The organism is Rhodococcus sp. B10 (assembly GCF_011770055.1).
GTDB lineage: Bacteria > Actinomycetota > Actinomycetes > Mycobacteriales > Mycobacteriaceae > Rhodococcoides > Rhodococcoides kyotonensis_B.
The window spans coordinates 56,703-114,373 of record NZ_JAAFYV010000010.1; the positions used below are offsets into that span (position 1 = coordinate 56,703).

56 protein-coding genes and 1 pseudogene (2 of these 57 cut by a window edge) are annotated in these 57,671 nt (G+C 65.2%); 29 read left to right on the top strand and 28 right to left on the bottom strand.

The features are described from left to right. The 3 genes in view from RhoFasB10_RS08900 to thyX are tightly spaced (at most 37 nt apart) and all read right to left on the bottom strand, a layout consistent with a single transcriptional unit that may run on beyond the window. Positions 1-1,450, bottom strand: partial view of a ribonuclease J gene (locus tag RhoFasB10_RS08900; protein WP_240930984.1) — the 5' portion only. Its footprint begins 371 nt before the window's first position; the window shows 1,450 of its 1,821 coding nt (coding positions 1-1,450); its start codon is at positions 1,448-1,450; its stop codon lies off the left edge, out of view. After that, the gene (dapA, locus tag RhoFasB10_RS08905; protein WP_068428848.1) at positions 1,447-2,355 is read right to left on the bottom strand and encodes a 4-hydroxy-tetrahydrodipicolinate synthase; all 909 of its coding nucleotides are present in this window, start codon (positions 2,353-2,355) and stop codon (positions 1,447-1,449) included. Before dapA ends, RhoFasB10_RS08900 begins: the two co-directional genes overlap by 4 nt. Positions 2,356-2,392: 37 nt before the next feature. Beyond that, on the bottom strand, positions 2,393-3,145 hold the full coding sequence (gene thyX / locus RhoFasB10_RS08910; RefSeq protein WP_068428845.1) for an FAD-dependent thymidylate synthase: 753 nt from the start codon (positions 3,143-3,145) through the stop codon (positions 2,393-2,395). A gap of 100 nt (positions 3,146-3,245) precedes the next feature. Between thyX and RhoFasB10_RS08915 the strand changes: the two genes are divergently transcribed. Then, the gene (locus RhoFasB10_RS08915) at positions 3,246-3,710 is read left to right on the top strand and encodes a toxin-antitoxin system HicB family antitoxin (RefSeq protein ID WP_167676088.1); all 465 of its coding nucleotides are present in this window, start codon (positions 3,246-3,248) and stop codon (positions 3,708-3,710) included. Position 3,711: 1 nt separating this feature from the next. Here RhoFasB10_RS08915 and zwf read toward each other — a convergent pair whose 3' ends face one another. From zwf to RhoFasB10_RS08950, 7 genes are all read right to left on the bottom strand, one after another. Next, positions 3,712-5,172 (bottom strand): glucose-6-phosphate dehydrogenase, encoded by a 1,461-nt coding sequence (zwf, locus tag RhoFasB10_RS08920; RefSeq protein WP_167676090.1) that lies wholly within the window; start codon positions 5,170-5,172, stop codon positions 3,712-3,714. Between the two features lie 19 nt (positions 5,173-5,191). Next, positions 5,192-6,412, bottom strand: coding sequence for a crosslink repair DNA glycosylase YcaQ family protein (locus RhoFasB10_RS08925; protein ID WP_167676092.1), 1,221 nt, complete (start codon positions 6,410-6,412; stop codon positions 5,192-5,194). A gap of 37 nt (positions 6,413-6,449) precedes the next feature. Then, on the bottom strand, positions 6,450-7,361 hold the full coding sequence (locus RhoFasB10_RS08930; RefSeq protein ID WP_167676094.1) for an alpha/beta hydrolase: 912 nt from the start codon (positions 7,359-7,361) through the stop codon (positions 6,450-6,452). A gap of 11 nt (positions 7,362-7,372) precedes the next feature. After that, entirely contained in the window at positions 7,373-7,822 is a 450-nt protein-coding gene (locus RhoFasB10_RS08935; protein WP_167676096.1) for a flavodoxin family protein, read from the bottom strand. Beyond that, positions 7,819-8,286 (bottom strand): hypothetical protein, encoded by a 468-nt coding sequence (locus tag RhoFasB10_RS08940; RefSeq protein WP_068428837.1) that lies wholly within the window; start codon positions 8,284-8,286, stop codon positions 7,819-7,821. Before RhoFasB10_RS08940 ends, RhoFasB10_RS08935 begins: the two co-directional genes overlap by 4 nt. A gap of 5 nt (positions 8,287-8,291) precedes the next feature. After that, positions 8,292-9,050, bottom strand: coding sequence for a 4-hydroxy-tetrahydrodipicolinate reductase (gene dapB / locus RhoFasB10_RS08945; RefSeq protein WP_346764372.1), 759 nt, complete (start codon positions 9,048-9,050; stop codon positions 8,292-8,294). 201 nt (positions 9,051-9,251) lie between these two features. Further along, positions 9,252-10,586: an OFA family MFS transporter gene (locus RhoFasB10_RS08950; RefSeq protein ID WP_167676101.1), complete on the bottom strand. Its 1,335-nt coding sequence runs from the start codon at positions 10,584-10,586 to the stop codon at positions 9,252-9,254. A gap of 113 nt (positions 10,587-10,699) precedes the next feature. Between RhoFasB10_RS08950 and RhoFasB10_RS08955 the strand changes: the two genes are divergently transcribed. Then, a complete protein-coding gene (locus tag RhoFasB10_RS08955; protein ID WP_167676103.1) occupies positions 10,700-11,497 on the top strand; it encodes an ATP-binding cassette domain-containing protein in 798 nt (265 codons plus the stop codon). On the opposite strand, the gene RhoFasB10_RS08960 is transcribed toward RhoFasB10_RS08955, so the two are convergent. From RhoFasB10_RS08960 to RhoFasB10_RS08975, 4 genes are all read right to left on the bottom strand, one after another. Next, entirely contained in the window at positions 11,494-12,597 is a 1,104-nt protein-coding gene (locus RhoFasB10_RS08960) for an alcohol dehydrogenase catalytic domain-containing protein (protein WP_167676105.1), read from the bottom strand. The two genes, RhoFasB10_RS08955 and RhoFasB10_RS08960, sit on opposite strands and share 4 nt — an antisense overlap. Positions 12,598-12,685: 88 nt before the next feature. Continuing rightward, positions 12,686-15,364: a glucosidase gene (locus RhoFasB10_RS08965; protein WP_167676107.1), complete on the bottom strand. Its 2,679-nt coding sequence runs from the start codon at positions 15,362-15,364 to the stop codon at positions 12,686-12,688. A 49-nt stretch (positions 15,365-15,413) separates the two neighbouring features. Further along, on the bottom strand, positions 15,414-16,922 hold the full coding sequence (locus RhoFasB10_RS08970; RefSeq protein ID WP_167676109.1) for an aldehyde dehydrogenase family protein: 1,509 nt from the start codon (positions 16,920-16,922) through the stop codon (positions 15,414-15,416). A gap of 70 nt (positions 16,923-16,992) precedes the next feature. After that, a complete protein-coding gene (locus tag RhoFasB10_RS08975) occupies positions 16,993-17,175 on the bottom strand; it encodes a hypothetical protein (protein WP_068429194.1) in 183 nt (60 codons plus the stop codon). 285 nt (positions 17,176-17,460) lie between these two features. Here RhoFasB10_RS08975 and RhoFasB10_RS08980 point away from each other — a divergent pair, with 285 nt between their 5' ends. The 15 genes from RhoFasB10_RS08980 (at position 17,461) to nuoN (ending at position 33,318) form a co-directional block, all read left to right on the top strand. Further along, positions 17,461-17,844, top strand: coding sequence for a hypothetical protein (locus RhoFasB10_RS08980; protein ID WP_068429191.1), 384 nt, complete (start codon positions 17,461-17,463; stop codon positions 17,842-17,844). A 223-nt stretch (positions 17,845-18,067) separates the two neighbouring features. After that, positions 18,068-18,427 carry an NADH-quinone oxidoreductase subunit A gene (locus RhoFasB10_RS08985; protein ID WP_068428819.1) on the top strand — a complete coding sequence of 120 codons (360 nt, stop codon included), beginning with the start codon at positions 18,068-18,070 and terminating at the stop codon, positions 18,425-18,427. A 40-nt stretch (positions 18,428-18,467) separates the two neighbouring features. After that, positions 18,468-19,022 (top strand): NADH-quinone oxidoreductase subunit B, encoded by a 555-nt coding sequence (locus tag RhoFasB10_RS08990; protein WP_068428817.1) that lies wholly within the window; start codon positions 18,468-18,470, stop codon positions 19,020-19,022. A 17-nt stretch (positions 19,023-19,039) separates the two neighbouring features. Next, a complete protein-coding gene (locus RhoFasB10_RS08995; RefSeq protein ID WP_240930989.1) occupies positions 19,040-19,672 on the top strand; it encodes an NADH-quinone oxidoreductase subunit C in 633 nt (210 codons plus the stop codon). Beyond that, a complete protein-coding gene (nuoD, locus tag RhoFasB10_RS09000; protein WP_167676113.1) occupies positions 19,672-20,988 on the top strand; it encodes an NADH dehydrogenase (quinone) subunit D in 1,317 nt (438 codons plus the stop codon). Before RhoFasB10_RS08995 ends, nuoD begins: the two co-directional genes overlap by 1 nt. Beyond that, the gene (gene nuoE / locus RhoFasB10_RS09005; RefSeq protein ID WP_167676115.1) at positions 20,985-21,812 is read left to right on the top strand and encodes an NADH-quinone oxidoreductase subunit NuoE; all 828 of its coding nucleotides are present in this window, start codon (positions 20,985-20,987) and stop codon (positions 21,810-21,812) included. The genes nuoD and nuoE overlap by 4 nt, the downstream gene beginning before the upstream one ends. 1 nt (position 21,813) lies before the next feature. Continuing rightward, on the top strand, positions 21,814-23,112 hold the full coding sequence (gene nuoF / locus RhoFasB10_RS09010; protein WP_167676052.1) for an NADH-quinone oxidoreductase subunit NuoF: 1,299 nt from the start codon (positions 21,814-21,816) through the stop codon (positions 23,110-23,112). Further along, on the top strand, positions 23,109-25,490 hold the full coding sequence (locus RhoFasB10_RS09015; protein WP_068428802.1) for an NADH-quinone oxidoreductase subunit G: 2,382 nt from the start codon (positions 23,109-23,111) through the stop codon (positions 25,488-25,490). The genes nuoF and RhoFasB10_RS09015 overlap by 4 nt, the downstream gene beginning before the upstream one ends. Beyond that, on the top strand, positions 25,491-26,738 hold the full coding sequence (gene nuoH / locus RhoFasB10_RS09020) for an NADH-quinone oxidoreductase subunit NuoH (RefSeq protein ID WP_308115150.1): 1,248 nt from the start codon (positions 25,491-25,493) through the stop codon (positions 26,736-26,738). After that, entirely contained in the window at positions 26,731-27,234 is a 504-nt protein-coding gene (gene nuoI / locus RhoFasB10_RS09025; RefSeq protein WP_068428799.1) for an NADH-quinone oxidoreductase subunit NuoI, read from the top strand. The genes nuoH and nuoI overlap by 8 nt, the downstream gene beginning before the upstream one ends. Beyond that, a complete protein-coding gene (locus tag RhoFasB10_RS09030) occupies positions 27,231-27,962 on the top strand; it encodes an NADH-quinone oxidoreductase subunit J (RefSeq protein ID WP_068428796.1) in 732 nt (243 codons plus the stop codon). The genes nuoI and RhoFasB10_RS09030 overlap by 4 nt, the downstream gene beginning before the upstream one ends. Next, the gene (nuoK, locus tag RhoFasB10_RS09035; protein WP_068428793.1) at positions 27,959-28,258 is read left to right on the top strand and encodes an NADH-quinone oxidoreductase subunit NuoK; all 300 of its coding nucleotides are present in this window, start codon (positions 27,959-27,961) and stop codon (positions 28,256-28,258) included. The genes RhoFasB10_RS09030 and nuoK overlap by 4 nt, the downstream gene beginning before the upstream one ends. A gap of 1 nt (position 28,259) precedes the next feature. Then, on the top strand, positions 28,260-30,212 hold the full coding sequence (nuoL, locus tag RhoFasB10_RS09040) for an NADH-quinone oxidoreductase subunit L (protein WP_068428791.1): 1,953 nt from the start codon (positions 28,260-28,262) through the stop codon (positions 30,210-30,212). Further along, positions 30,206-31,744, top strand: coding sequence for an NADH-quinone oxidoreductase subunit M (locus tag RhoFasB10_RS09045; RefSeq protein WP_167676117.1), 1,539 nt, complete (start codon positions 30,206-30,208; stop codon positions 31,742-31,744). Before nuoL ends, RhoFasB10_RS09045 begins: the two co-directional genes overlap by 7 nt. Then, positions 31,744-33,318, top strand: coding sequence for an NADH-quinone oxidoreductase subunit NuoN (nuoN, locus tag RhoFasB10_RS09050; protein WP_068428784.1), 1,575 nt, complete (start codon positions 31,744-31,746; stop codon positions 33,316-33,318). The genes RhoFasB10_RS09045 and nuoN overlap by 1 nt, the downstream gene beginning before the upstream one ends. Position 33,319: 1 nt before the next feature. Here the strand turns inward: nuoN and RhoFasB10_RS09055 are convergent, their stop codons facing one another. Both RhoFasB10_RS09055 and RhoFasB10_RS09060 read right to left on the bottom strand, forming a co-directional pair. Continuing rightward, positions 33,320-33,676: a universal stress protein gene (locus tag RhoFasB10_RS09055; RefSeq protein WP_068428781.1), complete on the bottom strand. Its 357-nt coding sequence runs from the start codon at positions 33,674-33,676 to the stop codon at positions 33,320-33,322. 28 nt (positions 33,677-33,704) lie between these two features. Then, entirely contained in the window at positions 33,705-35,120 is a 1,416-nt protein-coding gene (locus RhoFasB10_RS09060; protein ID WP_068428780.1) for a sugar porter family MFS transporter, read from the bottom strand. Between the two features lie 412 nt (positions 35,121-35,532). On the opposite strand from RhoFasB10_RS09060, the gene RhoFasB10_RS09065 reads away from it, so the two are divergent. The 3 genes from RhoFasB10_RS09065 (at position 35,533) to RhoFasB10_RS09075 (ending at position 37,706) form a co-directional block, all read left to right on the top strand. Then, complete coding sequence (locus tag RhoFasB10_RS09065; protein ID WP_167676118.1) at positions 35,533-36,642, top strand: GGDEF domain-containing protein; 1,110 nt, start codon at positions 35,533-35,535, stop codon at positions 36,640-36,642. A 7-nt stretch (positions 36,643-36,649) separates the two neighbouring features. Next, the gene (locus RhoFasB10_RS09070; protein WP_167676120.1) at positions 36,650-36,820 is read left to right on the top strand and encodes a hypothetical protein; all 171 of its coding nucleotides are present in this window, start codon (positions 36,650-36,652) and stop codon (positions 36,818-36,820) included. 145 nt (positions 36,821-36,965) lie between these two features. Then, the gene (locus RhoFasB10_RS09075; protein ID WP_068428776.1) at positions 36,966-37,706 is read left to right on the top strand and encodes a polyprenol monophosphomannose synthase; all 741 of its coding nucleotides are present in this window, start codon (positions 36,966-36,968) and stop codon (positions 37,704-37,706) included. A gap of 73 nt (positions 37,707-37,779) precedes the next feature. On the opposite strand, the gene RhoFasB10_RS09080 is transcribed toward RhoFasB10_RS09075, so the two are convergent. The 4 genes from RhoFasB10_RS09080 to RhoFasB10_RS09095 all read right to left on the bottom strand — a co-directional run bounded on the left by RhoFasB10_RS09080 (position 37,780) and on the right by RhoFasB10_RS09095 (position 43,071). Further along, a complete protein-coding gene (locus tag RhoFasB10_RS09080) occupies positions 37,780-39,066 on the bottom strand; it encodes a pitrilysin family protein (protein ID WP_068429185.1) in 1,287 nt (428 codons plus the stop codon). Positions 39,067-39,127: 61 nt separating this feature from the next. Next, complete coding sequence (locus RhoFasB10_RS09085) at positions 39,128-41,392, bottom strand: polyribonucleotide nucleotidyltransferase (protein WP_068428775.1); 2,265 nt, start codon at positions 41,390-41,392, stop codon at positions 39,128-39,130. 333 nt (positions 41,393-41,725) lie between these two features. Continuing rightward, positions 41,726-41,995: a 30S ribosomal protein S15 gene (gene rpsO / locus RhoFasB10_RS09090; RefSeq protein WP_068428774.1), complete on the bottom strand. Its 270-nt coding sequence runs from the start codon at positions 41,993-41,995 to the stop codon at positions 41,726-41,728. A gap of 104 nt (positions 41,996-42,099) precedes the next feature. After that, a complete protein-coding gene (locus tag RhoFasB10_RS09095; protein ID WP_068428773.1) occupies positions 42,100-43,071 on the bottom strand; it encodes a bifunctional riboflavin kinase/FAD synthetase in 972 nt (323 codons plus the stop codon). A gap of 123 nt (positions 43,072-43,194) precedes the next feature. Between RhoFasB10_RS09095 and RhoFasB10_RS09100 the strand changes: the two genes are divergently transcribed. The 4 genes from RhoFasB10_RS09100 to RhoFasB10_RS09115 are packed head-to-tail and all read left to right on the top strand — an operon-like array spanning position 43,195 to position 46,447. Further along, a complete protein-coding gene (locus RhoFasB10_RS09100) occupies positions 43,195-44,106 on the top strand; it encodes a metal ABC transporter substrate-binding protein (RefSeq protein ID WP_174551456.1) in 912 nt (303 codons plus the stop codon). Further along, a complete protein-coding gene (locus RhoFasB10_RS09105) occupies positions 44,103-44,858 on the top strand; it encodes a metal ABC transporter ATP-binding protein (RefSeq protein ID WP_068428766.1) in 756 nt (251 codons plus the stop codon). The genes RhoFasB10_RS09100 and RhoFasB10_RS09105 overlap by 4 nt, the downstream gene beginning before the upstream one ends. A gap of 1 nt (position 44,859) precedes the next feature. Further along, complete coding sequence (locus RhoFasB10_RS09110) at positions 44,860-45,729, top strand: metal ABC transporter permease (protein ID WP_068428763.1); 870 nt, start codon at positions 44,860-44,862, stop codon at positions 45,727-45,729. A gap of 10 nt (positions 45,730-45,739) precedes the next feature. Beyond that, positions 45,740-46,447 (top strand): metal-dependent transcriptional regulator, encoded by a 708-nt coding sequence (locus RhoFasB10_RS09115; RefSeq protein ID WP_068428761.1) that lies wholly within the window; start codon positions 45,740-45,742, stop codon positions 46,445-46,447. Here RhoFasB10_RS09115 and truB read toward each other — a convergent pair whose 3' ends face one another. From truB to RhoFasB10_RS26285, 3 genes are read right to left on the bottom strand one after another with little or no spacing between them, the layout of a single operon-like run. After that, positions 46,448-47,374: a tRNA pseudouridine(55) synthase TruB gene (gene truB / locus RhoFasB10_RS09120; RefSeq protein ID WP_068429181.1), complete on the bottom strand. Its 927-nt coding sequence runs from the start codon at positions 47,372-47,374 to the stop codon at positions 46,448-46,450. Between the two features lie 58 nt (positions 47,375-47,432). Then, entirely contained in the window at positions 47,433-48,098 is a 666-nt protein-coding gene (npt, locus tag RhoFasB10_RS09125) for a 4'-phosphopantetheinyl transferase Npt (protein ID WP_068428758.1), read from the bottom strand. Continuing rightward, positions 48,095-49,018, bottom strand: a complete 924-nt coding sequence (locus tag RhoFasB10_RS26285; protein WP_068428751.1) for a metallophosphoesterase — start codon at positions 49,016-49,018, stop codon at positions 48,095-48,097. The genes npt and RhoFasB10_RS26285 overlap by 4 nt, the downstream gene beginning before the upstream one ends. A 117-nt stretch (positions 49,019-49,135) precedes the next feature. On the opposite strand from RhoFasB10_RS26285, the gene RhoFasB10_RS09135 reads away from it, so the two are divergent. From RhoFasB10_RS09135 to RhoFasB10_RS09155, 5 genes and pseudogenes are all read left to right on the top strand, one after another. After that, on the top strand, positions 49,136-49,330 hold the full coding sequence (locus RhoFasB10_RS09135) for a hypothetical protein (protein WP_068428750.1): 195 nt from the start codon (positions 49,136-49,138) through the stop codon (positions 49,328-49,330). A gap of 22 nt (positions 49,331-49,352) precedes the next feature. Next, positions 49,353-49,772 (top strand): annotated as a pseudogene (locus RhoFasB10_RS09140) (TOBE domain-containing protein); the annotation flags it as partial. A gap of 29 nt (positions 49,773-49,801) precedes the next feature. Beyond that, positions 49,802-50,599 (top strand): molybdate ABC transporter substrate-binding protein, encoded by a 798-nt coding sequence (gene modA / locus RhoFasB10_RS09145; protein ID WP_068428748.1) that lies wholly within the window; start codon positions 49,802-49,804, stop codon positions 50,597-50,599. Further along, positions 50,596-51,405, top strand: a complete 810-nt coding sequence (locus RhoFasB10_RS09150) for an ABC transporter permease (RefSeq protein WP_068428745.1) — start codon at positions 50,596-50,598, stop codon at positions 51,403-51,405. The genes modA and RhoFasB10_RS09150 overlap by 4 nt, the downstream gene beginning before the upstream one ends. Next, complete coding sequence (locus RhoFasB10_RS09155; RefSeq protein WP_346764373.1) at positions 51,402-52,475, top strand: ATP-binding cassette domain-containing protein; 1,074 nt, start codon at positions 51,402-51,404, stop codon at positions 52,473-52,475. Before RhoFasB10_RS09150 ends, RhoFasB10_RS09155 begins: the two co-directional genes overlap by 4 nt. A gap of 3 nt (positions 52,476-52,478) precedes the next feature. Here the strand turns inward: RhoFasB10_RS09155 and RhoFasB10_RS09160 are convergent, their stop codons facing one another. The 5 genes from RhoFasB10_RS09160 to infB form a co-directional block, all read right to left on the bottom strand. Further along, positions 52,479-53,828 carry an MATE family efflux transporter gene (locus tag RhoFasB10_RS09160; RefSeq protein WP_068428742.1) on the bottom strand — a complete coding sequence of 450 codons (1,350 nt, stop codon included), beginning with the start codon at positions 53,826-53,828 and terminating at the stop codon, positions 52,479-52,481. A 3-nt stretch (positions 53,829-53,831) separates the two neighbouring features. Beyond that, positions 53,832-54,821, bottom strand: coding sequence for a bifunctional oligoribonuclease/PAP phosphatase NrnA (locus tag RhoFasB10_RS09165; RefSeq protein ID WP_157105372.1), 990 nt, complete (start codon positions 54,819-54,821; stop codon positions 53,832-53,834). Positions 54,822-54,832: 11 nt separating this feature from the next. Then, positions 54,833-55,300, bottom strand: a complete 468-nt coding sequence (gene rbfA / locus RhoFasB10_RS09170) for a 30S ribosome-binding factor RbfA (RefSeq protein ID WP_068428737.1) — start codon at positions 55,298-55,300, stop codon at positions 54,833-54,835. Between the two features lie 34 nt (positions 55,301-55,334). Further along, entirely contained in the window at positions 55,335-55,625 is a 291-nt protein-coding gene (locus tag RhoFasB10_RS26290; RefSeq protein ID WP_068428733.1) for a DUF503 domain-containing protein, read from the bottom strand. Positions 55,626-55,749: 124 nt separating this feature from the next. Next, positions 55,750-57,671 carry the 3' portion of a translation initiation factor IF-2 gene (gene infB, locus RhoFasB10_RS09180; RefSeq protein WP_084423871.1) on the bottom strand. It continues 982 nt past the right edge of the window, so 1,922 of the gene's 2,904 nt are visible here — the last part of the coding sequence; the start codon falls outside the window, past its right edge — the gene reads right to left on this strand; it ends in the stop codon at positions 55,750-55,752.

The window sequence follows — 57,671 nt, forward strand, 5'->3', positions numbered from 1 at the left end:
TGCGCGCGAGACCGTCGACCATGTCGACGACGACGCCGTCCTCGGCGAGCACGACGCGATCCTCGGCCACACCGGTGGCCTTCGCGAGCGCGGCGTTGGCGCGCAGGTGGCGCCACTCGCCGTGCACCGGCATGGCGTTGGTCGGACGCACCGCGTTGTACAGGTACAGCAGCTCACCGGCGGATGCATGTCCGGAGACGTGCACCTTGGCGTTCTGCTGCGTCACGACGGTGGCGCCCCGCTTCGCGAGACCGTTGACGACGGCGAAGACGGAGTTCTCGTTGCCCGGAATCAGCGACGACGCCAGCACGACGAGATCGTTGGCCTTGACGTTGATCTGGCGGTGCTCACCGCGAGCCATGCGCGACAGCGCGGACAGCGGTTCGCCCTGAGATCCGGTGGAGATCAACACGAGTCGGTCGTCCGGCAGCGTCGCGGCGACGTCGACGTTCACCTCGAGACCGTCCGGAACCCGGAGGTAGCCGAGGTCCTGAGCGATCTGCATGTTGCGAACCATCGACCGGCCGACGAATGCGACGCGGCGGTTGTAGCGCTCGGCGACGTCGATGACCTGCTGAATGCGGTGCACGTGGCTGGCGAACGACGCGACGATGACGCGTTGCTTGGCCTTGCCGATGACGGTGTCGAGGACACCGCCGATCTCACGCTCGGGAGTGACGAATCCGGGAACCTCCGCGTTGGTCGAGTCCACGAGGAACAGGTCGACGCCCTCGTCACCGAGCCGCGAGAAGCCTGCCAGGTCGGTCAGTCGGCCGTCGAGGGGCAGCTGGTCGAGCTTGATGTCACCGGTGTGCAATGCGAGGCCCGCGTCGGTACGGATCGCGATGGCCAACGCGTCGGGAATCGAGTGGTTGACGGCGAAATATTCGCACTCGAACGGCCCGTGGGTCGTCTTCTCCCCCTCGGTGACCTCGACGAGATTGGGGCGCAGCCGATGCTCACGGCATTTCGCGGCGACCAGCGCGAGCGTGAACTTCGAGCCGACGACTGGAACATCGGGACGCAGACGCAGCAGGAACGGCACCGCGCCGATGTGGTCCTCGTGGCCGTGGGTCAGCACGACGGCTTCGACGTCGGCCATACGGTTCTCGATGTGCCGGAAGTCCGGGAGAATCAGGTCGACGCCGGGCTGCTGGTCCTCCGGGAACAGGACGCCGCAGTCGACGATCAGCAACTTGCCCTGGTGCTCGAACACCGTCATGTTGCGGCCGATCTCGCCGATGCCGCCGAGCGCGACGACACGCAGGCCCTTGAACGGTGCCTTCGGCGGCGTCCCGAGACGCTCGGTGGGGTCTATCTCGCGACGGTTGTCCGGTCGCTGCGTCCGTGCCGAGTTCTGCACGACGGGTCGTGATTGCTGGGCGGGACGTGAAGTGGGCGGTCCTGCGCTTCGAGTTGCGCGGCCGCGTGATCGTGCTGGTCTGCTCATACAAGTACTCCTGCTGCCCGCAGATCTGCTGCGAGCAATTCGATGTGTTCGATGCTCGGCGGCACCTGGGGAAGTCGTGGTTCACCGACGTCGAGGCCGATGAGACGCAGTCCGGCCTTGGCCGCGCTGACGCCACCGAGGCGTGCGACGGACTTGATGACCGGGATGAGGCTGACGTTGATCGCCTGTGCGCGGGCGATGTCGCCCATCATGAACGCGGTGTGCAATTCGCGTAGGCGAGCGGGAACGAGGTGTCCGATGACGCTGACGAAGCCGGTGGCACCGACCGACAGCCACGGAAGGTTCAACGGGTCGTCTCCGGAGAAGAACTGCAGGCCGGTCGACGCGATCAGCTCGGCGCCCGCGTTGAGGTCGCCCTTGGCGTCCTTCACCGCGAGAATGCGGGGATGGTCGGCGAGACGACGCAGAGTCTCCGTTTCGATCGGGACGACCGAGCGCGGAGGGATGTCGTACAGCATCACCGGTAGGTCGGTCGCGTCGGCGACGGCGGTGAAGTGCGCGTAGATGCCCGACTGAGGCGGACGCGAGTAGTACGGGGTGACCACGAGGAGGCCGTGCGCGCCTGCGCGGGCTGCGTCACGAGCCAGTTCGACGCTGTGCGCGGTGTCGTTGCTGCCGGCACCTGCGATGATCCGAGCGCGGTGGCCGACGGCGGCGATGACAGCACGCATGAGATCGAGCTTCTCGTTCTCGGTGGTGGTGGGAGACTCGCCGGTCGTACCTGCCAGCACGAGACCGTCGTGGCCCTGCTCGACGAGGTGATGCGCAAGACGCACGCCCGCGTCGATGTCCAGCTTTCCGTCGGCCGAGAACGGGGTCACCATAGCGGTGAGCACCGTGCCGAACGGAGACTGGATGGGCGGAGCGGCATCACCGTATGTCATGGTCGGAAAGGTTACCCGGTGGTCTCGACCGCTTCGATCAGACCTCGGTGACGAACGGACTGTGCGCCACCTCCGAGCCGTCGGCGAGGACCGAGATCTCGAAGTCGCCGAAGACGTCCGGCGCTACCGTCGCCAGCTGACGCAGACACGCGACGGCGACGCGTCGAATCTCGACGTCGGCATGCTCGGACGCGCGCATCGACACGAAGTGACGCCACGCCCGGTAGTTTCCGGTGACGACCACCCGGGTCTCGGTGGCGTTGGGCAACACGGACCGAGCCGCCTGACGCGCCTGCTTGTTGCGCATCGCCGCACCGGTGACGCCCTCGAGCTTGTGCTCCAGCGCTGCGAGCAGTTCGGCATAGGCCTCGCGGGAGGCGTCGGTCGCGGACGTGAACAGCGCTTCGAGCTCGGGATCGCCTTCGATCGCGGGGGGCACGATGACGTTCGCGTCGCGCTCGTTGACGAACCGCTGCGACAGCTGCGAGTACGAGAAGTGGCGGTGACGGATGAGCTCGTGGGTGCACGAGCGCGAGATGCCGGTGATGTAGAAGCTCACGGACGCGTGCTCGAGCACCGACAGATGCCCGACGTCCAGAAGGTGCTGGAGATACGACGCGTTCGTCGCCGTCCGCGGGTTCGGCTTGGACCAGCTCTGATAGCAGGCGCGCCCGGCGAATTCGATCAGCGCTTGTCCGCCGTCGGCGTCGGTCTCCCACGGGATGTCCTCGGGCTGGACGAAATCGGTCTTCGCCACCAATTGAACCTTCAGCGAAACCGTCTTCGACACCGCGTCCCTTCCGCCCCTGCTGCTGAAATATCAGTGCGACTGTAGTCGTACGCCAGTGTGACGCCTTGCATGACGTCACTTTTGACGTCACACTGGCGTCATGGAACTCGATTCGTACACCGCGTCGTTGCGTGCCGACCTCCTTGCCGCGGCTGCCCTCGGCGACGAACGGACACGACAGACCGCCGACGCCCTCGGGTCTGCAGCTCAGGCGTCGGCCAGGTTGATGTTGCTGCAGGCCCTGTCCGATTTCGCCGAGGAGATCTCGTCGCAGATCGACGGCCACTCGGTGCACCTGCGTCTGACCGGGAACGAGGCCGTAGCCGATGTCACCCGTGACGTCGATCCGGCCGAGACCGAGGCGACGACACCCGAGCCCGAGGACTATCCGACGATGGAGGACGTCACCGGCGAAATGCGACGCGTCACGCTGCGCATGGTCGAGCACGTGAAGGAACGGGCCGAGGAGGCCGCGTCGATGAACGGGGTGTCCCTCAATTCGTGGCTGTCGCAAGCGGTTCAGGGCGCGCTGCGCGACCAGATGCGCAAGGAACGCCCGTACTGATTCAGTCGCTCTTCGTCGATTCGGCGTTCTCACGCCAGACACGCTCGAACGGCAGCCGCCAGGCGTTCGGAGCGATCAGCTGATGAATGGCATTCGGACCCCACGATCCCGGCGCGTACTGACGCACGGGCGGCGGGTCCGCGAGTAGCGGTGCCGACACCTCCCACAGCCGTTCGATGCCCTCGGCCGTCGTGAACAGGGTGTGGTCGTCGTGCATCGCGTCGAGAATCAGTCGTTCGTAGGCTTCGAGAACGTCTGCGGCCCTTTCGGTGTCGCCGATCGCGAACTGCATGCTCAGTTTGTCCAACCTCATGCCGGGGCCGGGACGTTTGCCGTAGAACGACAGCGACACCTTCGACGCGTCGGCGAGGTCGAACGTCAGATGGTCGGGACCTTGTGCGCCGACGCCGGAGCCCGCCGGGAACATACTCTTCGGTGGCTCGCGGAACGCGATGGAGATGATGCGTTGTCCCTCGGCCATCTTCTTTCCGGTGCGTAGGTAGAACGGCACGCCTGCCCAGCGCCAATTGTCGATCTCGCACTGCAACGCGACGAACGTGTCGGTCTCGGAATCGGGTGCCACGCCCGGTTCCGAGCGGTAGCCGTTGTACTGCCCGCGTACGACCTTGCGCGGATCGAGGGGAACCATGGATCGGAAGACCTTGTTCTTCTCTTCGCCGATCGCGCCCGGTTCCAGGGCAGTCGGCGGCTCCATCGCCATGAACGCGAGGATCTGGAACAGGTGGGTGACCACCATGTCCTTGAATGCTCCGGTCGACTCGTAGAAGTTGGCGCGGCCGTCCAACGACAGCGACTCGGGAACGTCGATCTGCACGTGGTCGATGAAATTGCGGTTCCAGATCGGTTCGAACAGACCGTTCGCGAACCGGAACGCCAGAATGTTCTGTGCGGGTTCCTTGCCCAAGAAGTGGTCGATGCGGAAGATCTGCTCCTCGTCGAACGTCTCGTGCAGTCTGGCGTTGAGCGCGATCGCGCTGTCCAGGTCGGTGCCGAACGGCTTCTCCATGATGATGCGTGACCGCTTCACCAGATCGGCCTCGCCGAGCATGTCCACGACTGCCAGAGCGGCCTTCGGCGGGACGCTCAGATAGTGCAGGCGTCGGACGTCGGGCCCGAGTTCCGTTTCGGCGTGTGCGACCGCTTCCGCGAGCGCGGCAGGCCCGTCCTTCTGCGAGACGTAACTGAGCTTGCCTGCGAACTCCCGCCACTGCTCCTCGGACACCTTACGAGACGAGAACTCGTCGATCGCTTCGAGAGCCATCTGCCGGAACTCGTCGCTCGTCATCTCCTCCAGCGACGTTCCGACGACGCGGATGCGCGGCGCCAGATCGGACAGAACGAGATGCATGAAGCTGGACAACAGCTTTCGGCGTGCCAAGTCGCCGGTCGCTCCGAACAGCACGACTACCTGAGGTGGCAGTTCTTCGATGGGCGCGGTCATGAAGTGAATGGTGTCATCATCACGCCGACGCCGCGAGTGCTGCAACCAGATCCCCGCGCTCACCGATGACGATGGTCCCCAGTTCGAGCCAGTCGGCCATTTCTCGTAGTACAGGCAGGAGCCTGTCCGCGATGACGGCCGCGTCGCGGTCACCGTCGACGAATGCCCCGAGAACCTGCAGTTCGGATCGGGCGCGGTCGCCCTTGAGGTCGACGCGCGCAACGAGTTCCCCGTCCATGAGAAACGGGAAAACATAGTAGCCGTGAATGCGCTTGTGCTGTGGGGTGTAGATCTCGATGCGGTAGTGGAAGTCGAATATTCGCTCCACTCGCGGCCGAAAGAAGATCATCGGGTCGAAGGGGCACAGCAGAGTAGCGCCCTTGGCGGAGCGGGGGATTCGTGCGTCCACGTGCAAGTAGGCAGGCGCGCCCCACCCGTCGACCTCGACGGGTTCGAGCGTCCCCGCCTCGACGAGGTCGACGATCGCCGCCTTGGTCTGCTTCTGCGAGAGTCGGTAGTAGTCACGCAGGTCCGGCTCGGTCGCGATTCCCAGAGCCACAGCGGAATTCGTGACGAGCTGGCGCACGGCGTCGGCTTCGTCGACGTTCCGAGCGAGGATGTCCGCCGGGATAACCCTTTCCGTGAGGTCGTAGTGCCGGACGAATCCAGCGCGAGTACCGACGGACACGACACCGGCTGCGAACAGCTGCTCGCACACGACTTTGACGTCACTGCGGTCCCACCACGGACCCTTGCGGCCGGGCCGCTCCACGTTCAAGGCGCGCTCGATTTCGCCGGCACTGCACGGACCCGAGTCGGTGATGACGGCCAGAATGTCGTCGGCCAGTGTGGGGTTTCGCTCGAGAACCGTCTTGGCGCCACCCCACCGACCGTGTTCGTAGAGTTCGGTGCGCCAACGCATCAGCGGCCAGTCCTCGACGGGAATCAGCGCAGCCTCGTGCGCCCAGTATTCGACGAGCGTGCGTGGACTGCGCTTGGTGTCCGTCCACGCGGCCCTGTCCACGAGAGTGCGGTCGTACTTCCCGACGCGGCTGAACAAGGGTGCGTAGTGCGCGCGCACCAGCACGGACACCGAGTCGATCTGCAATAGGCGATTTCGGTCGATCACCTTCTGCACCGCACGCGCCGACGCCCCACGATCGGTCATTGGATGCGGCGACGCCAAACCCTGGGCAGCAAGAGCTGTCCGCCGCGCCATCGCTGCACTCATCTCGCGCATACACGCCACCTTGCCACGACGCACCGACACGGATCGTCTACGGCGCCCAGCCATACTTTCGCGCCATGCTCTCCACGACGTCCACCAGCTGCGACAAACCCGGCTGCTCGATCGGAAAGTGCCCACACCCCTCGAGCATCACGAGCGACGTCGGACCCGCGACACGCTCCAGAAAACGAATGCTCACCTCGGGTGGAGTCCATCGATCCTCGGCCGGGTGCACAAGAGTGACGGCCGGACCGTCGTACGCCTCGGGTCGGACGTGCTCGTACGACATGAAGCTCGACAGGAAGCCGATCGGCACCGACACACCTCCGCCGAGCGGGTCCGTCGCGCATTGCCGGGACAGTTCGGAGTTCCCGCTCATGTTGCCGACGTCCATGAGCCACCGCACCGGCACGCGCACACGTCCGAACACGGACGCGCATGCTTCCAAGAGCATCGGCGCTGGTCGACCGAGAACGCCGAATCGTGCTGCGGCCGAACGAGCGTCGGGATCGGAGGGATCGAGCAGGCACGTCGCGAGGACGTCGGCCACCTCGCCTGTCCGACTGGCGACCTCGTACGCGAGCATTCCGCCCATGCTCGCACCGAACATCACGATCGGACGCGAATCCCGTTGCCGCTCAGCAACGACAAGATCGCACAGCATGTCGACCCAGTGTTGATACCGAACCTCGCCGGGCGTGGAGACAACCGTCTTGCCGTACAGCGGCATGTCGGGGAACAACACGTCCGCACCCCTCGACGCGGCCAACGCGGCGTACGGCCACAGCGCTCCCGAATGTCCTCCGGCACCGTGAATCGCCAACACACGGAAGGGCGCGTCGTCGTTCCGAGCTCGCGCGACGTGGATACTTTCCCCGCGCCACGGCCACATCGTCGACGTCGGGGCATGGTCGACACGAAACTCGGAGGGCAGAAACCTGGCATAACGGTCGGCCGTCATGCCAGGTGACATTAACCCATCAGCGTCGCCGCGAGGGTTCCTCCGAGTTCGTAGCAGGAATCGCGGGCCGACTTGTCCACGGCAGTGACTTCCAATGCCTCGGATGCTTGTTCGAGCGCCCACCCGGTGGTGATCTTGCGGATCGCCGCCACCGCGCCGGCCGTGTCGTTGTTGCCGTGCACCCATAGTCCGTACGGACGCCCGGCGACCGCGTCGAGGCACGGGTAGTACGTGGTGTCGAAGAAATGCTTGAGTGCCCCGCTCATGTAGCCGAAGTTCGCTGACGTGCCGAACAGATAGCCGTCGGCCTCCAGCACGTCCGGCACCGTCGCGCCCAGTGCAGGGACACTCCGAACCGTCACACCCTCGATTTCCGGATCACTTGCTCCCGCCAGAACCGCTTCCAGCAGTTCCCGCGTCGACGGGGACGGCGTGTGATGGATAACGAGTAGTGTGGTCACTTCGACGCCGACTCCGCACGCTCCAGTGCGACCGCGCGCTTCATCGTCTCGCGAGCCCGACCCCGGTCGCCCGCGTAGTCGTACGCCCGAGCCAGCCGGTAGGAATTGCGCCAGTTGTCGGGGTCCTTCTCCCACTCCCCCTTGACCTGCTGGAACAGCTCGTCGGCGGCGTCTCGGGAGATGCGTCCCGACGGCATCCGCGGAAGATCGGACACGTCGAGCTCGAGATCCTCGTCGCGAACTCGCGACGCCAGGTGCTGGTGCTCGAAACCTGCCTTCAGTGTCGCCCACACGATCCACAGTCCGATGACGGGAAGCAGAATCACTCCGACACCCAGCCCGACGTTCACCGCACCACCGGTCTGGATCAACGAGACACCGCGTCGACCCAACAAGTAGAAGTAGAACGCCAGAATCGCCACCATCACAGCGATGGTGAGCAGGATCTTCGTCGCCTTGTTCATGGGTTCTACAGATCCAGGAACGGATCGAGTCCGACGGTCAGGCCGGGACGACCGGCGATCTCCCGCACACCGAGCAGCACGCCCGGCGCAAAGGACGTGCGGTCGAGCGAATCGTGACGGATGGTCAGCGTCTCGCCGAGGGTTCCGAACAACACTTCCTGATGCGCCACGAGACCTGCGAGCCTGATCGAGTGAACGCGCACTCCGTCGACCTCCGCGCCGCGAGCGTGATCGAATTCGGCCGTCGTGGCGTCGGGACTTTTCGCGACACCTGCCTTCGCACGTGCGTCGGCGATGACCTCGGCGGTGCGGTACGCGGTACCCGACGGCGCATCGGCCTTGTTCGGGTGATGCAGTTCGATGACCTCGACCGAATCGAAGAACCGCGCGGCCTGCTCGGCGAAACGCATGGTGAGCACAGCTCCGATGGCGAAGTTCGGTGCGATCAGAACTCCCGTCTCGGGGGAGCCTCCGAGCCAGGACCGCACGGTCGCGAGTCGCTCCTCGTCGAATCCGGTGGTGCCGACGACGGCGTGGATTCCGTTCTCGACGAGGAACCGCAGATTGTCCATGACGACGTCGGGATGCGTGAAGTCGACGACGACCTGCGTCGAGGCGTCGACGAACGTCGACATCGAGTCGCCCTGATCGACGGTCGCAACTAGTTCCAGGTCGGATGCGGCGTCGACGGCAGCACAGATGGCCTGCCCCACCTTGCCACGGGCTCCGAGAACGCCGACCCGGATAGGTGCTTCTGAACTCACGACTGCTCCACTCTGTGCTCCGACCGGAAAATCCATGCAGGTGGAAGCCTACTGACTGTGGAGCCGTCGTTCGTACGCTGGTCGCGCGTCACCCTCCGAAGAGGTTCTTCGCCTTGAGGGTCAGTTCGTACAGCCCGTAGGCGAAGGGAACGGCGACCCAGATCCAGGCCACGACCATCACCGTTCGTTGACGTGTCTCATTCATGCCGACGCCTCCTTCTCGTAGAACTTCTCGTCCACCGGTTTGATCAATTCGTTGGCGACGAACCCGATGACGAGGAGAGCGATCATCACGTAGAACGCCGGGAGATAGCGGCTCGTCGAACCGGTGTCACCCGCGTCGGCGATGGCGTTGACGATCAGCGGGCCCAGCACGCCTGCGACCGACCACGCGGTCAGCAGTCGACCGTGGATGGCGCCGACCTGATACGTGCCGAACATGTCCTTGAGGTACGCGGGCATGGTCGCGAAACCTGCGCCGTAGAACGACAGGATCAACAACGCCGAGATCAGGAACAACACCTTGTTCGAGTTGGTGAACACCGCGATGTACAGATACAGCAAGGCACCGACACCGAGGTACAGACGGTAGATGTTCTTCCGTCCCACCAGGTCCGAGACCGACGACCACACGAACCTGCCGATCATGTTCGTCAAGGACAGGAAGGCGACGAAGCCGGCTGCGGCAGCAGCCAACGACTCGGCGGAGAGGGCGTCGGGAAAGAAGTCCTGGTAGATACCCGACGCGCGCTCCAGAATTCCGATGCCGGCAGTCACGTTAAAGCACAGCACGATCCACAGCAACCAGAACTGCGGGGTCTTGACGGCATTCGCAGCCGAGACGTTGTGCGTGGACACCAGCGGCGACGACGTGTCGGGATTCCACCCCTTCGGCTTCCAGTCGTCGGCCGGAACGCGGATCAGGACGACGCCGAGCGCCATGAAGATCGCGTAGCCGACGGCCAACACGAGGAACGTCTTGGCGATGGACGCGTCGGTGAATCCGCCGAAGCCCGAGAGCAATTGGGTCGTGAGCGGCGAGGCGATCAATGCGCCGCCACCGAAACCCATGATTGCGATACCGGTGGCCATGCCAGGTCGGTCGGGGAACCACTTCATGAGTGTGGAGACCGGTGAGATGTAGCCGATACCGAGCCCGATTCCACCGACGAACCCGTAACCGAAGATCACGAGCCAGAACTGACCGAGGCTCATTCCCAACGCGGACAACAACAATCCGCTGACGAAGAAGATCAGCGAGACGGTCATGGCCCAGCGGGGCCCGTTCTTCTCGACGCGGGTGCCGAAGATCGCCGCGGACAGTCCGAGCATGACGATTGCGAGTTGAAACGGGATGGCGGTCACGGTCCCGCTGAGGTCAGAGGCGGTCGGCGCGGAGATCGCGCTCTTGAACACGCTCCAGGCGTACGCCGATCCGATCGCCAGGTGAATCGACAGCGCCGCGGGCGGAATCAGCCAACGATTCCATTCCGGAGTCGCGACGACTCGCGCGCGTTCGAGGATGGGCAGAGTCATGCGTACCCCTAGTTCGTGGTTTCTCGATACTGTGTCCGGTTCTTTAGTGAGTCAAACATCACACCACCTGATCCGGTGCAGTGGGGTCACCCCGTCGGCGCTACCGTCGTTCGGTGACCAACGACTCGATACCGGTCCTGCAAGCAGAGAACGTCGACCTCGTGCGAAACGGGCGATACCTTCTGCGCGACGCTTCGGTGCGCCTCGAACAGGGCGAACACTGGGTACTCCTCGGCGCGAACGGAGCCGGCAAGAGCACGCTGCTGAGCCTGCTGGGCGCATTCGTCCACCCCACGCACGGAAGTGTGGACGTCCTCGGTCACCGGCTCGGACGCGTCGACATGCGCGAGCTGCGCACTCACATAGGCCACGTCGACCCACGCCTGCGTGTCGAGCCGTCGTTGACGCTGCTCCAGACGGTGCTGACCGGGATGACGAACACTCCCGATCTGGTTCCGCGCTGGTCCCCCACCGACGACGAAGTGGCACGGGCGACGTCGTTGATCGACGCACTCGGCGTCACGCATCGCATCGATTCGCCGTGGTACACGCTGTCGCAGGGCGAACGCGGACGGGCACTCATCGCTCGCGCACTTCTGCCGGACCCCGCGCTGCTGCTGTTGGACGAGCCCGCAACCGGTCTCGATCTTGCTGCGCGAGAACAACTTCTGACGGCGTTGGACGGCATCCGGGCCGAGCATCCCACGCTCTCGAGCATTCTCGTCACACATCATCTCGAGGAGATTCCGTCGTCGACGTCGCATGCAGTGCTGCTGCGCGACGGCCACATCATGGCCATCGGCCACGTCGACGACGTCCTCACCACCGAGAACATCAGCGAATGCTTCGATCACCCCATCGAGATCGCACGACGTAACGGGCGGTGGGTAGCCACCGCCCCAAGTCGCTAGAACGTGATGACCTGACGGATGGCGTTGCCGTCGGCCAATTCGTCCATGCCGCGGTTGATCTCGTCGAGCGCAATTCGCGAGCTGATCAGCTTCTCGACGGGAAGCCGGCCTTCGCGCCACATCTGCGCATACTTCGGAATGTCTCGCGACGGCACCGCCGAACCGAGGTAGCTTCCGACGATCGTACGGGCTTCGGCGACGAGTCCGAGCGGCGAGATCGACGACCGCGCATCCGGTGCCGGCAGTCCGACGGTGACCGTCGTGCCGCCCGGGGCCGTCGCGGCCACCGCTGCCTCGAACGCGCGCGCATTACCCGCCGCCTCGATGACGACATCGGCCTTGATGTTCTGCTCTTCACGCTCGGCCGGCGAATAGGTCTGTGTCGCACCGAGTTCACGTGCGGTGGCGAGCTTGTCCGGCACCGCGTCGACGCCGATGACCTGTCCCGCTCCGACGGACACGGCCGTCAGAATCGACGCCATCCCGACCCCACCGAGACCGATCACCATGACCGACTGCCCCGGCGTGGGACGGCCCGCGTTGAGTACCGCACCGCCGCCCGTCAGCACGGCACAGCCCAGTACCGCAGCGACGTCGGCCGGAATGTCGTCGTCGACGGGCACGACGGACTTGCGGCTGACGACGGCATGGGTCGCGAATCCGGACACCCCGAGGTGGTGCTTGACCTCGACGCCGTCGCGGTTCAAGCGCCGGCCACCGTCGAGAAGCGTTCCGGCGTTGTTGGCGGCGCTGCCCGGGATGCACGGCATCTGGCCGTCGGTACGACAGCCGTCGCACTCCCCGCACCGCGGCAGGAACGTCATGACGACGCGGGTGCCGACCGGAACGTCGTCCACTCCCGCGCCGACGGCTTCGACGCGGCCCGCGGCTTCGTGTCCGAGGAGCATCGGCACCGGTCGCACGCGGTTACCGTCGACCACCGACAGGTCCGAGTGACACAGGCCCGCGGCCTCGATCCGCACGAGCAGTTCGCCCTCACCGGGAGGTGCGAGTTCCAGCTCCGAGATGGAGATGGGATGCGAGTCGGCGAACGGCCGTGAGCGTCCGATTTCTTCGAGTACAGCGCCGCGGATCTTCATGACCCCACTCTAGGTGAGCAGAAATGTCTCCAGGTGAGTGCGAATGTATAGCCCTCTATACATTCGCGCTCACGTGCGACGACGTCGCCTACAGCGGCAGACGCGGCCTCAACAGATGCGCGACGAGTCCCGTCCACCCGGTCTGGTGCGACGCCCCGAGCCCCTCACCGGTGTCGCCGTCGAAGTACTCGTTGAACGTCGGGTGCACGCTCCACAGCGGATCGTCGGTCGATTCGATTCGGTCACCGTCGGCCGGTCGTTTGCCGTCGACGGGGCGGAACAACGACGCGAGGCCGTCGTCGATCAGGTCGGCAGCCTCGGTCAGGGTGCGGTGATTGCCGGAGCCGGTGGGAATTTCGATCGTGAACGAGTCGCCGTAGTGCCGGCCGTAGGCGCGCAGCTTGTCCGCGAGCAGCACGTTGACCGGGAACCAGATGGGCCCTCGCCAGTTCGAGTTGCCGCCGAACATTCCGGTTCTGGACTCGCCGGGCTCGTATTCGATCGACACGTGCCGTCCGTCGATCTCGTAGGTGACGGCGTCACGATAGGACGCCGACAACGATCGAATCCCGTACTGCGACAGGAATTCTTCGGAATCGAACATGCGGGACAGCACACGCTTCAGACGTTCGGGTTCGACGAGCGACCACAGCACACGCACCTCGTCCCCGTCCTTGCGGGCGAGCAAGGGGCTCACCATCTCCGGCCTGCGCTGCTGAACCCACCGCAATCGAGCGGTCAGATCAGGACATTCCTTCTCGACCCACGACGGAATCTCCGTGGCGCCGAGGATCGGAAGCAAACCGACCATCGATCGCACACGCATCGGCGTCGCATCACCCTCGGGCGGTACGAGAACGTCGTAGAAGAAACCGTCCTCGTCGTGCCACAGCGAAATATGTTGTGAACCGAACGATTTGACCGCACGGGCAATCGACAGGAAGTGCGCGAAGAACTTGGTGGCAGCGTCGTCCCACGCGCGGTCGTGCCGTGCCAGTTCGAGCGCGATCTTGAACATCTGCTGGCAGTAGAACGCCATCCAACTCGTCGCGTCGGACTGCTCGAGCCGGAACCCGGGAGGCAACGGCGCGGACCGGTTGAACAGACCGATGTTGTCCATTCCGAGGAACCCGCCCTCGAAGATGTTCGACCCCTCCGAGTCCTTGCGATTGACCCACCACGCGAAGTTGAGCAGCAACTTCGTGAAGACCCGTACGAGAAACTCGCGATCGCGGTAGCCGTCGATACGGTAGACATGCCATGCCGCCCACGCGTGTACGGGCGGGTTGACGTCGCCGAATTCCCACTCGTACGCCGGCAGTTGGCCGTTGGGATGCATCGACCATTCGCGGCACATGAGTACGAGCTGTTCCTTTGCGAAGTCCGGATCGACGTGCGCGAGCGGAATGGTGTGAAAAGCCAAGTCCCACGCGGCGAACCACGGGTACTCCCACTCGTCGGGCATCGAGATCACGTCCGCCAGGGCCAGATGCTGCCAGCGCGAGTTACGCGCGCCGGTGCCGCGGCGCGCCTCGGGAGACGGCTCGCCGACCTTGTCTCCCTCGATCCATTGCTCGACGTCGTACCGATACAACTGCTTCGTCCAGAGCAGACCGGCGTACGCGCGACGCGCCACGTGGCGGTCGTCGTCGGAGAGGTCGGGCCCGATGACGGCGCGATAGAACTCGTCCGCCTCGGCGCGCCGGTCGGCGACGACGGCGTCGAACCCGCGGCCGAACGTCTGCTCGTCCGGGGCGGCGGTCGACAAGCGCAACTTGACCTCACGGGTCTCTCCGGGTGCGACGTCGTCGAGGCTGTACCAGAACGCCGATTTCGTCCCGGTCTGCTCGGGATCGACCGCGCCCTCGTCCCCGTCGACGACGCGTCGGCCGATTCCGTCCTTGCTGTAGGCGCTTCGATTCTCCTGCCCCCACAACGCGGCCGCGTTGGTGTCGTTGTCGCAGAACAGAACCCGAGGTCGACCCTCGGCGGCGAGGTAGTAGCGGCCGAGAAATCCGTGCTGCGCCTCCACTGCTCGTACGGCCCCGGACTGCAGATGCGACGGATCGACCTCGTCGAGCGTGCCGCGGCGCTCGTCGCGTCCCCACGCCCACGTGTTTCGGAACCAGAGGTGCGGCAGTAAGTCGACCGACGCCGCGTCCGGTCCGTGGTTGGTCACCGAGATGACGATGCAGATGTCGTCGGGTGACGCCTTCGCGTACGTCACCTGGACGTCGAAGAATCGGTTCTCGTCGAGAATTCCGGTGTCGGACAGCTCGTATTCGCGATCGTCCCGTCCGCGGCTCGCGTTCTCCTCACGCAACTGCTGGTACGGGTACTCGGCCTGCGGGTAGCGGTAGAGCCACTGCATCCAACTGTGCGTCGGGGTGCCGTCGACGACCCACCAGTACTCCTTGGCATCCTCCCCGTGGTTGCCCTCGCCGTTGGTCAGACCGAACAGGCGCTCCTTCAGAATGGGGTCCTTGCGATTCCACAGCGCGAACGCGAAGTTGAGGAATCCGAAGCGATCGCTGATCCCGCCGAGCCCGTCCTCGCCCCATCGGTACGCCCGAAGGTGCGATTGATCGAACGGAAACGACTGCCACGCGTCGCCATCCGCCGAATAGTCCTCTCGGACAGTGCCCCATTGACGTCCGGCGAGGTACGGTCCCCACTGGCGCCACGGCCCGCTCACTCCGGGCGATTCTGCGAGACGTGCATGCTCGACGGAGGGCGGTGCGGCAGGAGAGTCAGCGGCGTCTGTCACGCGTCCAGTGTGCTATCTCGACGTCTCGATCGCACGCCGACCCGATCGCTCAGGCCCCGAACCACCTTGCCGCCGCTGGTGAGACGTTGTGCCACACGTGTTTCGCTTCGCGGTACTCCGCCAGACCGGTCGGACCCAGTTCGCGACCGGTGCCCGAGCGTTTGAACCCACCCCACTCGGCCGCGGGAGTGTAGACCCCGAAGTCGTTGAGCCACACCGTTCCATGCCTCAGCCCTCGCACGAGGCGTTCGCCGCGGGCAGGATCCGCCGTACGAACACCCGCTGCGAGACCGTACTTCGTGTCGTTCCCGAGTCGGAGCGCCTCGTCCTCGGTGGAGAAACGTTCGACGGTCAGAATCGGTCCGAACGTCTCTTCCTGCACGATGCGCATCGTGCGATCGCACCTGTCGAAGATCGTCGGCAGGAAGTAACTGCCGTCGGCAAGCGCCTTCTCGTCCGGCCGCGATCCACCGACGACGAGTTCGGCCCCCTCCTGCACTCCGAGGGCGACGTAGTTCTCGACCTTCGTGCGATGCGCTTCGGACACGAGCGGGCCGGTTTCACTGGTCGGATCCAGCCCAGGACCGACCTTGATCCGGCGTGCCCGTTCGACGAGCGATGCGACGACGCGGTCGGCGATGCTGTCCTCGACTATCAGCCGTGTCCCCGCAGAACACACTTGCCCGGAATGCAGGAACGCACCGGTGAGCACGTGATCGACCGAAGTCGAGAAGGATTCGGGATCCGACGCCGCATCGGCGAACACGATGTGGGGGTTCTTCCCGCCCAACTCGAGAGCGACTTTGGTGACGTTCTCGGCAGCCGCGACGGCGATCGCGCGACCGGTGGCGAGCCCGCCGGTGAACGAGATGAAGTCGACGTCGGGATTCGACGTCAGTGCGTCGCCGATGTCGGCGCCGCTCCCCTGCACCAGAGCGACCACACCGTCCGGCACGCCCGCTTCCTGCAGGAGACGGACGAACGCGATGGTGCTGAGCGGTGTCACCTCGCTGGGTTTGAGCACCATCGTGCATCCCGCCGCGAGCGCGGGCGCAACCTTCCAGGAGATCTGCAGGAGCGGGTAGTTCCACGGCGCGATCATCACGCATACGCCGATCGGCTCGTGGACCACTCGCGAGACGACGTCGGTGCGCCCGACCTCGACCGACCGGTCGGGGTCGACGCGCGCGAGGTCGGCGTAGTAGCGGAAGACCGCCGTGACGTCGTCGATGTCGATACGGCTCTCGGCCAAGGTCTTGCCGGTGTCGATCGTCTCGATCCGGGCGAGCTGTTCCCTGTCCCGCTGCAGCAGATCGGCCACCCTGGACAACAGCAGTGCTCTCTCCGACGCGGATCCGGTGGCCCAGACGCCGTCGTCGAACGTTCGGCGTGCCGCCGCTACGGCGCGACGCGCGTCGTCCGGCGAGGCTTCGTCCACTGCGACCACAACGCGACCGGTTGCGGGATCGACGACATCACGTGTGCGGCCGTCCGACGCACCCGACCACGTTCCACCGATGAACAGCGAGGGTCGAAGATGCTCGAACTCGTGTGCCACGTTGCGCCTTCCGCCGGGAGTCGATCGCACTCACGGTAGGCCACCGGCGGTCCGGTAGTGGACGACGGAGTCAGGAACAGGCTGCGAGCAGCGTCGCGACGTCGGCGTCGTGGAGTCCCTCGGGCGGCGAATCCTGCAGCAGGATCTCGCGGAGCCGAGTGACGAAGCCCTCCCGGCTGATGCCGAATTCGGTGAGCACGTCGTCGTCCGGTCCGTCGACGTGCGGGAACTGTCCGGTCTCGAGATCGAGCATTCGCATTCCTTCGACGCCTCGTCGGTCAGGTGACCCCGGGGCGGTATCGAGTCGGGGGTTGCCGATGCCGCACTCCGGAGTCGAGAAGTTCATCGACCCCTCCGCACCCGACGTTACAGATGCCCGCCAAGTGGAACGATCACGAAAATGACACGAAACGGATGCATCCCGGTTTCGGCGTGCAGTTCTCGTCGTGTCCACCCTCGCGTCACACCGAGTTTCACCGACCGACCGCTGTGGTCATTCGGCGACGCGACCGGGAAAAGAGGACGTAGCATCCCACTCGTGACCGCCCCGTTGCGCATCCTCGTCTACAGCAGCAACACGAACACGCGCGCGGACGTGACGACGGCAATCGGAACCCACCCGAACCCGTCGCTGCCCGCGTTGGAGTACATCGAGGTCGCCAGTCGGCCGATGGTGGTGCACTACCTCGACCGCGGGGGCATAGACCTCGCGATTCTCGACGGCGAAGCGGCACCCGCAGGCGGGATGGGCGTCGCGAAGGAGTTGAGGGACGAGCTCACCGACTGTCCCCCACTCGTCGTTCTGACGGGTCGTCCCGACGACGCATGGCTCGCGGAGTGGTCCGGAGCCGAAGCGGCGGTTCCGCATCCGATCGATCCCTTCGTGCTCACCGAGACGGTCGTCGGCCTACTGAGCCACTGACCGAAAGCCTTTATCGGCAAACGTTTCCCGGTTCGAGCGCACCTCACTGGATACAAGATCGACTTTCTCGCCCGACACACCTGTCTCGCACACCGAAAATCGAGACAACTCGGGGTGCGACACCGGTAGGCTGTGTTTCAGTTCACATTTTCTAACGGTCGAGTAACTCTCGCCGACAGCGTCAGCACTGCCCACAAGGCACGACGACAGAGGTGACACGCAGATGAACGAGTACATCCCCGTTCTCGCCCTGGGTGCAGTCGCTGTCGTGTTCGCGGCCGTGTCCGTGGTCGTCGCTGCAGTCGTCGGACCGAAGCGATACAACCGGGCCAAGCTCGACGCCTACGAATGCGGCATCGAACCGACTGCGCAGCCGATGGGCGCCGGTCGCTACCCCGTCAAGTTCTACCTGACGGCCATGCTGTTCATCATCTTCGACATCGAGATCGTCTTTCTGTACCCATGGGCGGTTCATTTCGACGCGCTGGGCCTGTTCGGGCTCCTGGCCATGGGGATGTTCATCGTCAGCGCCGCGGTGGCGTACGCCTACGAGTGGCGACGGGGCGGCCTGAGCTGGGACTGAACGCCTTCCGATCACCACGCACCGAGCAGGAGGATCTGATATGGGTCTCGAGGAGAAGCTGCCGAGCGGCTTCCTGCTGAGCACTGTCGAGTCTCTCGCCGGCTACGTGCGAAAGGGATCGCTGTGGCCCGCGACGTTCGGTCTCGCCTGTTGCGCGATCGAGATGATGGCGACCAGTTCCGGTCGCTTCGACATCGCGAGATTCGGCATGGAGGCGTTCCGCGCCTCACCGCGGCAGGCGGATCTGATGATCGTCGCGGGCCGCGTCAGTCAGAAGATGGCCCCGGTGCTGCGCCAGATCTACGACCAGATGGCCGAGCCCAAATGGGTTCTCGCCATGGGTGTCTGCGCGTCGTCGGGCGGAATGTTCAACAACTACGCCATCGTCCAGGGCGTCGATCACGTGGTTCCCGTCGACATCTACCTGCCGGGATGCCCGCCGCGGCCCGAGATGCTGTTGAACGCGATCCTGATGCTGCACGAGAAGATCCAGGACATGCCGTTGGGCGCCGACCGCGACACCGTCGCGCGCGCAGCCGAGGCCGCCGCGCTGGCGTCGAAGCCCACGATCGAGTCGAAGGGGCTGCTGCGGTGACGGCCGATCGACGAGGAATGTTCGGTGTTCGCGGTACCGGTGACACATCTGGATACGGAAGACTGGTACGGCCGACGCACGTGGTGGGCAGCTCCGCCCGACCGTACGGCAGCTACTTCGATTCCGTTGCAGACGAATTGGAGCAGCGCCTGCCCGAGCGTGGGCTGTCGTTCGACGACGCCATCGAGAAAGTCGTGGTCTTCCGCGGACAGTTGACGCTGCACGTCCGACGCGAGCACCTCGTGGCGGTGGCGACGATGGTGCGCAACGAGCCGGCACTTCGCTTCGAGATGTGCCTCGGAGTGAGTGGTGTCCACTATCCGCAGAACTCGGGCCGCGAGTTGCACGCGATCTACCCGTTGCTGTCGATCACGCACAACCGCCGCATCAGGCTCGAAGTGTCGGTGCCGGAGTCGGATCCGCACATCCCGACGCTCGTGGGCGTCTACCCGACCAACGATTGGCACGAGCGCGAAACGTACGACTTCTTCGGCATCCAGTTCGACGGTCATCCGTCGTTGACGCGCATCGAGATGCCCGACGACTGGGTCGGCCACCCGCAGCGCAAGGACTATCCGCTCGGGGGAATTCCGGTGGAGTACAAGGGTGCCAGCATCCCGCCACCCGACACGCGACGGGGGTACAACTGATGACCGACATCGCACGACACGACAAGTCCTTCACCGTGTCCGGGCAGGACTGGGACGACATCGTCGCGGCAGCGGCCGAATCCGCAGGCTCCGCCTCGGAGGAACGCATCGTCGTCAACATGGGACCGCAGCATCCGTCGACGCACGGTGTTCTCCGGTTGATCCTCGAGATCGAGGCGGAAACCGTCACCGAAGCCCGATGCGGAATCGGCTACCTGCACACCGGTATCGAGAAGAACCTCGAATTCCGTACCTGGACACAGGGCGTCACGTTCGTCACCCGCATGGACTATCTCTCGCCGTTCTTCAACGAGACGGCGTACTGCCTGGGCGTCGAGCAACTCCTCGACATCACCGACGACATTCCCGAGCGGGCCACCGTCGTTCGAGTGATGCTGATGGAGCTCAATCGCATCTCCTCGCACCTCGTGGCGCTGGCCACCGGCGGCATGGAACTCGGAGCCGTCACGGCGATGCTGTTCGGGTTCAGGGAACGAGAGCTGATTCTCGACGTCTTCGAGATGATCACCGGTCTTCGCATGAATCATGCGTACATCCGGCCGGGAGGGCTGGCGCAGGACCTTCCGGAAGGAGCCGTCGAGAAGGTACGTGAGCTGACGAAGGCTCTACCGATCCGGTTGCGCGACATGTCGGATCTGCTGAGCGAGAACAAGATCTGGAAGGCCCGTACGAAAGGAATCGGCTATCTCGACCTGACGGGCTGCATGGCGTTGGGCATCACGGGTCCGATGCTGCGCTCGACCGGTCTCCCCCACGATCTGCGTAAGTCCCAGCCGTATTGCGGCTACGACACGTACGAGTTCGACGTCCCCACCGACACCGGCTGCGACGCGTACGGCCGATACCTCGTTCGGATCGACGAGATGACGCAGTCGCTGCGGATCGTCGAGCAGTGCCTGGATCGCCTACGTCCCGGCCCGATCATGGTGGAGGACAAAAAGATCGCGTGGCCCGCCGACCTGTCCGTCGGCAAGGACGGGATGGGCAGCTCGCCGGGGCACGTACGCGACATCATGGACACGTCGATGGAATCGCTGATCCACCATTTCAAGCTGGTGACCGAGGGATTTCGGGTGCCCGAAGGGCAGGTGTACGTCGCCGTCGAATCTCCGCGCGGCGAGCTCGGCGTTCACATGGTCAGCGACGGCGGTACACGCCCGTTCCGAGTGCACTACCGGGACCCGTCGTTCACCAACCTGCAGGCCGTCGCGGCGACGTGCGAGGGCGGCATGGTCGCCGACGTCATCGCCGCGGTCGCCAGCATCGACCCGGTCATGGGCGGGGTGGACCGATGAGCGATCCCGTCTTCGTCCGTCTCGCGACCCCACCCGCGCCGTATCCCGACGACGTCCGCGCACGCCTAGACCGGGACGCCGACCGCATCATCGCGCGGTATTCGCCTCCCGAACAACCCGATTCGAGAATGGCGCGGTCTGCACTGCTGCCGCTTCTGCACCTCGTGCAGGCGGAAGAGGGCTACGTCAGCCCGACCGGGATCGACTTCTGCGCGCACCGACTCGGCCTCACCGGCGCCGAGGTCGCTGCGGTGTCGACCTTCTACTCCATGTACCGGCGCGAGCCCACGGGTGACTATCTCGTGGGGGTCTGCACCAACACGCTGTGCGCCGTGATGGGCGGCGACGCCATCCACGACGCGCTGCGCGAGCATGTACCCGACGACGATCCCCTGGTCACGGTGACGCACATCGAGTGCAACGCCGCGTGCGACTACGCGCCGGTGGTCATGGTGAACTGGGAATTCTTCGACAACCAGACGCCCGAATCCGCGCGTGCCGTCGTCGACGACCTCCGATCCGGCCGCGAGGTGGTACCGACGCGGGGCGCGTCGCTGATTCCGTTCCGTGAGACCGAACGAATTCTCGCGGGTTTCCCCGACGACCGGCTCGGCGCGGTGCAGGCAGGCGGACAACCGGGGGCGCCCACACTGGCCGGCCTACGCGTCGCGCGCGACGAGGGCATGACCGCACCCGATGCGCCCGAGGCGACCGACAGCGGATCCGCACCGCTCGGCTCCGAGGACGCCGCCGCCGCCGAGACGACGAAGGACAAGCCCGCACCTGCGCCGTCGGCATCGGTACCGCCGGAGAAAGGACGTTGACGTGCCATTGACTCCGGTGCTCAGCCGCTACTGGGACGATCCCGAATCGTGGACGCTCGACACGTACGAGCGTCACGACGGTTACCGAGGCCTGCGTAATGCACTCGCGATGCCCGAGGACGACGTCATCGCTCTGGTGAAGGACGCCGGTCTGCGCGGTCGAGGTGGCGCTGGTTTCCCGACGGGGATGAAGTGGAGCTTCATCCCTCAGGGCGACGACAAGCCGCACTACCTGGTGGTCAACGCCGACGAATCCGAACCGGGTACGTGCAAGGACATGCCCCTGCTGCTCGCGACACCGCAGGTGTTGCTCGAGGGAATTGTCATCGCCGCGTACGCCATTCGTGCTCATCGGGCGTACATCTACGTTCGCGGCGAAGTGGTCCCGGTGATCCGGCGCCTGCACGCCGCCGTCGCCGAGGCGTACGACGCGGGCTATCTCGGCAAGAACATTCTCGGAACCGGCTTCGACCTCGACGTGATCGTTCACGCAGGTGCGGGCGCCTACATCTGCGGCGAGGAGACCGCGCAGATCGAGTCGCTGGAGGGTCGACGCGGCCAGCCTCGCCTGCGTCCGCCGTTTCCCGCGGTCGCCGGGCTGTACGCGTGCCCGACGGTCGTCAACAACGTCGAGTCGATCGCGAGCGTCCCGTCCATTCTGCGCAGCGGCGTCGACTGGTTCCGATCGATGGGCTCGGAGAAGTCGCCCGGGTTCACGTTGTATTCGTTGTCGGGTCATGTGACAAGGCCAGGACAGTACGAAGCACCGCTCGGGGTGACACTTCGAGAACTGCTCGGATACGCCGGAGGCGTGCGGGCAGGTCACAGTCTGAAGTTCTGGACGCCAGGAGGGTCGTCGACGCCCATCCTCACCGAGGAACACCTCGACGTCCCGTTGGACTACGAGGGCGTCGGCGCGGCGGGATCGATGCTGGGCACCAAGGCATTACAGATTTTCGACGACACCACGTGCGTGGTGCGGGCAGTACGTCGCTGGACCGAGTTCTACGCCCACGAATCGTGCGGAAAATGCACACCGTGTCGCGAGGGCACGTATTGGCTCGTACAGATCTATGCACGGCTCGAGACCGGCCTCGGAACGGCCGAGGATCTGGACACGTTGCTCGACATCTCCGACAACATCCTCGGCCGATCGTTCTGCGCGCTCGGCGACGGCGCGGTCAGTCCGATCACGTCCTCACTGAAGCACTTTCGAGACGAGTACGTCGAACACATCGGCGCACCGTGTCCGTTCGACCCGCACCGTAGCACCGTCATGGCAGGAGCGTTGACATCGTGACCGCCGTGACCGAAACCGTGACCGTCACCATCGACGGCATCGAACTGCACGTGCCCGCAGGCACTCTCGTCATCCGTGCCGCCGAGATGACCGGCATTCAGATCCCGAGGTTCTGCGATCATCCACTTCTCGACCCGGTCGGCGCGTGCCGCCAGTGTCTCGTCGAGGTGGAGGGACAACGCAAGCCACTTGCGTCGTGTACCACGACCGTGACGGACGGAATGGTGGTCCACACCCAGTTGAGCTCGCCCGTCGCCGAGAAGGCGCAGAAGGGCGTCATGGAGCTGCTGCTGATCAATCATCCGCTCGATTGCCCCATCTGCGACAAGGGTGGCGAATGCCCGCTGCAGAATCAGGCGATGTCGTCGGGGCGCTCCGAGTCGCGATTCGTCGACGTCAAACGCACGTACCCCAAACCGATTCCGCTGTCGTCCGAGGTTCTGCTCGATCGCGAACGGTGCGTGCTGTGTGCACGATGCACCCGCTTCTCGGAGCAGATCGCCGGAGACCCGTTCATCGACCTTCTCGAACGTGGTGCGCTGCAACAGGTCGGCATCAACGAGGGCGAGGAGTTCGAGTCGTACTTCTCCGGCAACACGGTGCAGATCTGCCCGGTGGGCGCGTTGACCGGTGCTGCCTACCGCTTCCGCGCCCGCCCGTACGACCTCGTGTCCTCCCCCAGCACATGCGAGCACTGCGCCGGCGGATGCGCGCAGCGCACCGACCATCGCCGCGGAAAAGTGTTGCGACGCTTGGCCGGTGACGATCCCGAGGTCAACGAGGAGTGGAACTGCGACAAGGGTCGGTGGGCGTTCACCTATGCCACCGAGCCCGATCGACTGACCACCCCGTTGATCCGTCGCGGCGGAGAACTCGTCCCGGCGTCGTGGTCCGAGGCCCTCGCAGCCGCCGCCGGTGGTCTCGCGTCCGCAGGCAGCGACGTCGGAGTGCTCGTCGGAGGCAGATCCACCGTCGAGGACGCCTACGCGTATTCGAAATTCGCTCGTGTCGCTCTCGGTACCAACAACATCGACTTCCGTGCGCGCCCGCACAGCCGTGAGGAGACGGAGTTCCTCGCGTCCCACGTCGCGGCCCGGTCGACGGACGTCACGTACAGGCGCCTCGAGCAAGCACCGGAAGTCCTCCTCGTCGGATTCGAACCGGAGGAGGAGTCGCCGATGGTGTTCCTCCGACTGCGCAAGGCCGTCCGCGCGTCGGGCCTGAACGTGTGTGCCATCGCGCCGTTCGCCTCTGCAGGCGTCGTCAAACTGGGAGCGCGGCTGATCCGATGCGTGCCGTCCGGTGAGGCGGAGGTGCTCGACGGTCTGGCGACATCGCAGGAATCGGAGATGACCGCGGCCCCGGGAACCGTCGTCATGGTCGGCGAACGACTCGCCGAATCCCCCGGTGCGCTCTCGGCCGTGGTCCGATTCGCTCGCGCGACAGGTGCCACGATCGCCTGGGTGCCGCGGCGTGCGGGTGATCGGGGCGCACTCGACGCCGGGGCGCTTCCCCTCGTACTTCCCGGCGGCATACCCGTCACCGACGAACGAGGGTCCGCTGGTCTCGCCGCGGCCTGGTCGGTCCCGCACCTACCCACCTCGGCCGGTCTCGACACGACCGGGATGCTCGACGCGGCCGCGTCGGGATCGCTGGGAGCGCTCGTGGTGGGTGGCGTCGAACTGGCCGACCTTCCGGATCCGTCGTCGGCGGCAGCGGCTATCGATGCGTCGCCGTTCGTCGTGAGTCTCGAGATTCGGCGCAGCCGCGTCACCGAACGCGCCGACGTCGTCTTCCCGGTGGCGCCCGTGAGCGAGAAGGCGGGTATCTTCCTCGATTGGGAAGGGCGTCCCCGTCCGTTCGACGTCGCGGTCGCCGGCACGCGTGCCGTCCCGGACGGCCGCGTGCTGCACGCGTTGGCCTCCGAGATGGGTACTCCGATCGGCCTGCCCGACGGCGCATCCTCTCGCGCCGAGATCGCGGCCCTTCCTGCATGGTCGGGCACGCGCCACGCGTCGCCGACCTACCCACCGCACCGAGCGCCGACACCCGGTCCCGGCGAGGCAGTGCTGTCGACGTGGCGCATGCTGCTCGACTCAGGCCGGATGCAGGACGGCGAGCCGCATCTCGCCGGCACGGCCAGGACACCGGTCGTTCGCCTGTCCGCAGGCACCGCTCGCGAGATCGGAGCATCGAACGGCGAGTGGGTGACGGTGACGTCCGAGCGCGGAGCGATCACACTGCCGCTCGCGATCAGCGACCTCCCCCATCGCGTGGTGTGGCTGCCGCGTCGATCGCCGGGCAGCGAAGTCAATGCGGCGTTGGCCGTCGGTAACGGTGCAGTGGTGCGGATCCACGCCGCAAGTGAGGTGACCTAAGTGATCGAAGGATTCGGCGTCGACCCCTGGTGGCTCGTCGTCGCCAAGGCTGTCGCAATCTTCGTGTTCTTGATCCTGACCCCGCTGATCGCAATCCTCGCCGAGCGAAAAGTGATGGCTCGCATGCAGAGTCGGGTCGGGCCGAACCGCGTCGGACCTGGCGGCATGTTACAGAGCCTCGCCGACGGCGTGAAATTGGCACTGAAAGAAGGCATCGTTCCGAAAGGAATCGACAGACCGGTCTACCTGCTGGCCCCCGTCATCGCGATCGTTCCGGCGTTCATGGCGTTCGCGGTCATTCCGTTCGGACCCGTGGTGTCCGTCTTCGGTCACCGAACTCCGTTGCAACTGACCGACTTCTCGGTCGGTGTTCTGTACATCCTGGCCGTCACGTCCGTCGGCGTGTACGGAATCGTATTGGCGGGATGGGCATCCGGTTCGACCTATCCCCTGCTCGGCGGACTGCGATCGACGGCGCAGGTGATCTCGTACGAAATCGCGATGGGATTGTCCTTCGTCGCGGTGTTCCTCCACGCCGGGACGATGTCGACGTCGGGAATCGTTGCGGCGCAAACGAACACCTGGTACATCTTCTTGCTCTTCCCGTCGTTCGTCATCTATCTGACCTCGATGGTCGGTGAGACCAATCGCGCGCCGTTCGACCTCCCCGAGGCCGAAGGCGAACTCGTCGGCGGCTTCCACACCGAATACTCGTCGCTCAATTTCGCGCTGTTCATGCTCGCCGAGTACGTCAACATGGTGACCGTCTCGGCGCTCGCCACGACGCTGTTCCTCGGTGGGTGGCACGCACCGTTCCCGATCGACCTGTGGGACGGCGCCGATTCCGGGTGGTGGCCGGTGCTGTGGTTCACGCTGAAGGTCTGGGCGTTCCTGTTCGTGTTCGTCTGGCTGCGGGCGACGCTCCCTCGCCTGCGCTACGACCAGTTCATGAATCTGGGCTGGAAAGTGCTGATTCCGGTGTCCCTCGTGTGGATCGTTCTCGTTGCGACCGTCCGCGCCTTCCGCGTCGAGGGCTACGGTTCGTCCGCTGTCGCCCTCGTCGTCGCCAGTGCGATCGTCGCGGTAGCCGTGGCCTACGCCTTCTGGCGCAGGCGCGGTCGTGAGCCGGAACCGGCGCCTCCGACCGGTGAACTCCCCCCGTTCGACCCGATGGCCGGCGGCTTCCCCGTCCCACCCCTGCCGGGGCAGACGGTGCCGACCCCAGAGAAGGAGCGCAGCGATGCCTGATTTCCTTGGCCCCGTCGCAGGATTCGGCGTGACGTTCCGGACGATGTTCACCAAACCCGTCACCGAGTTCTATCCCGAACAGAAGGCGCCGACCGCGGCGCGCTACCACGGACGCCACCGGCTGAACCGGTACGCCGACGGCCTGGAGAAATGCATCGGCTGCGAACTGTGCGCATGGGCGTGCCCGGCCGACGCGATCTACGTCGAGGGTGCGGACAACACCGACGAGGAGCGCTATTCGCCCGGTGAACGGTACGGCGTGGTCTACCAGATCAACTATCTACGCTGCATCGGATGCGGGCTGTGCATCGAGGCCTGTCCCACCCGGGCGCTGACGATGACGAACGACTACGAACTCGTCGACGACAATCGCGCCGACCTGATCTACGAGAAGGATCGTCTGCTGGCGCCCGTCGAGCCAGGCGTGGAACCGGCACCACACCCGATGGCCGACGGCGCCACCGAGGCCGACTACTACCGGGGAGAAGTCCGGTGACCACGTCCACCGCCGAGGCCGTGCAATTCTGGCTCCTCGGCGGTCTCGCGGTTCTGGGCGCGGTGGCGATGGTCTGCGCGACGAAAGCGGTCTACTCCGCGCTTTTCCTCGCCGTCACGATGATCATCCTGGCGGTGTTCTACATCGCACAGGGCGCGATCTTCCTCGGTGTCGTGCAGGTCGTCGTCTACACCGGCGCGGTGATGATGCTGTTCCTGTTCGTGCTGATGCTCGTCGGCGTCGATTCGGCCGATTCGCTGACCGAGACGATGAAGGGGCAGCGTCCTGCCGCCGTCGCCGCGGGAATCGGCTTCGGACTCGTCGTGATCGGGGCCATCGGCAATGCGTCGGTGGAGTCCGGACGTCCGGACTTCGTCGGCATGGAAGCCGCCAACGCAGGCGGTAACGTCGAGGGCCTCGCGGAATTGATCTTCATCCGCTACCTGTGGGCGTTCGAACTGACGGGCGCGTTGCTGATCATCGCGACGATCGGTGCGATGGTGTTGGCGCATCGCGAGCACTTCGAGGAACGCAAGGGTCAGCGCGCACTGTCCGAGCAACGCTTCAAGGACGGCTCGCATGTGACTCCGATGCCGAGCCCCGGCGTCTACGCCCGGCACAACGCCGTCGACTGGCCCGCGCGGCTGCCCGACGGGTCCCCGTCGGAACTGTCGGTCAATCCGATGCATCGAGGGCACCGAGGCAATCCGGACGGGGGCGCATCGTGAATCCCGAGAACTACCTGTATCTGTCGGTGTTGCTGTTCACGATCGGCGCTGCAGGAGTGCTGCTGCGCCGCAACGCGATCGTCGTGTTCATGTGCGTCGAGTTGATGCTCAACGCAGCGAATCTCGCGTTCGTCACGTTCGCTCGCATGCACGGGAACTTGGAGGGCCAGGTGTTCGCGTTCTTCACGATGGTCGTCGCCGCAGCCGAGGTGGTCGTCGGCCTCGCCATCATCATGACGATCTTCCGCACCCGACGGACGGCCTCGGTCGACGACGCCCGACTGCTGAAGAACTGACATGACCGCCATCTGGATTCTCCCCGCGTTGCCGTTGCTGGGAGCGGTCGTTCTGTTGCTGCTCGGCCGGCGGACGGATCGTTTCGGTCATCTGGTCGGCACGGTGATGTCGTCGGCGGCATTCGTGTATGCGCTCGTACTGTTCGCCGACATGCTCGGCAAGCCCGCCGACGAGCGGGCAGTGTCCGAGACGTTGTTCAGCTGGATTCCTGTCGCGGACCTGCAGGTGGACTTCGGATTCCGACTCGATCAGCTGTCGATGTGCTTCGTGCTGCTCATCACCGGAGTGGGTTCGCTCATCCACGTCTACGCGATCGGCTACATGGCCGACGATCCCGATCGCCGACGGTTCTTCGCCTATCTCAACCTGTTTCTGGCGGCGATGCTGCTGCTCGTCACCGCTGACAACTTCCTCGGCCTGTACGTGGGCTGGGAAGGCGTCGGACTTGCGTCGTACCTGTTGATCGGCTTCTGGCAGTACAAGCCGTCGGCGGCGACGGCGGCCAAGAAGGCGTTCGTCGTCAACCGGGTCGGCGACATCGGACTGATGGTCGCGCTGATGATCATGTTCGCGACGTACGGCAGCGTCTCGTTCGACGACGTCTTCGCTGGTGTCGACGACACGAGTTCCGGGACGCTGACCGCGCTCGGACTCGTCCTGCTTCTGGCCGCATGCGGCAAGTCCGCGCAGGTGCCGTTGCAGTCGTGGCTCGGCGACGCCATGGAAGGACCGACGCCGGTGTCGGCCTTGATCCATGCCGCCACGATGGTGACGGCCGGGGTCTACCTGATCGTCCGAGCCGGACCCGTCTTCGAGTCCGCGCCGGCCGCTCAGGCCGCCGTCGTGGCGGTCGGAGCCGTGACGCTGCTGTTCGGCGCCGTCATCGGTTGCGCGAAGGACGACATCAAGAAGGCTCTCGCGGCGTCGACGATGAGCCAGATCGGGTACATGGTGCTCGCGGCGGGGCTCGGTCCCGCCGGCTACACGTTCGCGATCATGCTGTTGCTGACGCACGGCTTCTTCAAGGCAGGTCTTTTCCTCGGCGCGGGTTCGGTCATGCACGGCATGAACGACGAGGTGGACATGCGCAAATACGGTGCTCTGCGCACGGCGATGCCCATCACGTTCGTCACGTTCGGCCTCGGATATCTCGCCATCATCGGCGTCCCGCCGTTCTCCGGCTTCTTCGCCAAGGACAAGATCATCGAGACCGCCTTCGGCGCCGGCGGCGTGCAGGGCGTCGTCCTCGGTGTCGCCACCTTGGTCGGCGCGGGCCTCACCGCGTTCTACATGACGCGGGTGATGCTCATGACGTTCTTCGGCGACGCTCGGTGGGACGGCGGGAGTGGAGCCGGCAGGAACGACCCAGTTGAGGACGGGAGTGGAGCCGGCAGGAACGACCAAGTTGGGGAAGGCTCACACCCACACGAGTCGCCGTCGGTGATGACGGCACCGATGATCGTCCTCGCTGTCGGATCCGTCGCTGCGGGAGCGCTACTGACCGTCGGAGGTTCGCTGTCGAACTGGCTCGTTCCCGTCGTCGGCGAGGCCGAGGAAGCACACATGCTGCCCGCGTGGGTCGTGACGGTCCTCGCGCTGGGCGTCGTGGCGGTGGGAATCGCCGTGGCGTACATGCGTTATGCGCGGTCGGCGGTTCCGTCGGTCGCTCCCGAGCCCGTCTCGGCGTTGACGACGGCGGCGCGACGCGACCTCTACGGTGACGCCGTCAACGAAGCGCTCCTGATGCGTCCCGGCCAGGAATTGACCCGCGCCGCAGCACGATTCGACGAGGCTGCGATAGCGGGAGTCACACGCGGGGTGTCCGGGGGCGTGTCGAGTCTGTCGACGCGGATCAGGCAGGTTCAGTCCGGCTACGTCCGGTCGTATGCGCTGACGATGTTGGCGGGCACGGCGGTCGTTCTCGCGATGATGGTGGCGGTGATGGTGTGGTGACCTCGTTTCCGTGGCTGACGACGCTGTGGGCTCTGCCGCTTCTCGGCGCGATCGCGGTGGTCGTCGTGCCGCGCACTCGCCCCGACGCGGCCAAGATCGTCGCGCTCGTGGCGTCCGTGCTGACGCTTGCCGTCGCCGTCGCGCTGGTGGTGCAGTTCCAACCCGGCGGTGACGACTTCCAGTTCGTCGAATCACACTGGTGGATCGAGTCTTTCGGTGCGCGATACGAACTGGGTGTCGACGGGATCGCGCTCGTTCTCGTGCTGCTCACGACGGTCCTGTTGCCGCTGCTGCTGCTTGCCGGCTGGCACGATCCCCGGGGCGGTCGGTCGGCGCACACGTACGTCGCGTCGATGTTGCTCGTCGAGTCCATGGTGTTGATGTCGTTCTGCGCGCTCGACGTACTGCTCTTCTACGTCCTTTTCGAAGCGATGCTGATTCCGATGTACTTCCTCATCGGCGGCTTCGGTGGGCCGGGACGCGCAGCGGCGGCGGTGAAGTTCTTGCTCTACAACCTCGCAGGCGGACTCGTCATGCTGGCCGCGGTCGTCGGGCTGTACGTCGTCACAGCACGGTCCGACGCGTTCGAGGCGGGCACGTTCGGCTTCCGCGAGATCGCAGCCGCCGCGTCGGCAGGCGAACTGGGTGTCAGCTCGACCGTGCTCAACGCACTCTTCCTCGGGTTCATGTTCGCGTTCGCCGTCAAAGCTCCGCTGTGGCCGTTCCACACGTGGTTGCCCGACGCGGCCGTCGAGTCGACTCCGGCGAGTGCCGTCCTGATGATGGCCGTGGTCGACAAGGTGGGCACGTTCGGCATGCTCCGATACTGCTTACAACTGTTCCCGGACGCGTCGCGGTACTTCGCACCCCTGATCGTGACGCTCGCCGTCATCGGAATCGTGTACGGCGCCGTGCTCGCCATCGCGCAGACCGACGTCATGCGACTCATCGCGTACACGTCGATCTCCCATTTCGGGTTCATCATCCTCGGGATCTTCGCAATGACCGCACAAGGTCAGGCCGGGTCGACCCTGTACATGGTCAACCACGGAATCTCCACGGCTGCACTCTTTCTCGTTGCGGGCTTTCTCGTGTCTCGGCGCGGCACTCGTGTCATCGCGCACTACGGCGGAGTCCAGAAGGTTGCACCGGTCCTCGCGGGCACGTTCCTGATCGCGGGGCTGGCGACACTGTCGCTTCCCGGTCTGGCGCCGTTCGTCAGCGAATTCCTCGTTCTCATCGGGACGTTCGCGCGCTACCACGTGGCAGGCGTCGTCGCGACGGCTGCGCTCGTCCTGTCGGCGATCTACATTCTGTGGCTGTATCAGCGCATCATGACCGGCCCGCGGTCGTCGGCGAACGACGGGATGAAAGACCTCGTTCCGCGTGAACTGCTCGTCGTGACCCCGCTGATCGCGCTCTTGATCGTGCTCGGCGTGTATCCGAAACCGTTGTTGGACATCGTCTCTCCGGCGGTTCAGGCCACCGTCGTCGAGGTCGACGGCGACACGAGCCAGGCTGGAGGCCGGTGATGAACGACGAGCTGCTGACTGCCCCGAGCGTCGAATACAGCCTGCTGGCTCCGATGCTGATCGTGTTCGGGGTGGCGGTTCTCGGAGTGCTCGTCGAGGCGTTCCTACCTCGCGCGGTCCGCTACCGCACCCAGGCATCGCTGGCTCTCGGCGGCACGGTCGCCGCTCTGGTCGCTGTCGTGACGATCGCCGTCACGCACGACTTCGGCGCGGCCGGAACGATCGCGGTGATGGGCTCCGTTGCCGTCGACAAGCCCGCGCTGTTCCTGCAGGGGACGTTGCTCCTCGTGGCCGTGCCGTCGGTACTGCTCGTCGCCGAACGCTCGGTCGAACGAAAACCGGCCGACGCGTTCGCTCCTCAGGCGTCCGCGGTCCCCGGCAGTCTCGCCGAACGACAGGCCGCACAGGCAGGCGCCGCGCAGACCGAGGTGTTCCCCTTGACCATGTTCGCGTTGGGCGGCATGTTGCTGTTCCCGGCGTCGAACGATCTGTTGACGATGTTCGTTGCACTGGAGGTTTTCTCGCTACCGCTGTACCTGTTGTGCAGCCTGGCGCGTCGGCGCCGCCTGCTCTCCCAGGAGGCGGCCATGAAGTACTTCCTACTGGGTGCGTTCTCGTCGGCGTTCTTCCTGTTCGGTGCCGCCTTCCTGTACGGGTACGCGGGCACGGTCGACCTCGGCGGCATCGGTGACGCGCTCGCACTGAACGCGGGAAGCAACGTCTTCGCAGTTCTGGGCACCGCACTCGTCGGCGTCGGCCTGTTGTTCAAAGTCGGTGCCGTGCCGTTTCATTCGTGGATTCCCGACGTCTATCAGGGCGCCCCGACACCGATCACGGCTTTCATGGCTGCGGCAACCAAGATCGCGGCGTTCGGGGCCTTGCTGCGCGTCTTCTACGTCGCGGTGCCGAGTCTGGAGGACGACTGGCGCCCGGCACTGTGGGCGGTCGCGATCGCGACGATGGTCGTGGGCGCGCTGTTCGCGGTGACGCAGAAGGACATCAAACGGATGATTGCCTACTCGTCGATCACACACACCGGTTTCATCCTGACCGGAATCGTGGCGCTGGACGAACAGGGTTCGTCGGCGACGCTGTTCTACCTGTTCGTGTACGGCTTCGGTACGGTCGCTGCGTTCGCGGTGGTCACGACGGTGCGCGACGAATCGGGCGAAGTCGGCGACATCTCGCGATGGGCAGGCATCGGTCGACGGTCCCCTCTGCTTGCCGCAGCGTTCGCTCTGATTTTGTTGTCGTTCGCCGGAATTCCACTCACGAGCGGTTTCGTCGCGAAATTCGCGGTCTTTCAGGCGGCAGCGGGATCGGGCGCCGCACTGCTGGTCGTCGTCGGCGTGCTGAGCAGTGCCGTGGCTGCGGTCTTCTACGTTCGAGTGATCGTGCTGATGTTCTTCGCGGAACCGAAAGAGGGTGACGACGGTGGCATTCCCACCGTCGTCACCCCCGGTTTCGCGACGACTACCGCGATCGGTCTCGGCGTCGCGACGACCGTCGCGATCGGCATCTTCCCGCAGCCGTTGTTGACCCTCGTCGACAACGCGGCGGTCTTCGTGCGATGAGCTAGGGCGCCTTGACGGCGAGCACCGGTACGGGCGAGGTCAGCAGCAGTCGCTGACTCACGCTGCCCAGCAACGCTTTTCCGACGCGACTCCTCTTGCGGATCCCGATGACGATGCGACTGACGTCGGGAAACTCGTCGAGTTCGTCCAGGACGGCTGTGACGGGATCGCGATCTTCACGTCCCACACGCTCGACGACGGTGACCTTGCAGTCTGCGGGCAACACCGTCAGGTCGAGCTTTCCGAGCGTCAGGTTCACCGCGATCAGATCGGTGCTCAGCAGAGCCGCCTCGTCGGCAGCGGCGGACAAAGAGTAAATGCCCTCGGGGCTGTCGGTCACTGCAACCAGAACTGACATGTCACTACCTTTCTCGGTCGTCGAACTTTTACGAGTATTCCCTGCGGAACCGCTCTTCGAGCTCCTCCAGCGAATGGCCGCGTGTCTCGGGCACCTGCGTCACGATGAAGATCAACGCCAGAATGCCGAGTACGACGAAGATGAAGAACGTGGGAGCAATACCGAGTGCACCCACCACTGGCGGGAACAGCAGTGCGACAGCAGCATTGGCGATCCACAGAGCGAAGACACAGACGCCGATGGCGAAGCTGCGAATCTTGAGCGGGAAGATCTCGGCCAGCATGAGCCACACCAGCGGCCCGATCGTGCCCTGCATGCAGAAGACGAACAGAACGACGAACACGAGAATGAAGTACGCCTTGACGGTGCCGTCCGGCAGGAACAGCGCAGACAGACCGACGAGGAGGTGGAACGTCGTCGTCAGTGCGAAACCACCGATGAGCATCTTGCGACGGTCGACCTTGTTCATGAGGTAGAGACCGACAGTGATTCCGAGAACGCTGAAGAGACCGTTGAGGGTATTGGCGATGATCGCTGCACTGGACGAGAACCCTGCATCACCGAGCAGCTGCGTGCCGTAGTACATCACCGAGTTGATGCCGGTGAACTGTTGAAAGACACCGAGTCCGACGCCGATGAAGATCAGACGACGGATCCAGCGGACCGACAGATCGGTGGCACCGCCGGTCTTGGACAGCTTCTCCTCCTCGGCGAGGCGATGCACTTCGGCCATCTCGGCCTCGGCCCGCTCCTCGGACCGCACCTGCTTCAGGACCTCGAGGGCTTCGGCATCACGACCCTGCAGGACCAGCCAACGCGGGCTCTCCGGCATGCGGAGCATTCCGATGAACAGCACGATCGCAGGCGCGACGGCGACCAGCAGCATGAAGCGCCAGACCGATTCGTGTTCGCCCCAGATGTTGAAGATGATCGCGTTGATGACGAAGGCAGCGAACTGGCCGCTGACGATCATGACCTCGTTGCGCGTGACCACGCTACCGCGGCGTTCGACGGGCGAGATCTCGGACAGATAGACGGGCACTGTCGCCGATGCGCCACCGACTGCAAGGCCGAGGATGAAGCGGAAGACGGCGAGGGTCTCCCAGTTCGGCGCCAGTACGCAGCCGAGCGTTCCGACCATGAACACGATCGCAAGCAGCAGAATGTTGTGACGACGTCCGTGTTTGTCGGACAGGCGGCCGCCGACGAGTGCGCCGATCGCCGCACCGAAGATCAAGATACTGACGACGAAGCCCTCGGTGAACGAGGTGAGGTCGAGGTCGTCCTTCAGCGGCTCGAGGGCTCCGTTGATCACGCCGGTGTCGTAACCGAAGAGCAATCCGCCGAAGGTCGCGATGACGGCGATGATGCCTAGCCGATGACTGTGCTTGCCTGCTGTATCCGGTGGCAGAACTGCACCGGCCGATCCGTCACTCTGGGTCATCGATGATCCAATCTGATTCGCATGCGTTCGCCCGACCGAGGCCGCTTCCGAGTGTGTGCCGGAGGTGCTGTTCGATCCAATCGTTCGCGTGCGGGGGGTTCCCTTGTACGTATGTCTTGACATATTCATAGTCCGTTGAGAACTGGATCACAAGCCCCTCGCACAGGCAGCCCGGCCTCTGAATCGATCCGAGCAGGGCGAACCGCTTCTACATTCTTGGAAAAACCCTGACCGCACACGGCCTGTTCTCACGTGATCGCGTCCAATTCGCCGCACATGATTCAGAACCGTCGACGCGCCGGGTTGCTAAAGTCCGACGGCCGTCGAACCCCGGTTTCGAACCGCGCGGTCCGCAGTTCTGATTGAATACCCCTCAACACACGCGGTCGGGGAGTACAGAGGTTCTTTGTCGATGGGTTCGATGCGTCAATGGTGGTCGGAACCATCGGATTACGCGTGGACCGTCGACTACACGCTGTCCCACCCGATCATTCGAGTCACGGGCTACCTCATCGGCGTGTACTGCTGGATGTACGGTCTCGCGTGCACACTCGCCCTGCTGACCCCCTACGCGGCGCACATCGGTCACGCTCGATGGGTCTTGATCGCCATCGCAGCCACGACACTGTTCGTCGGCTACGCGTGGATCAGAGGTGCGTTCCCGTCGTACAACTGGTCGCTCGCGTTCGTGGTGTACGCGGATGTCGGTGTGGCCAGTGTTCTGATCCTCCTCGACGGTCCGACGGCCATCCTGCCGTGCGCGGCTCTGCTCGGGGTCGCCGGTAACTACATTGCTGCGTTTCACAGCGCCAAGGTGTTCGTCGGACATCAAGTGTGGACGATGCTCGTCTGTGCAGTCCTGTACGTCCGTGCTGTATCGGAACCGGATGCGTACTTCGCCCAATACACGGGTTACTTGGTCGTGTTGGTTCTCGTTCTGGTGTCGTCGCCCATCCTGACGCAGTCGCTTCTGGTGTTTCTTCGTCGAGATGCCGCCGTCGCACACTTCGATCCACTGACAGGCCTTCACAACCGCCGAGGGCTGGAGACGGCCGTCGCTCTTTTCACCGATGTTGCCGTCGGCGTTGCAGCAATCGTCGTCGACCTCGACGACTTCAAAGCCGTCAACGATCGCCACGGCCACCGCTACGGCGACGACGTGTTGCGACGTACCGCGCACACCATCGCCACCGTCTTCCCGTTGCCCGCCGTCACCGCACGGACCGGCGGGGAAGAATTCGTCGCCATCGTTGCCGGTCCCCTGTCGACGGCACTCGACGCCGCCGATCGATTGCGTCGCGCGGTCCCGGACTGCAACCCCGCCGGCCTGACCACGACCAGCATCGGCGTTCACTACCGCCCGATTCCAGCCCGTGACACCGCGGCATGCCTGACCGAGATGCTCCACCAGGCCGACTCCGCGATGTACGAAGCGAAGCGGCTCGGAGGCGATTCCGTCGTCGTCGACGGGGTGGACGGCCAGTCGGCCCGATGCCTCGGACTACCCGGCGATGGCTCATGATGGTGCCATGAGTTCGAACAACCTCTTCGGAGGGCCGAGAGGCCTTCTGATCGTGGTCGCTGTGGTCGTCGCGGTCGCGATACTTGCTGCTGTGGCAACACTTGTCGTGCGTCAAATCCTCGGGCCACCGGAGGGGCCATCCCCGTACGAGACCACGACGTCGCAGCACGCGCCATGACCCTGTGTCAGCGGGCGACGACAATGTGACGTGTGCAACATGACGAGCACCCGGGCGACCCTCACGAGCTGGTGAAACGTCGGTCGTTACGACGTAGCACCGTCCGTTATTTGGTTCTCGCTACCCGATCACGGATCATACGAGCGTGACTTTTCCGAACGGCGCCCCGAAGACGACCGTCGTCGTACCCACGTACAACGAACGCGAGAACCTGCCCAAGCTCGTCGGGTTGCTGGCGGATCTCGATCTCGAGAACCTGCACGTTCTGGTGGTGGACGACAACTCGCCCGACGGCACCGGAAAGATCGCCGACGAGCTCGCCGAGACCGGGCCCATTCCGGTGACGGTTCTGCATCGCACCGAGAAGAACGGCCTGGGCCGTGCCTACGTCGCAGGCATGACGCGGGCGCTCGACGACGGCGCGGACATCGTCGTCCAGATGGATGCCGACCTGTCCCACCCGACCGAGGTCATTCCGACGATGGTCGACACGCTGACGACAACCGACGCTGCCGTCGTCCTCGGGTCCCGCTACGTCCCCGGTGGCGCGCTGGCGAGCGATTGGCCGTGGCATCGCAAGGCTCTGTCCGCGTGGGCGAACTTCTACGTCAACGCCATTCTGCGGTTGAAGGTCAAGGACGCGACCGCAGGCTTCAAGGCCTGGCACGCGAAGACGCTCCGCACCATCGACGTCGCATCCGTCGAGAGCAACGGATACGCCTTCCAGGTGGAGATGAACTACCGCACCGTCCGTCACGGACTGAAGATCGCCGAAACGCCGATCCGGTTCGAGGAGCGCAACGACGGTGAGTCGAAGATGAGCCTGTACGTCCAGCTCGAATCGGCGCTGGTGCCGTGGAAGCTACTGTTCGGCCGGAAGAGCTGACCACGGTTCAAGCGGCCTCGATCGACGCGACCGCCCTCGTGGAGGCGACGGTCGCGTCGATGGTCGGCTCGGCTCAACCCACGAGCGATTTGACCGACGCAGGTAGCTGACGAGCACTCTTGAACGGCCCGACGACGGCGGCACCGAAGGGCCGCGTCAGCAGCACCTGGGCGACGTCACGAACCTCGTCCACGGTGACCGCGTCGATACGAGCCAACGTGTGCGACACGTCGCGATGATTGCCGTAGTTGAGTTCGCTGCGGCCGATGCGGTTCATCCGGGAGCCCGAATCCTCCAGTCCCAGAACGAGTCCGCCGCGTAGTGAGCCCTTCGCTCGGGCGCATTCGTCCTCGGTGATTCCCTCGGCCGCCACGTCGGCGAGCACCTCGCGGATCACCGTGGTGACTTCCGCGAGATTCTCGGGCTGGCACCCGGCGTACACCGAGAACGCGCCCGAGTCGGAGAAGGTGTCCACCGACGAGTAGACCGAGTAGGCCAGTCCGCGTTCTTCACGGATCTCCTGGAAGAGCCGAGACGAAAGCCCGCCTCCCACAGCGGCGTTCAACACCGACAACGCCCAGCGGTGACCTTCGTGACGGCCGAAGGCACGGACACCGAGCGACAGGTGCGCCTGCTCGCTGTCGCGCTTCTCGAACCGCAGTTCCGGCCTGCTGCGCAATCGAATCGAACCCTCGCGGCGCGGCGCCGGCTTGACTCCCCTGGCCAGCATGCCGGCGAATGCCCGCCTGACCAACGACACCACGTGCTTGTGGTCGACGTTGCCCGCGACCGCCACGACCATCCGGTCGGGCGTGTAGCGCCGTACGTGGAAGGAACGAATCTGCGCCCGCGTCATGTCCTCGATCGACTCGACGGTGCCGATGACCGGCCGTCCGATCGGGTGGTCGCCGAACATGGCCTCGAGGAACAGATCACCCAGCAGATCTTCGGGATCGTCGTCGCGCATCGAGATCTCCTCGAGTACGACTTGGCGCTCGATGTCGACATCCGCTGTGCGACAACGCCCTCGCAGGACCACGTCGCTGACCAGATCGATCGCGAGAGGAAGGTCGTCGTCGAGCACGTGCGCGTAGAAGCACGTGCTCTCCTTGGAGGTGAACGCATTCAGTTCACCGCCGACGCCGTCCATGACCTGTGCGATGTCGAGGGCGGTACGTGTCGGGGTCGACTTGAAGAGCAGATGCTCCAGGAAGTGCGCGGCCCCGGCGACGCTCGGTTGTTCGTCACGCGAGCCGACGCCGACCCACACTCCGACGGATGCGGAGCGCACGCCGGGCACGAATTCGGTGACGACGCGTAGGCCACCGGGCAGGGTGGTGCGCTGCACGCCCTGCTCGATGTGATCCGAAACGGCCGAACGGTACGTCCCGAGGGAACGTACCGTTCGGCTCTGGTGCTTCTTACTCAGCGCTGGCCTCGGCAGATGCTTCGGCGGGCGCGTCCGCTGCAGGAGCAGCGTTCTCGTCCTCGACGGGGACGAGGCTGATCTTGCCGCGGTTGTCGATGTCGGCGATCTCCACGCGCAGCTTCGAGCCGACGCTGACGACGTCCTCGACCTTGTTGATGCGCTTGCCGCCGCCGAGCTTGGAAATGTGCACCAAGCCGTCGCGTCCGGGCAGGAGCGAGACGAATGCACCGAAAGCCGTTGTCTTGACGACGGTTCCGAGGAAACGCTCGCCGACCTTCGGCAGCTGCGGGTTGGCGATGGCGTTGATCTTGTCGATCGCGGCCTGTGCGGACGGGCCGTCCGCTGCACCGACGTAGACGGTGCCGTCATCTTCGATCGAGATGTTGGCGCCGGTCTCCTCGGTGATGGAGTTGATCATCTTGCCCTTGGGTCCGATGACCTCACCGATCTTGTCGACCGGGACCTTGATCGCGGTGACGCGAGGTGCGTACGGGCTCATCTCGTCGGGCGTGTCGATGGCCTCGGCCATGACCTCGAGAATGGTCGTGCGCGCGTCCTTGGCCTGCGACAGTGCGCCGGCGAGAACCTGCGACGGAATTCCGTCGAGCTTCGTGTCGAGCTGGAGAGCCGTGACGAAGTCCTTGGTGCCCGCGACCTTGAAGTCCATGTCGCCGAAGGCATCCTCGGCGCCGAGGATGTCGGTCAGTGCGACGTAACGGGTTTCGCCGTCGACCTCGTCGGACACCAGACCCATGGCGATACCGGCGACCGGAGCACGCAGCGGCACACCGGCGTTGAGCAGCGACAGCGTCGATGCACACACCGAACCCATCGACGTGGAGCCGTTGGAGCTCAGCGCCTCGGACACCTGGCGGATCGCGTACGGGAAGTCGGCCTGGCTCGGGAGCACCGGCAGGAGCGCACGCTCGGCGAGCGCACCGTGACCGATCTCACGACGCTTCGGCGATCCGACGCGTCCCGTCTCACCGGTGGAGTACGGCGGGAAGTTGTAGTGGTGCATGTACCGCTTGGACGTCTCCGGTCCGAGCGAGTCGACCTGCTGTGCCATCTTGACCATGTCGAGCGTGGTGACGCCGAGGATCTGCGTCTCGCCGCGCTCGAACAGTGCGCTTCCGTGGGTGCGCGGAATGATCGCGACCTCGGCCGACAGGGAACGGATGTCGGTGACACCGCGGCCGTCGATGCGGAAGTGGTCGGTCAGGATGCGCTGGCGGACCGACTTCTTGGTGAGTGCACGGAACGCCGCGCCGATCTCCTTTTCGCGACCTTCGAACTGGTCGGAGACCTGCTCGAGAACCTGAGCCTTGACCTCGTCGAGCTTGCTCTCGCGCTCGGCCTTGCCCGCGATGGTCAGAGCCTGCGACAGCGGGATCTGCGCCGCTGCGGCGACCGCGTCGAACACGTCCGACTGGTACGCCGGGAACAGCGGGAAGTCACCGGTGGGCTTCGACGCCTTGGCAGCGAGTTCCTGCTGCGCGGTGCACAGCGCAGCGATGAACGGCTTCGACGCCTCGAGTCCCTCGGCGACGATGGTCTCGTTCGGCGCGACCGCACCGGCCTCGATCAGGTCGATGACGTTCTCGGTGGCCTCGGCCTCGACCATCATGATGGCGACGTCGGCGTCGGCACCCGAACCGGACACGATGCGGCCCGCGACGACCATGTTGAACACGGCCTTCTCGAGCTGCTCGACGGTCGGGAACGCAACCCACTGGCCGTCGATGAGCGCAACCCGCACGCCACCGATGGGGCCGGAGAACGGCAGGCCGGCGATCTGCGTCGACGCCGAGGCCGCGTTGATCGCGACGACGTCGTACAAGTCGGCGGGGTTGAGGCTCAGGACCGTGATGACGACCTGGATCTCGTTGCGCAGTCCGTCGACGAACGTCGGACGCAGCGGCCGGTCGATGAGGCGGCAGGTCAGGATCGCGTCGGTCGACGGACGACCTTCGCGGCGGAAGAACGATCCGGGAATACGTCCTGCCGCGTACATGCGCTCTTCGACGTCGACCGTCAGCGGGAAGAAGTCGAATCCTTCGCGAGGGCTCTTGCCCGCCGACGTGGCGGACAGAAGCATGGTGTCTTCGTCGAGGTAGGCGGCGACTGCTCCGGAAGCCTGCTGCGCGAGGCGGCCGGTCTCGAAACGGATGCTGCGCTTGCCGTAGGTGCCGTTGTCGATGACGGCGGTTGCTTCGTAGACGCCCTCTTCGACGTCTACGGTGGTGGTTTCTGTCATGTCTTTTCTTCTCGTCCTCTCGTCTTTGCCGTGCCCAGCCTCGTCCGGTCCGTGAAGGAACCCATGTCCTCTTCGCGTGGCCGAATCGTCTGCGAGCGGAGGCGGCCGTCGATCGAAGCCCGTCGGATGGGCGAACCCTCCGACAGGCCACTACCGAAGACCGACACCACGTCGTCGAGGAGCGTGCACGGCGATGTGCGAGCACCCATGTGCCCGCGGGTCTTGCCGGCCCTGCCAACACAGATAGCCAACGAGGAACAGTCTATGCACTGCCTCGTTGGCTACTGCGATATTTCGATGACCGCCCATCGTACGGGCGCGTCGGCGCCGAAACTAGCGACGCAGTCCCAGACGCTCGATGAGCGAACGGTAACGGGTGACGTCCACCTTCGCGACGTACTTCAGAAGACGGCGACGACGACCGACCAGCAGCAGCAAGCCGCGGCGGGAGTGGTGGTCGTGCTTGTGCTTCTTCAGGTGCTCGGTGAGGTCGGTGATGCGCTTGGTGAGCATCGCGACCTGAGCCTCGGGCGAACCGGTGTCGGTCGGGTGCAGGCCGTACTCGCTGAGTACTGCCTTCTTCTCTTCGGTGGTCAATGCCACTGGTACTACTCCATCTCACTGACGTCCGCGTGCAAGGAAGTTCGATCACCTGGATCGAACCGGACGCAGCCACCGCGGACCGCAGCATGCGCCGAGGAAGTATCCTACCAGGACGTCTGTTCGGTCAGCGCCGCGCGTGCGCGGTCCGAGTCACGACCCATCTCCTCGATCAGGTCGTCGATCGAGTCGAATTTCTCCATCCCGCGCAGTCGTTCGACGAAGTCGACGGCGACGTGCTGCCCGTACAGGTCTCCGTCGCTGTCGAGAACGAACGCCTCGACGGTCCTCGTGCGACCCGAGAACGTGGGATTGGTACCGACGGACACCGCGGCGCGATGACGCTCCCCCGGTGTGACGGTTCCCATGATCGGGCCGGGGCCGAGCACCGTGAACCAGGCCGCGTAGACGCCGTCGGCCGGGATGGCCGAATACATGGGCGGGGCGACGTTGGCCGTCGGGTATCCCAGCTGCCTGCCGCGCCCGTCGCCGTGGACGACGACGCCTTCCACCCGGTGCGGCCGACCGAGCGCCGCGGCGGCCGCAGCGACATCGCCTGCGTCGACGCACGATCGGATGTAGGTGGACGAGAACGTCACCGCATGTTCGGCCAACAGGTTGACGCCGTCGACCGCGAAGCCGGCCCGTTCACCAATCTTCCGGAGCAAGGCGACGTTGCCGAGCGCTTTCTTGCCGTACGTGAAGTTCTCGCCCACGACGACCTCGGCGACATGCAGTCTCTCCACGAGGATTTCGTGGACGTAGCGCTCGGGCGTCAGCTTCATGAGCTCGGGGGTGAACGGCATGACACAGAAGACGTCGATGCCGAGTTCTTCCGCGAGCTCGGCTCGCCTGGTGAGTGTGGTCAGTTGCGCCGGATGCGATCCGGGCCGAACCACTTCCATCGGGTGTGGGTCGAAAGTCATGAGAACGCTGGGTATTCCACGTTCCTTCGCCGACTTCACCGCCCGGGTGATCAGTTGGGCGTGACCGCGGTGCACGCCATCGAATACGCCGATCGTGAGAACACAACGACCCCAGTCGGCAGGTACATCGTCGAGACCTCGCCATCTCTGCACGAGTCAGAGCCTACGGGCCGAGTGCCGTCGGGTCACTTCCGGATCGGACGTCTCATGCGACACAGGTGGACAAACGTTCACAGCCGGTGCAAAGATTTCGGTGTGCCGAACTTATTTCTTCGCATGCTCGCAGCGACGGTGCTGTGCGTCGGCGTGCTCGGCGGCTGTGCGCGGTCGGTCGGCGAGACCGATGCGGAGTTCACGGGCGACGCCAGGCCGCTCGTCCTGACGACGTTCACGGTTCTGGCGGACATGGCACGCAACGTCGCAGGCGAGCATCTCGACGTGCAGTCGATCACCAAGGCGGGCGCGGAGATCCACGGTTACGAACCCACGCCGGGCGACCTGCGCACTGCCGAGCGGGCGGCGCTGATTCTGGACAACGGTCTCGGCCTCGAAGCGTGGTTCGAGAAGTTCGTCGAGCGTGTTCCCGCTCCACACGCCGTCGTCAGCGACGGCGTCGAGCCGGTCTACATCCGTTCCGACGCCTATGCCGGCAAGGTGAATCCGCACGCGTGGATGTCACCGGTGGCCGCCGAGACGTACGTGAAGAACATCGCCGACGCCTTCGTCCGGCTGGATCCGGTGCACGGCGACGACTATCGCCGCAACGCCGAGGACTACACGGCACGACTACGGGCGGTGGGCGAGGAACTGCGGACCGACCTCGACGAACTGCCGCCGCACCAACGCGCGCTCGTGTCGTGCGAGGGCGCGTTCGGCTACCTGGCCCGCGACTTCGACCTACGCGAGGCCTACCTGTGGCCTGTCAACGCGGAACAGGAAGGTACGCCCAAACAGGTGGTCGCCGCGATCGACTTCGTGAAACAGAACGACGTTCCTGCCGTCTTCTGCGAGTCGACGGTGTCCGACAAGGCGCAGCTCCAGGTGGCCGAGGACACGGGCGCAGAGTTCGGCGGCAAACTCTTCGTCGACTCGCTGAGCGAGGACGGCGGACCGGTACCGACCTACCTCGATCTGCTCACCTACGACGCACGAATCATCACCGACGCACTACTGGGGAAGGACCGATGAACACGTCATCACCCGCGTTGGACGTCGCCGGAGTCGGCGTCCGCTACCGCGACGTCACCGCCCTGGTCGACGCGTCCCTGACACTCCAGCCGGGCCGCATATGCGGCCTGGTCGGGATGAACGGATCCGGCAAGTCGACGCTCTTCAAGGCGATCATGGGCGTCGTACGCCCGGACTCCGGATCCATCCGCATCTTCGGCGGCCCGCCTGTCGACGCACGCAAGTCCGGAACCGTCAGCTACGTCCCGCAGAGCGAATCCGTCGACTGGACGTTCCCGATCAGCGTGCAGGAAGTCGTCATGATGGGCCGTTACGGAAAGCAGAACTGGATGCGATCGCCGCGCGCACAGGACCGTCGCGCGGTGGCCGAGGCTCTCGATCGCGTCGAACTGACCGAGCTGGCCGACCGGCAGATCGGCCAGCTGTCGGGCGGACAGCGCAAACGCGCGTTCGTCGCACGGGCCATCGCGCAGGAAGCCGCGCTGTTGTTGCTCGACGAACCGTTCGCGGGTGTCGACAAGCGGACGGAGTCGACCATCACGCGGCTGCTTCGCGAATTGACGTCGGCGGGCGCGTCGGTGCTCGTGTCGACGCACGACCTGCACGGCCTCCCCGATCTGTGCGACGAAGCAGTGCTGCTGCAGCAACGAGTGCTGATGCACGGAACGCCGCGGGACGTGCTGCGTCCGGAGAACCTGGCGTTGGCGTTCGGAATGGACCCGCTGCGCACGTCCGTCACCGAGAAGAGTTGACATGTACCTGATCGATTTCCTCGTAGAACCGTTGCAGTACACGTTCATTCGACGCGCACTCCTCGTGACCGTCGTGGCGTCCGTCGTGTGCGCCGTGCTCAGCTGCTGGCTCGTACTGATCGGCTGGTCACTGATGGGCGACGCCGTCTCGCATGCGGTACTGCCGGGCGTCGCGCTGTCGTATCTGCTCGGTGCTCCGTTCGCGATCGGCGCGCTGCTGTTCGCCCTCGTCGCGGTCGGCACGATCGGGCTCGTCCGCAATACGACACTGGTCAAGGAGGACGCGGCCATCGGCGTCGTGTTCACGACGCTGTTCGCGCTCGGCGTCGTTCTGGTGTCGAAGTTTCCGAGCCAGATCGACCTGAACCACATCTTGTTCGGCAACCTGCTCGGCGTGTCGCAAGGAGACATGTGGCAGGTCCTCGTGCTGGGCGGAATCGCGCTCGCCGTGATGGTCGCCAAGCGTCGGGACTTCACGTTGTTCGCGTTCGACCGGACGCAGGCCCGCGCGGTGGGCATCTCGCCGACCGTCGTGTCGGGTCTGATGCTGACGCTGCTTGCGCTCACGACCGTCGTCGCGCTTCAGGCCGTCGGCGTCATCCTCGTCGTTGCCATGCTCATCACTCCGGGCGCGACGGCCTATCTGCTCACGCATCGGTTCGGCCGCATGCTGGTTCTCGCCCCGAGCATCGGCGTCGCCTGCGCCGTCGTCGGCATCTACGTCAGTTTCTATCTCGACGTCTCGTCCGGCGGCACCGTCGTGCTCGCGCAGGGAATCGCGTTCACGCTGGCGTATCTGTTCAGCCCGACGCAGGGAATGGTGACGCGTCGGCTCAGGCGGCGACGTGTCATTTCGGATGCGATTGCCTAAGCTCGGTGCCGTGGTGGAACGAACCGATGAGCCCGGCACGGCCGACGACGTGCAGTTGTCCGCCGTCGCGCAGGACTATCTGAAGGTCATCTGGACCGCCAGCGAGTGGAGCGAGGAAGCGGTCAGCACGAAGATGTTGTCCGAACGTATCGGGGTGTCGGCGTCGACCGTCTCGGAAGCGATCCGCAAGCTCGCCGACCAAGGAATGGTCGATCACGCGCGCTACGGCGCGATTTCGTTGACCGATCGCGGACGCACCGCAGCGGTCGCGATGGTTCGTCGGCATCGCCTCATCGAGACCTTCCTCGTCCGAGAACTCGGCTATGGATGGGACGAGGTGCACGACGAAGCCGAGATCCTCGAACATGCCGTGTCCGATCTGATGATGGCGCGTATCGATGCGAAACTGGGCTTCCCGCAACGAGATCCACACGGGGACCCGATTCCGTCGGTCGACGGTGCGATCTCCTCCCCCGAGGCGACGCGTCTGAGCGAGTACACGGACGGTCAGCGTGGGCGAGTCGCTCGCATCTCGGATTCGGATCCGGCGATGCTGCGCTACTTCGACTCCGTCGGGATCAAGCTCGATCTGTCGATCACAGTGGTCGAGCGACGGGACTATGCAGGTACCGTCGCCATCGAACTCGGCCAACCGAGCAACAACGCGATCGATCTCGGACAGCGTGCGGCCGAGGCGATCTGGATGGTTCCGTCCTAGCTACAGCCCGCGCAGGGTTGCCGGGCGGACGACCATGACCGAGCTGGCCCGCTTGCCCTTCTCCTGCAGCAGCGCGATCGTGTGTCCGCTCGGGTCGATCGCGGCGTAGACGCCGGGCATACCGATCGGGTCGAGCCACCGTCCCTGACTGATCGACTCGGCCTCCGCAGCATCGATCTGCCTGTGCGGGAACGCCGTTCGCGCTGCCTCGTCGATGTCCAGACTCACTCCGGGCTCGTCCGCCAACTGTTCGAGCGTGCGAGCGTGGTCCAGCGTGAACGGGCCGACCCTCGTCCGGCGCAACGCCGTCAGATGGCCACCGACTCCGAGTGCCGCACCGAGATCCCGCGCCAAGGCGCGCACGTAGGTTCCCGACGAGCAAACCACCTCGACGTCGAGATCCACGAAACCGCCGTCCTCGACGTCCCGTCGGGCGACCACGTCGAAGCGAGTCACGCTGACGCGTCGAGCAGGGATCGTGAATTCCTCGCCCGCTCGAACGAGCTTGTGAGCACGCTGACCGTCGACCTTGATCGCGCTCACACTCGACGGCACCTGCTCGATGTCACCGGTCAACCGCGCGATCTCGGCGGCGATGGCGTCGTCCGTGACCGCGGACGCGTCGACGTCGGCGAGTGTGTCTCCCTCGGCGTCGTCGGTGGTCGTTGTCCGACCGAGGCGAATGGTCGCCGTGTACGCCTTCGTCGTGAGCGCGAGCAGGCCCAGCATCTTCGTCGCCCGCTCGACACCGAGAACCAGGACACCGGTCGCCATCGGATCGAGCGTGCCCGCGTGCCCGACCTTGCGCGTGTTCAACAGCTTGCGGCACGACGCCACCACGTCGTGACTCGTCACTCCCTGACCTTTGTCGACGACCAACAGACCGGCTCCGACGAGACCGGACGACAACTTTCCACGTGCAGACACGAGTGACCATTCTGCCAGGCGGCGAACCACCCGAACGCCGTCGACCGGCCGACGCGCGCTAGACGACCGCGATCGCCGTCACGATCAGACCGCCCTGGACGAGCCAACGCCCGTCGAACGACGTCAGCGCCGGTCCGGCATGCGTGTCGCCGGGCACCAGCAGTCGTGAATGGAACGTCCCGGAGACGTCCTCGCCGACCCCGGTGCGTTCGAACGTGATGTGCGCATCCTCGAAACCGAGCCAGCGGCCGGTCAGCGGCTCCCACGCCTTGTACGTGGCTTCCTTCGCGCAGAACAAGAGTCGATCCCAGTGGGTACCGTCGTCGTTCTGCGATGCGAGCCAGTCCCGTTCCGCGGCGATGCTGACCGCGTCTAAAACTCCGTCGGGCAGCGGCCCATGTGGTTCGGCGTCGATACCGACCGAACGCACCTGCATCGAATACGCGAGAGCTGCTGCGCGGTATCCGTCGCAGTGCGTGAGACTGCCGACCACGCCCTTCGGCCACTGCGGCGCACCCGACGCTCCCCGCATGACCGGCGCGGGCTCGACGCCCAACTTCTCCATCGCGACCCGCGCGCAGTGTCGCGCCGACGTGAACTCCCGCTTGCGCTTGTCGACGGCCTTCGCCACGAGCGGCGCCTCGAGTGGATGCGGCGCGAGACCGGGCGGGTCCTCGTAGAGTTCCGCGGCGACGACGCCACTCGGCAGGATGGACTCGATCAACGCTGCGACCTCATCTTCTCGACTTCGGCTTCCATTTCGGGTGTCACCTTGAAATGGCCACCCCACTTGTTCAACGACCCCGCCGGATACTCGGGCACGGGAAGTATCTGACGAAGGACCTGCTCGGGCAACCCGCGTCGCTGCCATTCCCGCGGGTAGCCGACCGACACCTCTTCGAACCGAACGCCGTCGTAGAACGTGGTGCGCGGAATGTGCAGGTGGCCGTACACCGAGCACACAGCGTTGTAGCGCGTGTGCCAGTCGGCGGTGAGCGTGGAACCGCACCACAGTGCGAACTCGGGATAGATCAGCACATCCGTCGGTTGCCGAACCAGCGGAAAGTGGTTGATGAGCACCGTCTGGATCGACAGGTCGAGCGCGTCCAGGCGCGCGCGAGTCGATTCGATCCGCGCGTGGCACCACGCGTCTCGGGTCGCGTACGGCTGCGGCGACAGCAGAAACTCGTCGGTGGCGACGACGTTCTTGTCGCGGGCGATCGTCAGCCCGTGCTCCTTGTCGATCGCGCCGCGCGGGAGGAACGAGTAGTCGTAGAGCAGGAACATCGGCACGAGGGTCGCGGGCCCGCCTTCGCCTTCCCACACGAGGTAGGGATCCTCCGGAGTGACGACGTCGATCTCGCGGCACAGATTCACCAGATACTCGTACCGGGCGACGCCGTGGATCTGCACGGGATCCTTGGCGGTGGTCCACAGCTCGTGGTTTCCGGGAACCCAGATGACCTTCGCGAACTTGCTGCGCAGATGCTCCAGCGCCCACTTGATGTCGTCGGTCTTCTCCGAGACGTCGCCGGCGACGATGAGCCAGTCCTCCGGCGACTCGGGTGCGATCGCCTCGGTCACCGGACGATTGCCGCGGTGCCCGATATGGATGTCACTCACTGCCCAGAGCTTGGCTGTCAACTACGCCGTCCTTCCGATGGAGCGTTACTCGATTCGAAGAACTACCAACGCCCTATCCTGCTCGACGATTCCCACAGGCGCGTGGGCGGGTCGACACCCCGGTGTCACAATCGAGCCATGGGAAATCTCTCCGCCTCCGAGAAGGGCGGCATGCGCGCCGCAATCGTCATCACGGTGATGGCAGCACTCCTGGCAGGCATCGCATCGGATGACTTCGTCACCGGTTTCCTTCTGACCGCAGTCGTATGCGGCATCGCGCTGATGGCCGCGATGGTTCTCGCACGCTTCGTGAACGCACGCAGACGCCGCTGACCCACCCGACCGGTTCCGCAGGCGCTGGTCTACAGTTCGATTCATGCCGCATTCGAGGATTCGCGTCAAGGACGCTGCTGCTCTCCTCGGAGTGAGCGACGACACCGTACGTAGGTGGATCGACGGCGGCACACTCGCGTCGACCAAGGACGAGGCAGGCCGGAAGGTCGTCGACGGTCGAGACCTCGCGAGGTTCGCCCGGGAGAACGCGTCGCCTCCTCCGGACCCGACCGGAACCGGAAGTTCGGCACGCAATCGCCTCGTCGGCCTCGTCACGAAGGTCACCTCGGACACCGTCATGAGTGAGGTGGAAATGCAGTGCGGACCGTTCACCGTCGTCTCGCTCATGAGCACCGAATCCGTGCGGAATCTGGACCTCGAACCCGGCAAGGTCGCCGTCGCCGTGGTGAAGGCGACGACCGTCATCGTCGAAGCACCCTGAACCCTGCCCCGAAGACGAAGGAACCCTCCGTGAATCGCACCCTCGCCACGCTCGCCGCTGTCGGAGCATCCGCAGCTCTCGTTGCCGGCTGTTCGAACCCGGATACGAACAGCGACTCCGACGCATCGGCCACAGCATCGAGCGGCGCCGTCACCGGTGACATCACGGTGTTCGCCGCCGCGTCGCTGAAGACGACGTTCACCGAACTCGGCGAGACGTTCGAGGCCGAAAACCCCGGTACGAACGTCGAATTCAACTTCGCGGGCTCGTCCGACCTCGTCACCCAGCTGATTCAGGGTGCGCCCGCCGACGTGTTCGCGTCGGCGGACACCAGCAACATGACCAAGGCCGTCGACGGCGACCTGGTCGCGGGCGAGCCGGCGAACTTCGCCACCAACACGCTGACCATCGTCACCGCGCCCGGAAACCCGAAGAACGTCACCTCGTTCGCCGACTTGGCCGACCCCGACGTGCTGACCGTCATCTGCGCACCTCAAGTCCCCTGCGGTAGCGCGACGAAAAAGGTCGAGGACGCCACCGGCACCGAGATCCCTGCCGTCAGCGAGGAATCCGCGGTGACGGACGTGCTCGGCAAGGTCACCTCCGGCCAGGCCGATGCCGGACTGGTCTACGTGACCGACGCAGCAGGCGTCGGCGACCAGGTGGCGACGGTCGACTTCCCGGAATCCGCGGAAGCCGTCAACACCTACCCGATCGCAACACTGAACAGCAGCGACAATGCCGGCACCGCAGCAGCATTCGTTGCTCTCGTGACGTCCGATACCGGCCGACGCGTGTTGACAGAGGCAGGATTCGGCGCGCCGTGACCTCTGCTCGGCGCGGGAACGACGTACGCGTCGGGATTCCGGCGTGGGTCTTCGTTCCGGCCGCGATCGGTGCGCTCTTCGTCGTCGCACCTCTCGTGGCGATCATCCTGAAGATCGACTGGCCGAATTTCGTGCCGCTGATCACGTCGGATGCGTCGAAGAGCGCACTTCTGCTGAGCCTGAAGACCGCCGCGACGAGCACATGCCTGTGCGTCGTCTTCGGCGTGCCGATGGCTCTCGTGCTCGCCCGCACGGACTTTCCCGGCTTGTCCGTGCTGCGGGCACTCGTGCTGCTCCCCCTCGTCCTGCCTCCCGTCGTCGGCGGTATCGCACTGCTCTACACCTTCGGCCGGCTCGGGCTGCTCGGCGAATATCTCGACGCGTGGGGCATCGGCATCGCCTTCTCCACGACAGCAGTGGTTCTCGCGCAGACGTTCGTGTCGTTGCCGTTTCTCGTCGTGAGCCTCGAAGGCGCACTGCGCAGTTCGGGACGCGACTACGAGACGGTCGCCGCCACACTCGGAGCCCGCCCGACGACGGTGTTGCGACGGGTCACCGTTCCTCTGGTTCTTCCGGGTCTCGTGTCGGGCGCCGTGCTGGCGTTCGCGCGCGCACTCGGTGAATTCGGCGCAACCCTGACCTTCGCCGGCTCGCTGCAGGGCGTCACCAGAACGCTGCCGCTGGAGATCTACCTCCAGCGTGAGACCGACGCCGACGCCGCGGTGGCACTGTCGCTGCTGCTGATCGCCGTCGCCGCAGTCATCGTGCTCGCGGCACGAGGCCGCCGACTGGCAGGTGCACTGTGACATCCGTTTCCCTCTGCGCCGAGATCACCGGCCGCGACGTCGACTTCCACATGGAGATCGACGACGGCGAGGTGGTGGCCGTCCTCGGGCCCAACGGCGCAGGCAAGTCGACACTGCTGTCTTTTGTCGCGGGTCTCCTGCGCCCCGACCGCGGACGCGTCGTTCTCGGATCCGACGTCGTCACCGACACGACGGACGGCACGTTCGTCCCCGCCCATGCGCGTGGCGTCGCAACACTGACGCAGAAAGCGCTGCTGTTTCCTCATCTGACCGCCGAGGCCAACGTCGCCTTCGCACCCCGAAGCCGGGGCGTCGGACGTCGAGAATCACGCCGTATCGCGCACGACTGGTTGACGGCCGTCGACGCTGCCGACCTCGCCGGACGCAGACCGTCGCAGCTGTCGGGAGGTCAGGCTCAGCGCATCGCGATCGCACGCGCCCTCGCCGCCGACCCCCGTGTTCTGCTGTTGGACGAGCCGATGTCGGCACTCGACGTCGGGACCGCGCCTGCCGTGCGACGGCTGCTCCGCACGGTCCTACGTGACCAGCATCGAACGGCCGTCATCGTCACCCACGACCTGCTCGACGCTCTCGCGCTCGCGGATACCGTCGTTGTCGTCGAGTCGGGCCGAATCGTCGAACGCGGTACGACGACGGAGGTCCTCACCGCACCCCGCAGTTCGTTCGCCGCCCGCATCGCGGGGGTCAATCTGCTGCCGGGCCACGTCGACGGTTCGGGGTCTATTCGAACGCCGTGGGGCCTCGAGGTGTTCGGTCACGGAGATGTCGCCGACGGCTCGGCGGTCGCGGTCTTCTCGCCTGCCTCCGTCGCCGTGTATTCCGAGCCACCCCACGGCAGCCCTCGCAACGTGCTGCCGGTGACCCTCGCCGAGATCGACGTGCACGGCGCGACGGTTCGGCTTCGCGGGTCCGACAACCCCGACGGCTCCCCCGGCGTCGCCGCGGATGTGACGCCCACGGCCGCGCGGGAGCTCGATCTCGAACCCGGCAAGCAGGTGTACTTCGTCGTCAAGAGTCACGAGGTGGCGCTGCACCCGGCGTCCCGATGACCGTCAGGCCGACCTGCGCTGGATGTCGGCTCCCACGAGGGTCCATTTGCCCGACAACGTCCGCGCGACCACCGCGACCATCCGCAAGGTCACGAAGATGCCGAGGCCACACCAGATTCCGCGCAAGCCCCAGTCGAACGCCAACGCCAGCCAGATCGCCGGCAGGAAACCCACGAGCGCGCACGCCAGCGTGGCAGTACGGAGGAACGCGGCATCTCCTGCGCCGAGCAGCACCCCGTCGAGCGCGAACACGACGCCTGCGATCGGAACGATGACGACGAAGATCCACCAGATCGACGCCATCTCGTCGATCACTGCGCTGTCGCTGGTGAACAGGTTCGGGATGACCGGCAGTCCGAGCGCGAACACCGCCGCGAGGACGAGCGCGAACACGGTGGACCACACCGTCAGCCGCCAGCCGAGTCGGGTCGCGCCCCTGCTGTCTCCTCGGCCCAGTGCAGCACCGACGAGCGTCTGGGCGGCAATGGCCAACGAGTCGAGTGTCAAAGAGACGAGATTCCACAGGTGCAGGACGACCTGGTTCGCCGCGACGGCCGCCGCACCGAAGCGCGACGCGACTGCTGCCGCCGACAGGAAACACGCCTGGAACGCCAAGCTCCGCAGAACGAGGTCGCGCCCCAGCACCAGCTGAGCGCGCATGATCGACCAGTCGGGCCGCAGCGGCACGCCTGCTCGGAGCACCGCGGCGATGAAGAACGCGCCGGCCACCGCCTGGCCGACGACGTTCGCAACCGCCGATCCCACGAGTTCGAGCCGCGGAAAACCGAACAGCCCGTGCACGAGCAGCGGACACAGAATCGCGGACAGACCGAGTCCGGACACCACGAACATCAGCGGTCGCCTCGTGTTCTGCACCCCGCGCATCCAGCCGTTTCCGGCCAACGACACCAGAATGAACGGGACGCCGAGCACTGCGACGCGGAACCAGAGCGTCGCCTCCGCCGAGATGTCACCGCCGCCACCGATGACCGACAGAATCGGTCCGCACAGCACCTGCATCACACCGATGATCGCGATACCGAGCATCAGGGCGAGCCACGTGGCCTGGGCACCCTCCCCGATGGCGTCGCGTTCGCGTCCGGCGCCGTGCATGCGTGCCGCACGGGCCGTCGTGCCGTACGACAGGAAGGTCAGTTGGGTACTGACCTGAGCGAGGACGAGGCCGCCCACGGCCAGACCCGCCAAGGGCAGCGCACCGAGTCGACCGACGACTGCGGCGTCGAACAACAGATAGAGGGGTTCGGCCGCCAGTACACCGAGGGCGGGCAGCGCAAGACCCAGAATCCTGCGAGCACTCGCGTCACGGCCGACGAACGCGTCTGTCGAAGCCATCGATCAGCCGAGCGCCTCGATCAGCGCCGCGACGACGGTTTCCTTGGTCCCGAACGCGGTGAAGCCGGCGGCGTTGCGGTGCCCGCCGCCTCCGAGCGTCGCCGCGACGACCGAGACGTCGACGGACGACTTCGACCGCAGTGACACCGTCCACTCGTCGGCGGTCTGCTGTTTGAACACCGCCGCGACCTCGGCTTCGGACGTCGTGCGCACGATGTCGATGACGCTTTCGATTTCTTCGGATCGCAGACCGGCGGAATCGGAGCAGAGGATGGCCGCGTACACCAGTCCGAGCCCCGCGACGGCCTCCGGCACGAGCGTCGCCGAGCCGAGCACGGAACCGAGCATGGGCAACCACCCGAACGGGTGACTGTCCAACAACTGGCGGGCGATGGCGGCGCCGTCGATACCCGTCGCGAGCAGACGCTCGGCGAGCAGATGGGATCCGGGACGGACCCATCGGAACGAGCCGGTGTCGGTGACGAGACCGGCGAATAGACAGTGCGCTATGTCGGCGTCGATGTCGACGCTCCAGGCGTCGAGCAGGCGCGTGATGACGGCCGTCGTCGATTCGGCAGCTGGATCGACGACGTTCAACGTGCCGAACCGCGTGTTCGACCGATGGTGGTCGATGACGAGAGACGCGTCCGCCGCGTCGAGGCAGTCGCCGAGATCGCCGAGCCGCCCTCGGCTACCCGCGTCGACCGACACCACCAGGTCGACACCGCGACGAACTTCCCCGGCCGAGACCAACATCTCGCGGCCGGGAAGCTCGCTCATGGACTCCGGCAGTTCGCTCGGCGTGGCGAAGGACACCTCGACGTCCACGCCGCGACGCTTCAGCACGATGGCCAGCGCGAGACCGCTGCCGATGGTGTCCGCGTCCGGCTGCACGTGACACAGCACGGTGACCGTGCTCGCTGCTTCGAGCAACGAAATCGCCTGGGCGAACTTGTCGTCGACCGTCGTGTCCGACGACGTGCCTGGAGTCATCGTCACCTCGTTCAGTCCAGGTCGGTGGACTCGGAACTCTCGGTCGTCTCGCGCGGGGCCTTGTACGGATCGGCCTCACCCGCGGGCTTCGCCGACGCGGCGACGCGAGCCACCTCGCTGTCGGCCTGACGGGCACGCTCGAGCAGTTCTTCCATGTGACGTGCAGTATCCGGGACGGTATCCGTCGCGAACGTCAACGTCGGAGTGAACCGGACGCCCGTGCCCGCACCGACCTTCGAGCGAAGCACGCCCTTCGCTTTTTCCAGTCCGGCGGCTGCACCGGCGAGATCGGGCTCGGCGTCGAGGCTCTCGCCTCGCACCGTGTAGAACACCGTCGCGTCGTGCAGATCTGCGGTCACCTTGCAGTCGGTGATCGTCACGTACGCCAGGCGTGGATCCTTGATCTCGTGATCTATCGCTGTCGCGACGATGGACGAAATCCGCTTGGCGAGCCTACGAGCTCTCGCTTGATCCACCATGAACTTTCACGCTCCTCGAACAACTATCCCCGGTTCAGTCCTCGGGGCCGAACACTCTTCTTCTGACCGCCAACAATTCCAGATCCTGGCGTTCGGCGACGTGACGCTCGCATTCGTCCAGCATGTCGTGCAAACCGTCGACATCCGATCCCGCCACGGCGACGCCGAACAGTGACCGGCGCATGCGCGATCTTTCCCCTGCCTCGGTCGCGGACACTCCGAACTGCTTGAGCGCAGCCAGAACGGGCTCGACCATCGAACGCTTTTCGTCGAGCGAACGCACGTCTCCCAGCAGCACGTCCAGCTCGAGAGCACCCAGATACACGCGGCCATCCTTCGATCGTGTTCGACCGAACGATCCGGCGGCGGTACCCGAAAGTACCGCCGCCGGTTGTCCGATCGAGTGCAGTGTTACTCCCCTTGCTCCACTACCACTCGCACCGCGCGAACTAGTCGCGTGGCTTCTCGCGAAGCTCGTACGCCTCGATGACATCGCCCACCTTGATGTCCGAGTACGTGACCGTCAGACCACATTCGTACCCCTCGCGAACCTCGACGACGTCGTCCTTCTCGCGGCGAAGCGAGGAGATCGTGACCGTCTCGGCGACCACGGCGTTGTCACGCAGCAGTCGTGCCTTCGCATTGCGACGCACAGTACCGGAGGTGACGAGGCAACCGGCGATGTTTCCGACCTTCGAGGAACGGAACAGCGCGCGAATCTCGGCCTGGCCGAGAGCGACCTCTTCGTACACCGGCTTGAGCATGCCCTTGAGGGCCTTCTCGATCTCGTCGATTGCCTGGTAGATGACCGAGTAGTACCGGATGTCGACGCCCTCGCGGTTGGCGAGCTCGGTGGCTTTGCCTTCCGCTCGAACGTTGAAGCCGATGATGATCGCGTTGGATGCCGACGCCAGGTTGACGTTGGTCTCCGTGACGCCACCGACACCGCGGTCGATGACGCGCAGCTCGACCTCGTCGTCGATCTGGATCCCGAGCAACGCCTCCTCGAGAGCCTCGACGGTTCCCGAGTTGTCACCCTTGAGGATCAAGTTCAGCTGCGAAGTCTCCTTCAACGCTGCATCGAGATCGTCGAGGCTGATGCGCTTACGACTCTTCGCTGCCAACGCGTTGCGCTTGCGGGCGTTGCGTCGATCGGCGATTTGACGTGCGATGCGGTCCTCGTCGACCACGAGCAGGTTGTCACCTGCACCCGGTACCGACGTGAAGCCGACGACCTGGACGGGCCGCGACGGCAGCGCCTCGGTGACGTCCTCGCCGTGCTCGTCGACCATGCGACGGACACGTCCATAGGCGTCTCCGGCCACGATCGAATCTCCGACGCGGAGCGTTCCGCGCTGGATGAGCACGGTCGCCACCGGTCCGCGTCCACGATCGAGGTGCGCCTCGATGGCGACACCCTGAGCGTCCATGTCCGGGTTCGCTCGCAGGTCGAGAGCAGCGTCCGCCGTCAGTAGCACTGCTTCGAGCAGTGCGTCGATGTTGGTGCCCTGCTTCGCCGAGATGTCGACGAACATCGTGTCGCCGCCGTACTCCTCGGCCACGAGACCGTATTCGGTGAGCTGCTGCCGGATCTTGTCCGGGTTCGCGCCTTCCTTGTCGATCTTGTTGACCGCGACCACGATCGGCACATCTGCTGCCTGCGCGTGGTTGATCGCCTCGACCGTCTGCGGCATGACGCCGTCGTCGGCTGCGACGACCAGGATCGCGAGGTCCGTCGCCTTGGCACCACGAGCACGCATGGCGGTGAACGCCTCGTGACCCGGGGTGTCGATGAAGGTGACGAGCCGTTCGCTGCCTTCGAGCTCGGTCAGAACCTGGTAGGCACCGATGTGCTGCGTGATGCCGCCTGCCTCGCCCTCACGGACGTTGGCCTTGCGGATCGAGTCGAGCAGTCGGGTCTTACCGTGGTCGACGTGGCCCATGACGGTGACCACCGGAGGACGCTGTTCGAGGTCTTCCTCGCCGCCCTCGTCCTCGCCGTAGGTCAGGTCGAAGCTGTCGAGCAGCTCGCGATCCTCGTCCTCGGGGCTGACGACCTGGACCACGTAGTTCATCTCGCTGCCGAGAAGCTCTAGCGTCTCGTCGTTGACCGACTGCGTTGCCGTGACCATCTCGCCGAGGTTGAACAGCGCCTGCACGAGTGCAGCCGGGTTCGCGTCGATCTTGTCCGCGAAGTCGGACAGCGATGCACCGCGGGCGAGGCGAATGGTCTCGCCGTTGCCACGGGGCAACCGCACGCCGCCGACTGCGGGAGCCTGCATGCTCTCGTACTCGGCGCGTTTCGCCCTCTTCGACTTACGTCCACGACGAGGTGCGCCTCCGGGACGACCGAAAGCACCTGCTGCAGCGC

Bases quoted from the DNA above. Each gene is read 5' to 3' on its own strand.
- dapA (WP_068428848.1), bottom strand. From the start codon at position 2,355: ATGACATACGGTGATGCCGCTCCGCCCATCCAGTCTCCGTTCGGCACG.
- RhoFasB10_RS08915 (WP_167676088.1), top strand. From the start codon at position 3,246: ATGGAACTCGATTCGTACACCGCGTCGTTGCGTGCCGACCTCCTTGCC.
- zwf (WP_167676090.1), bottom strand. From the start codon at position 5,172: ATGACCGCGCCCATCGAAGAACTGCCACCTCAGGTAGTCGTGCTGTTC.
- RhoFasB10_RS08925 (WP_167676092.1), bottom strand. From the start codon at position 6,412: ATGCGCGAGATGAGTGCAGCGATGGCGCGGCGGACAGCTCTTGCTGCC.
- RhoFasB10_RS08930 (WP_167676094.1), bottom strand. From the start codon at position 7,361: ATGACGGCCGACCGTTATGCCAGGTTTCTGCCCTCCGAGTTTCGTGTC.
- RhoFasB10_RS08940 (WP_068428837.1), bottom strand. From the start codon at position 8,286: ATGAACAAGGCGACGAAGATCCTGCTCACCATCGCTGTGATGGTGGCG.
- RhoFasB10_RS08950 (WP_167676101.1), bottom strand. From the start codon at position 10,586: ATGACTCTGCCCATCCTCGAACGCGCGCGAGTCGTCGCGACTCCGGAA.
- RhoFasB10_RS08960 (WP_167676105.1), bottom strand. From the start codon at position 12,597: ATGAAGATCCGCGGCGCTGTACTCGAAGAAATCGGACGCTCACGGCCG.
- RhoFasB10_RS08975 (WP_068429194.1), bottom strand. From the start codon at position 17,175: ATGCTCGATCTCGAGACCGGACAGTTCCCGCACGTCGACGGACCGGAC.
- RhoFasB10_RS08985 (WP_068428819.1), top strand. From the start codon at position 18,068: ATGAACGAGTACATCCCCGTTCTCGCCCTGGGTGCAGTCGCTGTCGTG.
- RhoFasB10_RS08990 (WP_068428817.1), top strand. From the start codon at position 18,468: ATGGGTCTCGAGGAGAAGCTGCCGAGCGGCTTCCTGCTGAGCACTGTC.
- RhoFasB10_RS08995 (WP_240930989.1), top strand. From the start codon at position 19,040: ATGTTCGGTGTTCGCGGTACCGGTGACACATCTGGATACGGAAGACTG.
- nuoD (WP_167676113.1), top strand. From the start codon at position 19,672: ATGACCGACATCGCACGACACGACAAGTCCTTCACCGTGTCCGGGCAG.
- nuoE (WP_167676115.1), top strand. From the start codon at position 20,985: ATGAGCGATCCCGTCTTCGTCCGTCTCGCGACCCCACCCGCGCCGTAT.
- nuoI (WP_068428799.1), top strand. From the start codon at position 26,731: ATGCCTGATTTCCTTGGCCCCGTCGCAGGATTCGGCGTGACGTTCCGG.
- nuoL (WP_068428791.1), top strand. From the start codon at position 28,260: ATGACCGCCATCTGGATTCTCCCCGCGTTGCCGTTGCTGGGAGCGGTC.
- nuoN (WP_068428784.1), top strand. From the start codon at position 31,744: ATGAACGACGAGCTGCTGACTGCCCCGAGCGTCGAATACAGCCTGCTG.
- RhoFasB10_RS09055 (WP_068428781.1), bottom strand. From the start codon at position 33,676: ATGTCAGTTCTGGTTGCAGTGACCGACAGCCCCGAGGGCATTTACTCT.
- RhoFasB10_RS09060 (WP_068428780.1), bottom strand. From the start codon at position 35,120: ATGACCCAGAGTGACGGATCGGCCGGTGCAGTTCTGCCACCGGATACA.
- RhoFasB10_RS09065 (WP_167676118.1), top strand. From the start codon at position 35,533: ATGGGTTCGATGCGTCAATGGTGGTCGGAACCATCGGATTACGCGTGG.
- RhoFasB10_RS09070 (WP_167676120.1), top strand. From the start codon at position 36,650: ATGAGTTCGAACAACCTCTTCGGAGGGCCGAGAGGCCTTCTGATCGTG.
- RhoFasB10_RS09085 (WP_068428775.1), bottom strand. From the start codon at position 41,392: ATGACAGAAACCACCACCGTAGACGTCGAAGAGGGCGTCTACGAAGCA.
- RhoFasB10_RS09100 (WP_174551456.1), top strand. From the start codon at position 43,195: ATGCTCGCAGCGACGGTGCTGTGCGTCGGCGTGCTCGGCGGCTGTGCG.
- RhoFasB10_RS09105 (WP_068428766.1), top strand. From the start codon at position 44,103: ATGAACACGTCATCACCCGCGTTGGACGTCGCCGGAGTCGGCGTCCGC.
- RhoFasB10_RS09110 (WP_068428763.1), top strand. From the start codon at position 44,860: ATGTACCTGATCGATTTCCTCGTAGAACCGTTGCAGTACACGTTCATT.
- RhoFasB10_RS09135 (WP_068428750.1), top strand. From the start codon at position 49,136: ATGGGAAATCTCTCCGCCTCCGAGAAGGGCGGCATGCGCGCCGCAATC.
- RhoFasB10_RS09160 (WP_068428742.1), bottom strand. From the start codon at position 53,828: ATGGCTTCGACAGACGCGTTCGTCGGCCGTGACGCGAGTGCTCGCAGG.
- RhoFasB10_RS09165 (WP_157105372.1), bottom strand. From the start codon at position 54,821: ATGACTCCAGGCACGTCGTCGGACACGACGGTCGACGACAAGTTCGCC.
- rbfA (WP_068428737.1), bottom strand. From the start codon at position 55,300: ATGGTGGATCAAGCGAGAGCTCGTAGGCTCGCCAAGCGGATTTCGTCC.